Origin of the sequence: Amycolatopsis anabasis (assembly GCF_009765355.1) — a bacterium.
In the GTDB taxonomy this organism is placed as follows: Bacteria; Actinomycetota; Actinomycetes; order Mycobacteriales; family Pseudonocardiaceae; genus Amycolatopsis; species Amycolatopsis anabasis.
Genome location: NZ_VTHK01000015.1, coordinates 167,041 through 208,797, shown reverse-complemented (window position 1 = coordinate 208,797; position 41,757 = coordinate 167,041). Strand labels below are relative to the sequence as shown.

Genomic DNA, 41,757 nt, shown 5'->3' with positions numbered 1-41,757 from the left:
GCGCCGCGGTGATCGGCGGCGAGTTCGGTGAGCATCGCGGCATATCGCTCGGCGTGCAAGATCCCTTCGATGATCACGTGATAACCGTGATCGAGGGCGCAGCGGGCCACGGTGGAAATCAGGCCGATGTTGACGCCGTCGGGAACGTCGCGCTCTTTGAGCACGGTAAGCCGCATCACGTCCTGCTGCACAAGCGCGCAAGTACGGCCCAACCGTGAGCGCACCGCGAGCGCAGTGGAGCTCTTCCCGCAACCCGATTTACCGCGCAGAAGAGTCAACTGGCACCGACATCCTGCGGTCTTTCAAACAGATCGACAAGTTGGTCCCATGTGGACTGACTGTTTACCTGGTTCTGGACAACCTTTCCGCCCATTCCACCCCCGCGATCGTGAAGTGGCTGGGCCACCGCCGCCTGCGCCGAGGCCTCTTCATCAGCGTCTCTAACGTGACCACTGCGATCGCGACCCGGGCCGAACGCTGAAACGATGATCCACAGCCCTTTATCCGGAAGGCCACCGCCGAAGTGATCATCGCCAAGATTCAACGCGGGCGGGCCGCCCTCCACCAGATCAAAACACAGACAGGCCCCTAGCCAGCACAGGTACTCTGTATGAGCGGACGACACGACGGATCGGGAAGTACTTGGTGACGGTATGGAACTCGCGAGCGGGCTTGCAACGACGATGAGACCGATGTCCAGCGGGCTCGGCTTTTACGTCACCAAAGAGATCGCAAGCGTCTTGTTGCCCGGCGTGGTTGTTTTGACGGAGTTGACTGTCCTAGCAGCCAAGGTCGCTCAGGTCGACATTGGTTCCCTGTGGAAAAGCCTCGGCAGCATCACGGGCGCTGGCCTGGTCTTACTCGTCATTCTGGGGGTGTCCGGTGCCTACGTGATTGGCTACCTTACTCGCGAACTTGGCTTCATGACCCTATTGATGACTGACAAGCTTCTTGATCGCTTTCCAACGCGGAGGCGCACGGTGTCACCGTCTGACTGGGTCCTTGTTCGCAGGTTTTTCGGCGACCGGTTTACCGACGACCTCGTGACTTTGCACCCGGTCCTACGCCATTTGGATCGCGAGCTGAACGAGAGAGAAAGCCAGCCGGATGTCGCAGTTCCGCCAGTCCAGGGAAGTGGAGTGAGGAAAGGCGACGTTACGCATTCGACGACCGTGTTCACGTACAACAAAAATTGGCTTCGGCAGTACGCACCACTGCTCGGTATCGAACACATGGAAATCGAGGTCAATATCCTTCTGTCAACGCTGAGCCCCGTGGGGCTGCTTGCTGGCAACATCCTGGTGGCCTCCAACGTACCACTATGGCTCAAGATCGCGTTCGTACCGATTACTGGTCTGATTTGCTATGCGATCTTGAAGTCTGCGATTCGCGTGAAGCGCGCAGAGCCGTGGGCTGCTCTGCTGCACCTCGGATTCGACATGGCAATGCGCACGGCCCAGTCCATGTATCCTACGGCGATCACAACTGGCGGCGCCAACAGCTAGGGGCCTGTCTGTGTTTTGATCTGGTGGAGGGCGGCCCGCCCGCGTTGAATCTTGGCGATGATCTCTTCGGTGGTGGCCTCCCGGATAAAGGGCTGTGGATCATCGTTTCAGCGTTCGGCCCGGGTCGCGATCGCAGTGGTCAGGTCAGAGACGATTCCCATAGCTCCACCTACCCGCTAATTCACCGACGGACCACTAGCTCGAATGCCAACCGAGTCCACCATTCATCGGACACTCCTGCCCGCGAGCACGGCGCCCGGCGCCTGCTGTGTCAGTGAATGGCGCGTCGATGCCGCTCCGCGTGGGTGTCGCTCGCGGACCCGAACACGCGTAGCGTGAGGCCGACACGGGGCCTGGACCTTGCCTTCGCACACGGATGGCTGCGGGTCCTGGCTGATCACGCGAACGCGGCGCACACTGCCGGGGCCGGAAGCGGCCGGGAGCAGGAGCGATCATGAGTACTCAAGCCCAGGCCCGGCTCGAGGATTATCACGTGGAAGCGCACCGATTCGCTGTGACGGTGACCCGCAACGGTGCTGGCTGCACGCAGGTAACGGTCGTCGGGGAAATCGATGCGAACTCGCTCGATCTGCTCGATCGCGCGTTTGTTGTATACGCCTGGCGAGCGCGTAAACCCGACCGGAAGGACATCCCGGCGCGGGCCACGCTCGCAAAGCCGCCTGTCGAGGATGACGATCGATTCTCGACAGGCGGCCCACGACGTACGCGGTGGCTCTGTGCTTTCCGGTGACTGGCTGGAAAGCGCGCGGCTACCGGTCAGCAGGTGCAAACCCCGGTGTTGGTGGTGCCGTTGATGCCATTGGCGCCGCCCAGGCCGATGGCACCGTCGGTGAGGACGAGGGTGTCTGTGCCGTCACCGCCGTCGACGGTCCCGGAGTTGCCGACGCCACCGGCGCCGAGGGTGCCGCCGGAGCCGCCGGAACCGCCCGCGCCGGGGGAGCAACCGGTGCCGCCGTTCCCGCCGGTGCCGCCGGTACCGCCCTGGCCGCCGGTCACGGTGAGGTTGTCGTCTCCGAGGCCGCCGCCGACTGTTCCGGAGTTACCGACACCGCCAGCGCCACCGGCGCCGCCGCCACCGCCGGCACCTCCGACTTCGCCGGTGGTGGAGCCGTTGCCGCCCTTGCCTGCAGCCCCGGCGTTTCCGCCGAGCCCGCCGGTGACCTTGAGCGTGTCGTTGCTTCCACCACCGTTGAGGTTCCCGGAGCTACCGACGCCCCCGGCTCCGCCGACGCCGCCGAAGCCGCCGGCGCCGCCGCCGTGACCGCAGCCACCGGCGCCGCCCAGACCACCGATCCCGCCGGCGCCACCGGCGACGGTGAGGGTGTCGAGGCCGTCGTCGCCGGTGATGGTTCCGGAGCTACCGACCCCGATACCGCCGACACCTCCCGCGCCGCCGACGCCACCGACACCACCGGTTCCGGCGCTGGGGCCGCTCACCCCGCCGGCCGCGCCGAGGCCGCTGAGGCCCCCGGCACCACCGGTGACGGTGATGCTGTCGTTCCCGAGCCCGCCGCGCAGAGCACCGAAGCTGCCGATGCCCCCGGCTCCACCAGCACCGCCGACACCACCAGCGCCACCGGCACCCCCGAGGACCCCGGCGCCACCGGCGCCACCGGCACCTCCGACGCCGCCGAGCCCGCCGGTGACGGTGATGGTGTCCGTGCCGTCACCGCCGTCGAGGATCCCGGCACTACCGACCCCGATACCACCCACACCACCGGCCGCACCGGCGCCGCCGGCGAACCCGGCCGGATGGGTGCTGGTGCCGGGGTCACCGGCACCGCCTGCGATGCCCATGGTGCCCGCGGTGCCGGTGACGGTGATCGTGTCGATTCCGGCGAGGGCAAGGACGCTGCCGTTCACCGGGCCACCGGTGATGGTGATGTTGTCGTTACCGGCGGTGCCGGTCAGGGTGAGACCGCCGGGGATACCGGCGGTGCACACAATGTCGTCGCCGGATCCGTTGGGAGTGCGGGTGCACCCGGCCGGATCAGCGTGGGCCACCGCGGGGGCCGCCACCGCGAACCCGGCCACGGTAGCCACACCGATCAGACCCCGATGGATACGACCGGCCGTACTGACACGTGCTGTCGATCTCATGATCAACCCCTATGGTTGGGTCGCTGCCGCGACACGAATGCGCGGCAGCGGAAACGATCGGACTATGCGGATTCTTTTGCAGGACAATTCGGTGCGACGACATGAACAGCAGTTCCGCCGCACCTGATAGACCGTTGAAGGAAAAAAGGGTCTCCTGTGTGGCTCAGGACTTGCCCACGACGCGACTTCCGCGAAGCGCGGGCCATCTGCGCGGCGACACCTGAAGAGGAACCCCCTCGGTGACGTCCGTGTCGCTACTCCGGGCAGGCGTAGTCAGGGATCCCGCCTGTGGATGTCAGAGAGCGCCTCCGGTCAGCGAGGCCAGAACGGCCTTGACGGCATCGCCGATGCCGTAGGCGGTGCCGGTGACAATCCCGACAACCGAGTCGACGAGGCCACCGAGAATGGGGATGCCGGTGCCGGGGCTGGCGGCATTGCCCGCCATGGCGGGCGAGGATGCGGCTTCTGGCAGAATCGCCGCGCCGGCCAGTGACTGACCGGCCAGGATCATGACACCGGCAACCGCGGTCACCAGCAAGAAACGTTGCGCGAGTTTCACCATCACAGATACTCCTTCATCTGAAGACGCACCCAAGGTGAGAAAATGACCTTCCTGGCGCATCTTCGCGAAAAATACGTGTGCGGCCGAGGTCTTGAGCTGCGGAGCCCACCGTAGACCTGAACCAGCGAAACGCACCCGCCATGGCCTCGAAAGCCCCGATCGTGTGATTCCGCAAAATTTACCACTCGGCCGCATGAGTGACAACACTTCCCGAATCGGCCTATAACAGGATCTTTCAAGCGCCCCCGCGGAGCAAGAATTTCCGGTCGCCCACGGGCTCACGGCGACCGGAAACCCTGGACACCGGCTTCGTCTCGACCGCGCCTCCTCATCGACCACGTCAACTCCGTGCGTGGCGACGCTGAGCGGACTGGTGAGCGCTCACGTGCTCTGCGCCAACGTGACGACGACGGCGTTCCCCGCCACCTCCGCGGCCACCGCCTCGGTCGCCGACACGACGGTGAACTGCGCTGCCATCCCGACGATCACGATGCGCGTCGCCCACTCCTCGTCGACCACGACCTGCGCGGGACCACCGGCAGCACCACCGTCGACGTCCTGCAGGTCGGCAACACCGTGGTGATCGGCCACACCACCCAACCCGCCCCGAACGCCACGGTCAACCTCGGCGCGGTCTCACTGATCCTCAACGAACAAATTCCGTTCACCAGCCCCGACAACGGCCCCTCGGCCTGGCCACGGTGAACGTCATCGTGGCCTCGTCCGAAAGCGACATCCACAATTGCCCATAACGAATCCGGCCAAGGCGGCGGCCCGTGATCACGAAAACCTGCGGTCGGTTGATCCAGTCACACATTCCGCATTTGTGCGGAATGTGTGCTATTATCGCGAGAACAAAATCCAGATTGGACTATCTATTTTCAGTTGACCGGTGTAGCGTCCAGGGTGGTTGTACATTGACCGCCGGTGACCGCTCCTGCGGAACGTTTGAGCTTCTTGCTCCTCCACCATCGGTCTCAGTTCCAGGAAAGTCCTCATGCGACACAATCGCACCATGCTCACCCTTGCCGGCGCGACCATCCTGGCCGCCGGCACCGGCGTCCTCCTCCCCATGGCCGCGCAGGCGCAGGCCACAGCCGTTGCCTGCAGCGAAACGGCGCTGGTCACCGCGATCACCGCGGCCAACGCCACCGGCGGCGGGACAGTGACCCTGACCCCGGGCTGCACCTACACCCTCACCGCCAGCCATGGCGACGACGGCGTGCACGGCCCGGCCGGCCTGCCGATCATCACCACACCCATCACCCTCGAGGGCAACGCCAACACCATCACCCGCGCCCCGACGGCGTCCGCGTTCCGCATCGCCCAGGTCGACCCCACCGGCGGCATCACGCTCAAAGCGGTCACCTTCAGCGGTGGACACGCGGCCACCACCGGCCACAACAACGGCGGCGGCATCCTCAACTACGGCGCGGTAACCCTCACCGGCAGCGAACTGTCCGGCAACACCGCCGACGGCCTCGGCGGCGGCATCTACAGCACCGGAACGCCGGCCGCGACCACCTTCACCAGCAGCACGGTCAAGGCCAACACCGCCAACCAGGCCGCCGGTATCGCCAGCGTCAACGGGACACTCACCCTCACCAGCAGTGTGGTCAACACCAACACGGCAACCGTGAATCCCGGCGGGATCTACTACGTCGCGGGCTCGGCCACACTCAACACCTCCACCGTCACCGCCAACATCGCGACCAACTGCACCGGCAGCCCTTCCCCCGTTCCCGGATGCATCGGATAGACACCTCGCTCCACCCCACCATCGCTCATCAGGCTGGGCCGCCCGCATCCGCGGACGGCCCAGTGCCAATTTTTGTGGCTTTCCGGGATGACAACCGGCAACGATGCGCCGGCGAGACCCGGAACACGGCCAGGAACCACCGCTCCTGGCTTGGTGTTCCGGGTGCTGGAGAAACTACGCCTTGGCGCAGGCGACGAGGACGCCGATGGTCGCGGCGGCGGCAGTGGCGTGGGCGGCCGCGCTCGCCGCCGCGGCGGTGGCGGCAGCGGTGGTGAAAGCACCCAAGTTGGCGGCGGCGTCATTGATCGCGGCGGGCGTCCCGGTGAGGACACCCTCGGCGAACGCCTTGGCCGCGGCAGCGGCGGCAGCGGCGTCGGCGACGTTGGCCGCGGCGACGGTGGCCGCGTTCGCGGTGTCCACGGCAGCGGCGATAGCGGTCGCGCAGCTCGCGGGAGGGGCGTTCGCTGCGAAGCTCGTGGTGGACGCGGCGGCGCTGATCGGCGCCATGGTCAACACCGCGAGGGCGCTGACGGCGAGAGATGAGGCCGCGATACGGCGAATGTTCATGAGGGAACTCCTGTCACTATAAAGGCGAGCTCCCGGCAGGCCCGGCGAAACTGCTGAACCACGGGAACAAAGTCGGTGAAAACCGAACCGGCTCATACCATGAAGTGGAGCACCAAACGAATATCAAATACGAAAAGGCACCCGTACGTGTCTACCTTTCGGACCCCACCAGCCCTGGCGAGTTGCCGAACAACCCGGAAACGGGGACACCGTGAAGAGTAGAAGACGATCAATTTCGGGCCCTGTTGCAGTTCTGGGGCCGCGAACAATTCGTTGAGCACCTGGCTCGCACTCCCCTCGACCATGACGCGATGAGTCCGGTTCACCAGCCGCTGGTCACCGTGCTCCGGGAGATCAGCACCGGTCACCTAGCCCTGCTGTGGGCGGTTCCGCCGGGCTCGCGGACATCGCACGGTCCAGATCGCCCTGGAATGCACGTCATCGACGACGCGATCACCGTCGCCCGCGCCGCCGCCACAGCCGACTTCATCGAGTTCGGCGACCTACTGGTCAAAGAAATCGGCAAATCAAACCGCGGTACCCGACGCGACCGTCGTCGCCGAGATGATGTCCGCAAACTGGGGCCGTGACCAAGTGGTACTCGCTGCCCAGGCCGGAGCCGACCGCCTGATCTAACCAACTCGCCTGCGGATCGGCGTCGGTGGCATTGTGCGCCGAGCACGCACGGTGACCAAGCGCGCGCATTGTGGTTTGGCATTGTTTGAGTCGAGGATCCGCCGTTGTGCGCCGGAAGGCGTAAGATCGATGGTGTCGAGAGCATTTCGTATGCGGGTAGTCAAGTCCGCGTCGTCCTCGACGGCAGTCCGGCTGGCGGGTTCAGGCCGGAGGTGGGAGTACCGACATGAGGTCGGTCCCGAGTACATTGATCGCTACCGGTTCCGCGATGGCCGTTGGGCCGTCCCGAGCGCGGGTGCAGTTGAAGCCACAGGTCTCGTCGAATACACGGTTTGTCGATGGCGCCTGGTGGCCTCGATCGCGGAATCTGTCCGCCGAGTTGCCTGCGTTGCTGGCCGCGTTGCGGCCCCGGCTCGGCCGGATCGAGCGGATTACCTACAACCTGAGTATCTGGGATCTGGCCGTGCGCAAGGCCGCGATTGGCGACCACGTGGTGCGGCTGGATGGGTTCTTCTCGCAGGCTCCTGATCTCGTGACCGTGGTCGGGTCGAGTGGCCGGACGCGCCTGACCTTGCTGGTTGTGCCGCCGGAGACGGCGGACGTGGCCGCGCATCGAGTGCTGATGACGGCGTCAAGACCGGACAACGTCGACGGTACCGATGTGCTGCTCACCGCCCATCCCGTCACGGTCGCTGCCGTGGTCGGCGGCGAGTTTGTCGGTGAACCGGATCGGGCCGCCGAGCGCTGGGAGGGTGACGGCGGCCGCGTGTACGAACACGCTTGACCCGTCCCGGCCCCGCGCGTGTGGCCGGTGTGCCTCGCACGCGTCGAGCCTTACCTCTGCGATCTGAAATGGCGATTGCCATGACCACAACCACTGTGACCACCCCAGCACCCCGCTCCTCCGCGGGCCCGAAAGCGTTGCTGTCGGGGCAACATTCCCGGGGCGAACTGGCGACGATCCGGCTGTTCCTTGTCTTCCCGTTCCTCGCGCTGATCACACTCGTGGTCCTGGTGTGGGGATGGGGGCTGAGCTGGCTGGACGTCGGGCTGGCGGCCGGGTTCTACGTGCTGACCACGCTCGGGGTGACCGTCGGCTACCACCGGTATTTCACCCACGGCGCGTTCAAGGCGGCCCGGCCGCTGCGGGTCGCGCTGGCCATCGCCGGCGGACTCGCCGCCCAAGGCCCGGTCATCGGGTGGGTAGCGGATCACCGCCGCCACCACGCCTTCTCCGACCGGGGAGGCGACCCGCACTCGCCGTGGCTGTATGGAACCTCCCCGATCGCGTTGGCCCGCGGGTTCTGGCATGCACACCTGGGGTGGCTGTTCGGCCGGGACAAAACCAACTACGCCCGGTTCGCCCCCGATCTGATCGCCGACCGCGACATCCGGATGGTGGACCGGCTGTTCCCGGTATGGGTCGCGTGCAGCGTGCTGATCCCCGCCGGGATCGGCGGACTGGTCACCCAGTCCTGGTGGGGCGCGATCACCGCGTTCTGCTGGGCCGGGCTGGCCCGGATCTCCCTGCAACACCACGTGACCTGGTCGGTGAACTCAATCTGCCACATGATCGGCACCCGCCCGTTCGCCAGCCGCGACAAATCCGCCAACTTCTGGCCGCTGGCCATCCTGTCGATGGGCGAATCCTGGCACAACTCCCACCACGCCGACCCCACCTGCGCCCGCCACGGCATGCTGCCCGGCCAGATCGACATCTCCGCACGCACCATCTGGATCTTCGAAAAACTCGGCTGGGCCCACGACGTCCGCTGGGTACGCCCGCAACACCTCGCCCGCACGAAGACCTCTCCAACACCAACGATGAACGAAAGCCGCTGATCATGCCCCTACTACACCGAACTCATCCCGCACCCGATCCCGAAACCATCCCCGCACCACCCGACGGCGATCACGCCGCGACCACACCCGAAACGACACCGCCCGCCGAGGCACTGCCGCAGCGGGCGGTCCGAGGCGTGCCCCGGACTCGCGCCGGAGCAGCCTGGGTAGCCCTCGCCGCCGCGGGGCTGCTCACCGTCGCGCTGATCATCTTCCTCGCCCAGAACACCCGCAGCACCGAGATCTCATTCCTGTGGATGACCGCGAGCACACCACTGGCGCTGGCACTGCTGATCGCCGCGGTCGGCGCGACCCTGCTCACCCTGGTCCTCGGCACCACGCGGATCACCCAACTCCGCCGCCTGATCCGGAAACGCCGCCACTGAGCCGCCGTGAAGCGGCCGCAACACCGGTCGCCCCGGCGATCGCCAGCACCATGCCCGCGGTCGCGGCGGCGGCGAAACCGGGACGGACACGGTCGCCGAGATACACCAACCCGACCAGCGAAGACAACGCCGTGTTCGTGGTGAACATGACAGCGGTCGCGGCCGTCGCGGCGCCCTGCTGCAACGCCATCGCGAACACCACCGCCGCGGCAAGTCCATTGAGGACGATTGCCCATGCCGACGGTTCCAGAGCGATCCGCCAGAGCGGGCCGGCAAGATCCAGCGTTCGCGCCGAAACACCAACAACGCTGAATCCGAGCCCGGCGCCGAACGCCATCACCGGAGCCGTCCACGGACGGTTCCGGTGCTTGGCATAGAACGCGAGTGCCGCGACCACCACCGCCATGCCCAGCAAGACCAGCCGCCACCCTATCGCGACGGAGTGTGCCGGACTCGGGTCAGCGGACAGCCCCAGCAGAACCAAACCCGCCGCGCCGACGCCCAACGCGACCCATCCCGCCGCGCCCAGCCGCGTGCCCAGGAAGGCGGAGATCGTGGCCGTCACCCCGACGCTGAACGCGAGCACCGACTGAACCAGAAACAGGGGCAGGCGGTGCAACGCCGCCGCGGCGAACACGAACCCCAGCACATCCACACCGAGACCGAGAAAGTAGATCCACTGCCGCCGCAACCTCACCAGATCGAGCGACGTGCCACCGTAGGCACCAGCCCGCCGGACCCCGGTAGCTTCCAGGATCGACCCACTACCCGACGACAACGCCGCCAGAACAGCGAAAACATACCCGAGGACCACCCCACCAGTGTGGACGGCAGACACCCGCCCCGCATCAGCCCATGCCTGCTTCCGTGGCGACATTGGTGTAGGTCAGCTCGCCGTCGCTGCGTGTCGGCTCACCGTCGACGAGGCGCTCCAGCGCCCTCTGATCTTGTTGTTTGTGGCGGCGCTGACGCAGCAACGCCTCGCGTTGGACATTGCCGAGACCGATCGCTAACGGTAGTACCGCTGCCGCCGTGACGTCGTGGGCCGGATCCTCGAGCTGAGCATCCTCGCCCGCGACCACCAGGTCGTGCTGCTGCTCCCCTCCCGGAGAGTCCGCCGTCCTCTCCGCCGCCGACGCGACCCGCGTCCGCGCCGACCTCCGCCACGCCCTGCTCACCGCCGCCACGTCTCGCGCACTGGACCCCTGACAGATCGTCCACACAGCCGGAAGTGGTGTGAACGCGGCGGATGGTTGGGCGATTTCATGCTGGGTGGCACCAGCCGCGCGCCCAACACAGCAGCTGCCCCACCGACCGATCAGGAGCCGGTGCGCAGCGCGGCGAAGTCGGCGTGAGCCTGCGCGAGGGCGTCGGGGTACGCCCGGACTTTCTCGTGCTCGGCGAGCACGCGGTAAACCTCCGGACAGGCTCGGGGTTTTCCCCTTTGCGTGTGCCGGAGCACGATGCGCGGCACGACGGCTGGGGGCAGTGGCACCGTCGCCGGTATTACCCGGTGATGGTGCCGCTGCCCGTGGATACCGCTGTATCTCTGTGGGTTAGCAGGTGCAGATGCCGCCGTTGTTGATGCCGGCGACGCCGTTGCCGCCGGCGAGGCCGCTGACGCCGTTGGGGGTGGCGATGGTGTCGGCAGCGTCGGTGATGGTTCCGGAGTTCCCGAGCCCACCAGCACCCGCGGCGCCTCCGAGGCCACCAGGACCACCGGGGCCGCTGCAGCCGGTGCCGCCGTTACCGCCACCGGCGCCGTTACCGCCGTTGCCACCCGTGGCGGTGATGCTGTCAATGCCGGTCCCGCCGTTGAGGTTGCCGGAGTTCCCGACGCCACCGGCACCACCAGCACCACCGACGCCACCAGCACCACCGGGCTGCACGGCACTGGAACCGTTGCCGCCCTTGCCACCGACGCCACCATTGCCGCCGAGCCCACCGTTGGCCTTGAGGATGTCGACACCGGCACCGCCGCCGACCGTCCCAGAGTTCCCGATCCCCCCGGCACCACCAGCACCGCCGACGCCACCAGCGCCGCCGCCGTGACCGCAACCACCAACGCCACCCGCCGCACCGGTACCGCCGGCACCGCCGTTGGCGGTGACATTGTCGAGACCGGGATCGCTGAGATCGCCGTTGAAGGCCCCGGAGTTCCCGACACCGCCCGCCGCACCGGCTCCACCGATACCCCCAGCGCCCGCGCCACCGGCGACGGCACCACTGTTGCCGCCCTGGCCGCCGAGCCCGCCGTTGCCGCCCTTGCCGCCGGTGAGGGTGGCGGTGTCGTTGCCGGCGGCCCCGGTGATGGTCCCGGCGTTCGCGGCACCACCGATCCCGCCCACGCCGCCGTTGCCTCCGGCGCCACCGGCGCCGGAGGCCAGTCCGAGCCCGCCTGCCCCGCCGTTGCCGCCGTTACCACCGGCCCCGCCGGTGACGGTGATGGTGTCCGTGCCCGGACCGCCGTCGATGATCCCGGTGCTCCCCACACCGGCCCCGCCGACACTGCCAGCTCCGCCATTGCCACCGGCACTCCCCGCTGGGGTGCCCACGGTGCCGTTGGCGCCCGGTGGCCCGTTGGTGCCCGAGACCCCGGCGGTGCCGGTGACTCGGATCGTGTCATTACCGGCGAGGCCATTCACAGTGCCGTTCACGGCACCGCCGGTGATGGTGATGACGTTGTCCGCGCTGGTGCCGTCGAGGACTTGACCGGCGGGGATCCCGGCGGTGCAGGTGAAATTGTTGCCGCTTTGCGTGCAGCCCGGCGGCAACGCCCACGCCTGGGCGGGAGCCAGGAGAACAAACCCGGCCGCGGTGCCCAAGCCGATCAAGGCCCGACCCGCCCGGCCTGCCGTGCTGATTCGTGCTGTCGATCTCATGACCAACCTTCCACCCGTGAAAAGGAGTCCGGGACTGATGCCACGGACCTGCGGGGGTGGTGTGATGACCGGGTTCTGGGGTCACTGCCCGGTGCCGCCTGCATGAGGGCACCGGATCCAACCAACACCCTCAACGCCACAGCGTTCGCGCCCTCCACCGGGATAACAAGACACACGACCACAAGTCACCCACGCGCGACCAAATTCCCACCGATAGCCGCCACCGCACCGAGAACGTCAGCGGGTCGACCGGGATACCGCGCCGGCGGCAACCGGTGCGGTCCAAAGGGCACGTGACCCGGATGGCGGCATCAGCCGCCCGGCTGACCGCGAACGGATCTGTGGAATTCGCGCGGGCACGCACCGGGCACTGATACCACCTTCTTGTCTCACGCTCCTGTAACTCGCTCACCAGGGCATTCCGGGTGAGCGTGCAAGGGTGTCGGGTCTAGGCCGTAGCGGCGGCCTCGCCGCGTTCGTCGAGCATGCCCGCCACGCTGGAGCCTCCTCGGACAGGCCGGTCAGCGGGGTCGCCGTCGGCCAGGCCCCGGACATGCTCATCGCGTTGCGGATCAAACTCGACGAGTTGGGCCACCGGCCTGCCGAGGTCCACATCAGCCGGGCCGACATTCTCGAACTGCTGGATGTGTTCGCCGAGATCGGCGAGAACGACGGCGACAGCCGGGCTCGTCTGGCCGCTCACAGCGCGGTTACCGCGATTGGCCGTCGACCGGCCGGAATGTTGGTCGGGGAGGGGGAGTTGATCGCGGGCCGCGTACAGTCGGCGGTATCCCGCAATCTGTGTGGGAGAGAGCGAGAATCTCGATGTTCACCATGACCGAGTCCGCCACTGAGGCCATCAACCAGCTCACCGCCGCCCAGGATGTCCAGCGGGAGGGTGGCCTGCGGATGACGCTGGACGGTCTTCCCGAGGACGGTGCCGCGCTCTGCGTTGAGATCGCCGCACACCCGGCACCCGGCGACGACATCATCGATGCCGCGGGCACCCAGGTGTTCCTCGCCCGCGAAACCCGTGTCCGCCTCGCCGACAAGGTCCTCGACGCCCGCAAGGACATCGACGGCCACTTCACGTTCCTGGTGGCCTCCCCGCACTGACACCGTATCCACACCAGGCCGACCCGGGCCCCGGCACGGACGAGGCGCCCGCAAATCGACCGGGGGTACCGGTCTGGCATCGGCTCTGTTCGCCGGCCGGGAAGAGGTCTACCCTGGGAAGGGCATCACCCGATCGTGGTTTCCTTCCCGTCGGGCCCCGTCGTCGTTCAGCGCGGCGGATCATGGTGCAACGGACACTGCTCCGGACCTTGGCGGCGGACGCGCTGAGTCGCAGTCGCGCCAAGAGAGGTTGTGCAGACATTCACGCGGGCTGTGCCACCGATTATGAGTGGCGATCCTGACAGTCAAACCGCTACTGGAGAATCGCCCATCCTCCAGGTTCCGTTCACCACCGCCAGGAAAGTCCGCAATGGACTATCCACATGAGACTGTGTCTTGATCGCCGGAACATTCGCGATCTAGCGGACTGAGGAGTTTCTGTGAGTATGGGAATTATCGCCTGGACCGTGCTCGGCCTGGTCGCCGGAGTCATCACCCAGAAACTGCTGGGCCGCAGGACGAAACACGGCATCATCGTCACAATCCTGATCGGCATCACCGGAGCGTTACTCGGCGGCTGGGCCGCGACGGCGTTCTTCGACGTCGACACCACCGGACGTTTCTTCGACCTCCCCACCTGGATCATCGCCATCATCGGATCCGCCCTCCTGCTCCTGGGCTACCACGCGATCACCGGTAGCAGCCGCAGGCACTGGCCGTTGACCCGCGCCCGCCGATGACAGGCACACCCACCGGGCGACGGCACCGGACTCCGCGCCCCGGATCACCCACAGCAAGGGACACCACCATCATGACGCAGCCAGAACCTTATCCGAACGCAGACCCCGGCCGTCTTGTGCCGACGCCCGCCAGTCGCCCGTCGCTACTCGCCGAGGACCAGGGCCTCGACGACCGGCGATGGAACCGGATCCGCATGATCCAGGTGTCATGCACGGTCATCACCGTGCTGTGCGGACTATTCGCCGCGGTGCTCATCGCGCAGATCATCATGGTCGCGGGCGACGCGAATCCCACCAACGGGGTCGCGGCGTTCGTGCACAACTGGTCAGCAGGGGTATCCCTGGGCTTCGACAACCTATTCACCCCGGCCAGCGCGACGACCCGGGTACTGCTCAACAACGGCCTCGCCGCCCTCGTGTGGCTGGGCATCGGCGCGGTGGCCACCACCCTGATCCGCCGCGTCACGCTCCCTGGCCCACGCCGAACCCGGCACCCCACCAGGTCCAACCTGCATTGACTCCATCATGACCACACCCGACCAGACCACCCCTGCACCACGCTGTCCAGCCGGCGCCAAGCCTCTGGTGTCGGGGCAGCATTCCCGGGCCTCCCGGGCCGAGCTGATGACGATCCGGCGGGCTGTTCCTGATCGCCCCGTTCCTCGCGCTGGTCACCCTGGTGGTGCTGGTGTGGGGGTGGGGGCTGAGCTGGCTCGACCTCGGGCTCCCGAGCGGCTTCTACGTGGTGTCCACCCTCGGGTATCACCGGTACTTCACCCACGGCGCGTTCACCGCGGCCCGGCCGCTGCGCATCGCACTGGCGATCACCGGCGGCCTGGCCTCACAGAGCCCGGTCATCGGGTGGTGACCGACCACCGCCAGCACCACGCCTTCTCCGACCCGACGGCGACCCGCACTCGCCGTGGCTCTACCGCACCACACCGATCGCGCTGGCCCAGGGTTTCTGGCACGCGCACCTGGGCTGGCTGTTCGGCCGGAACAACACCACCATCGCGCGCTTCGTCCCGGACCTGGCCACCGATCCCGACATCCGCACGGTGGACCGGCCACACCGCAACGGTTGGCCCGCATCGCTGTACGGGGTTCGAGCACGTGACGGTGTGCGGGTTCAGCGGCGGAGGGTTTTACGGCGGACGAAACCGATCACGGCGGTGCCGACGAACAACACGATTCCGATGATGGCCAGCCACATCAAGCCCTTGAACGCGAAACCGATGACGGCGGTGATCAGCCACAGAATCAGCAGAACGATGATCAGGATCAGCATTGTGCACCTCCGGCGATCACGGGGATGAAATCCCGCATCTGCGGCGATCGTCGCAGGGACACCGAGCACGCACAACTCGTGCGCCGACGCGTTGGTCCGTGCGGGTTCCCGGAGGTGAGAGCCACGTCTGCGGTGCGGGGAGTTGCCTGCCGTACCCAATGCGGTTGCGGGCACGCTCCGGTCCTGCCCGAGACCGGCCGGGCCGGTTGCTGATCAGGCCACCTCGTGCGACGCTGGTAGTAGTTCGCGGGTTCACCCCGTGACGCGGTGCCGCCCCAGCCCCCGGTGCGCTGTCCGACGCGACCGGAAGCGGTGGTCCTTTCGTGACTTCGTTCGATATTTCGCCCCCCGAATCTGCTGCACAGAACCGTGACTACGCGGACTTGTCCCAGATCATCAGGCGCTCCGGCTTGCTGCGCCGGCGCTACGGGTACTACGCGGGGAAGATCGCGCTCAATGTCCTCGCGTTCGCCGGGGGCTGGGTGGGGTTCGCCTACCTCGGTGACTCGTGGTGGCAACTGTTCCTGGCCGCGTTCTTCGCCGTGATGTTCGCCCAGCTGTCCTTCGTCGGGCACGACGCGGGCCACCGGCAGATCTTCCGTACCCGCCGCGCGAACGACGTGGTGGGGTTCTGCCACGGCGGGATGGTCGGCCTCAGCTACGGCTGGTGGATCGATCAGCACACCCGTCATCACGCCAATCCGAACCACGAGCAGGACGATCCCGACCTCGACATCTCAGTGCTGGCGTTCACCGGCGCCCAGGGCCACGCCAAGCGCGGCTTCCTGCGGTGGATGGCCAAGTACCAGGCGTTCCTGTTCTTCCCGCTGCTCCTGTTGGAAGGATTCAGCCTGCACGTCTCCAGCGTGCGAACCTTGCGGCGTAAAGGAACAAGAGCACGCAACGTGGAGATCTTCTTACTGGCCGGGCATTTCGCCATCTACCTGGCCGCGGTGTTCCTGGTGCTCTCACCACTGACCGCTGTGGTGTTCATCCTGGTACACCAATGCCTCTGGGGCCTCTACATGGGATGCTCCTTCGCCCCCGGCCACAAGGGCATGCCGACCATGACCGGAGGCCGTTCGCCGGACTTCCTGCGCAAGCAAGTCCTCACCTCCCGCAACGTCCGCGGCGGCGTCTGGGTGGACTTCGTCCTCGGTGGACTGAACTACCAGATCGAGCACCACCTGTTCCCCTCCATGCCCCGGCCCCACCTGCGCCGAGCCCAGCCGCTCGTGCACCAGTTCTGCGCCCAGCGGGGCATCGAGTACGCCCAGTGCGGCTGGCTGCGTACCTACGGGTATGTGCTGCAACACCTGCACGCGATCGGCGCACCACTGCGCGCGGGCTCCCACTGAGAGCAGGCCGGGAGCAAAGAACCACAGAACTCCGATCAAGGCGCTGGCCAGCCCGACGCATCGTGAACGGGTCATGAACGCCGTGGGTGGGGGTGTTGCCGCCAAACCTCCCGAGCGTAGCGTCAGGTCCCTACGGGCCTGGACCACGCCTTCGAGACGTATGACCGCTGATCTCAGCAGCCGCTCGACCACCAGGCACTGCCGGGGCCACAGTGGCCGGAAGCAGGAGAGACCATGACCCGTCCGTGTACTCGAACCCAGCCCCCTTTTACCCGCGACAGCCATCCGACGGCAGCACCGCCCTTCGCGGTAACCGTCATCCACGCCAGCGCCGGATACACCCATGTCGTGATCGAGGGCGACATCGACGCCATCTCACTGCCCGCACTCGACTATGAACTCGCTGCTCACCCCAGCGGGGACACACACGCCATGGTCGTGGACCTATCCCGGGTGCCGTTCTGTTCAGCCGGCGGTCTCCTCACCCTCACTGAGCTGCTCGACCGCACCACCGAAGCCGCGGTCGCCCTAGAGCTGGTCGTGGACACCCGCGCCGTCCGCCGAGCCCTGGAATGCCTGCCCGTAGTCGGCCTGTTCCCCATCCAGCACGACCGCGCTTCGGCACTGACCGCCACCAACACCAAAGTCAGGACGCATGCCCGCTGGCCACGGCGACAACTCCGCCCGACATCCAGCCGGTAGGGGCGCCTCAGGCCCGGCCCGGCCTGTCGGCTGGACCCCGCGACCTCGCATGATGCGCCCTCCGTAATCGGACGAGACGACTCCATGACGCCACGGTCGAAGCCCCTGACCCGGGACAGCCGCGGGCAGGCAGGTACGCCGGTTGTCGAAGGATTCTCCACTCGCCAGCGAGTGTTTACCATTTCTTCAGGGGCGGGTGTGTGCTCCCCATCGAGGGCGGGTTCACCGCTGTGGCCAGGAGGAGAGGCGCATGGCCGGCGGTCGGCGCGAACGGCTGCTCGGGCTGCTTGACGCCAGGGGCGGCGATTCGATCTCCCTGCTGCGCCGAGTGTGCGCGCTGTGCCTGGCCGAGGTGTCGGTCTCCGGCGCCGCGGTGAGCGTGCGGGGCGGCACCAGAGCGAACGGCAACCAGGCCTTGGTATGCGGCACCGACCCGCTCAGCGCGCTGCTCGACGACCTGCGCATGACCGTCGGAGAGGGCCCGAGCGTGGAGGCGTTCGACTCGGGCGGCCCGGTGCTGGTGCCCGATCTGGCGGCCGATGGAGCCCGCTGGCCGGGGTTCACTTCCGGCGCGCTGGCTGCCGGGATAGCGGCGGTGTTCTCCTTTCCGTTGCAGGTCGGCGTCGTGCGGGTCGGCGTGCTGGACCTCTACCGCACCACCGCCGGTCCGTTGAGCCGACGCGAGCTGACCGACGCGCTGCTGCTGGCCGAGATCGCCACCCAGGCGCTGCTGGACGATCTGCGTGGTGCGGACCCGATGGACGTCGGGTGGCTATCCGACATCCACGCCGTGGTCCACCAAGCGTCCGGGATCGTCGCCGTGCAACTAAGGCTGAGCATGCAGGAGGCGCTGCTGCGCATCCGTGGCCACGCCTTCGCCCACCACATACCTCTGAATGAGGTGGCCCGCCAGATCGTGGCCCGCGAGCTTCGACTCGAAACCGGGAGGATAGAAACATGACCGCATCATCAGAGGACCCGGCCCGGTCGAGTGCGCTCGAAGACGGTCGAGCTCAGCGGCTGTTCCGGACGTTTGTCGCGTTGGCCGACACCCTGGTCGACGACTTCGACATCCTGGACTTCCTGAGCATGCTCGCCGAACGCTGCGTCGACCTGCTCGAGATCTCCGCTGCCGGAGTCATCCTCATCGACCAAAAAGGCGGGCTGCGCGTCGCGTCCGCCTCCTCCGAGCGAGCAGAACTACTGGAACTGTTCGCCGTGCAGACCCAGGACGGCCCCTGCATCGACTGCGTCCGCGACGGGCAACCGGTCGCCAGCTCGGACCTGACCGCCGAGCACGAACGGTGGCCCGGTTTCACCGCCGCGGCACACGAATGCGGATTCCGAGCGGCACAAGCACTGCCCATGCGACTACGCCGCCAAGTCGTCGGGGTACTCACCCTGCTCAACACCCAACCAGACGGAGTCGACGAGGAAAGCACCCAGCTGGGACAGGCCCTCGCCGACGTCGCGACCGTCGGAATCCTGCAACAACGCGCGATCGAACGCAACGAACTACTCTCCGAACAACTACAGACCGCGCTCAACAGCCGAGTCGTCATCGAACAAGCCAAAGGAGTGCTCTCCGAACACGGCGGAAACCTCGACATGGACGACGCGTTCACCAGACTGCGCGGATACGCCCGCGCCCACAACCAACGCCTGTCCGAACTCGCCCACGCCGTAGCCGAGGGCACCGCCGACCTCGACGCCATCCTCACCCCCACCCCCAGACACGATCATGACACCCACTCGACCGCACCACCTACTCCCACTCCCCCGAGATAGCTCCGCACGTGGAGGCGGCGAGCACCTTACGTTTGACGCGCCGGCGACAGCCGCAAGCTAGAGAAGCTACGCTCACAACTACTCGGAGTAACAGGCGCGTCGAGCTCCTATGCGCCACGCGCTCCACACGCCGAACGCGAAGTCCGGCGGCAAGCCCTACGATGACCCCATGACGCACGAGGACCGGCCCACGCTCCGGGGTACCCCAGACGGGTGGCGACACGCCCGGGTCCGATCACGGATTCTCGTGGAACGGTTCGTGGAACGAAACGGTGTTAACTCGCGGGGATTCCGTTGCCAGAGTGACCCGTCCTGTTGCTATAGTTGCTGGTAGAGGCCCTAGTAGGCGTCGAAACCGCCCCTCCGGAGGCAGGTGTCGCAGGTTCGAATCCTGCCGAGGGCACCCGATTGACCCGGTCATGTCTGCAGACAGCGCAGACCATGATCGGGTCGATGTGTTTTGTGGGGGCCAAGCCCCACACCCCAGCCGGGGGCGAGCCCCGGACCCCGTAGGTAACCCGGGCCCCGTCAGCCGCCTGCCCTGCGGCCAACTACGCGTACGGATACAGCCCAGTACAAACGACCTGCGGCGGCGGCTCGACGACCGCCCCCGATCCACGAACGCCGCCAACCCGCGTCGACGACACCCTCACTGAACCACTGGCACGCCAGCCGGCCCTGCCGCACGCCACCCGCCACTCCTACCTATGCACGATCACCAAACTCATCCAGTCACAGCTGGGACACCCGCGGATCCCCGCGACCACCGGAGCTGCTGGACCACTACTACGCCGAATTCCTCCGCTGCCGCGACCACTGCCAACACCCGCAGCCGACCCACGAATGCCGACCACTGGCCCACGCCACGGTCCGCAAGATCCACTACCTGATCAGCGGCGCCTACCACCGCGCCGTCCGCTGGAACTGGATCGACCGCAGCCCCACCCCAGACGCCGACCCGCCACCCAAACCACACCCGGAATCTCAACCACCCACCCCGGCTGAAGCCGCCCAGACCATGAACGCGGCCTGGACGCACCCCGACCTCGGTCCACTGGTCTGGCTGGCCATGATCACCGGCGCCCGCCGAGGCGAACTCTGCGCCCTGCGCTGGCGCCACTTCGACGCGACCCGCCGAGTCCTGGTGCTCAGAGCCAGCATCGCCCAGACCGGCCCCGAGACCTGGGAGGGAGAAAGACACCAAACTCCACCAACGCCGCCACATCACCCTCGATCCCCACACCATCACCATGCTCACCGCCTACCACCAAGGCCCGGCAACACCGAGCCGTCACGGTCGGCACCACCCTCACCCCGGACAGCTTCGTGTTCTCCCCCCGCGCCGACGGCGCCACCTGGCGCCTCCCCGGATCCCTCACCCAGCAGTACCGCCGCCTAGTCACCCGCCTGGGCCACTCCGAAGGCGGCACCACCCTTGCCTACTACGCCGCCTGGGTCCGCGAAGCCGACCAACACGCCAGCCGCATCCTCATGCGCCGCCTCCCCACACCCCGCTCGCCACCAAACCCGCCACCCGCACCACCCAAACGACCACCCAGCCCCTACCAAACAATCGCCACCGAACTACGCACCGCCATCACCAACGGCACCCTCCCACCCGGCACCGTCCTGCCCACCGTCCAACAACTCGCCACCACTCACCACGTCGCCCCCAGCACCGCCCACCGAGCCATCACCCAACTCGTCCACGAACACCTCATCACCGTCACCCGCGGCCACCGCGCCCACGTCAACGACAACCCCCAGCAGCAGACTAAGGAGGTGTAACTGGCCTCGAGGTCTATCCGGGACAGTTCCAAGATCTATAGTCCTGGCCCCGCAGTGCGGCGCTGGACAACACTCGGAGACGTGCTACCCCATTCGTCGAAGTTCTGGAATACTTTGCACTGCAACGGAATCGTAGGCACCTTCGCGACCATCGACCCAGTTCTCGCACGGACACACGTGGTCGAGGTACGGGTAGGAGATCAACGAGCCTTGCCGCCCGCCGCGCGCAGCTTGTTCGGAGCTCAGCGTACAGCGTGGACGAACACACGTCGTTCAGATAATACGATTGCCGCGTTCTTTCGATCAGAAAGGCGTTCCGCGACCGTTTCGATTGCGAGCACTTCCGGAAGTGCTGTGGAAAACTTGAGTCCGTTCACCGCCGATTTGCTCACGTTGGGACAGCTAAGCGGGGCCGAGCCGGACAATTCGCTAAGAAATTCAATATTCGAAATATTTGGCAGCAGACGTAGAGAATGATCGGTTATACGTTGCCGTGGATCCACAAAGCGAGGGAAGTTGGCCTGCAAGGTGCGGTTGGCGGCGGCGCCTGCCCAGGTCCACCACCTAAACTCACCCGCTGACCGTCGGAACACGGTCGCGTCCTCCGACACATCTTCGGCGTGCTTCTCACGGAGGTCGGCGAGCACGGACGCGGCTCGCCGGGTGAACCGGACCCCTGCAGGCTCGGCACCCAACAGGACCGACCGCTGGCCACGGGTGAGGGCAAAGGACATTCCACTTTCAACGCTACCCCATTTGGCGCGGCCGGGGAGGTCGCTCGGCTCGACGAAACACCGCCTTCGCTTCCAGTCGACGTGTCCGACCTTCCACGCGCGTCCGGCGAGCAGCAGGACGCTCGGCCCGTCGTAGTCATCAGCGAGGAGGACGTCATCCCCAACTCGGCCGATCTCCTCGCGTCCGGCGAGGACCGTGAATTCCGGTGGCGCGGTGAACACGGCGAGCAGGTCGGAGAAGTACCGCCGGCCAAACTTCTTCTCCGCCTCCGGCCCGATAAACGCCATCGCGCCATCCCGCTCGAGGTACCCCTTGGCGAGCAGGTGGTCGAAGATCTCGGCCAGATGTTCGTCGAACAGCGGCAGGTCGCCCCACCACTCCGGCCAGGTGTGCATCCCGATCTTGTTCTCTTGCAGGGCAAGAGCGAGAATCTGTTGTGCGGCGATATGCCGGGGACGCACCGGAGCCACGATCGGCTCCACCCAACCTGCGGCCCACCGCTCGAGCAGACCTGCGGTGCTGAGCACGGCTGCGTCTTCAAGGCAGAGGAAAAGGCAGTTCCGGGTGCTTTCGGGACGACGCCCCGTCCGGCCGAGGCGCTGAAGAAACGACGCCACCGTCCGTGGAGTGTTGATCTGGATCACCCGGTCGAGATCGCCAACGTCAATGCCCAGTTCCAAAGTGGAAGTTGCGACGATCACACAATCGCGGGCTTCCGCGAAAGCCTGCTCCGACCTGTGGCGTTCGTCCGCGGAGAGCGAGGAGTGCGAAAGGAACGTGGTGACCTCGCGGGCACGTAACGCAGCCCCGAGCTCTTCGGCACGGCGTCGGCTGTCGACGAAGACCAGCCGTTTTTCCCCTCGATGCAATGACGCGATGACCGTGGCCGCGTTCTCGATCGAGCCCACGTGGTCCACAGTGAGATCCGGAATCGTCGTTGCACCGACAACGGGCGCCACCACGGATCGTGGCCTAGACCGTTGCGAGCCCTGCAGCCACTCCAACAGCTCAGCCGGGTTGCCTACGGTGGCCGACAACCCGACGCGCTGGAGCGGGCGTCCCGCGATCCGGGAAAGCCGCTCGAGGACCGCTAGCAGGTGCCATCCGCGGTCGTCGCCGGCGAACGCGTGGACCTCGTCGACCACAACCGCTCGAAGGCCGGAGAACATTCGCCGGGAGTCCACCTTGCTCGACACCAGCATCGCCTCGAGGGACTCCGGCGTAGTCAGCAGGATGTCCGGCGGTTCCCGGCGCATGCGCTCCCGTGCTCCCGGGCCGACGTCACCGTGCCACACCTCGGCGGACCGGCCGAGCCATCCCGCATAACTCGCCAACCTGGGCTGGAGGTTGTTCAGCAGGGCTCGCAGGGGACAAACGTACAGCACCGATATGCCCAGCCACGACTGCTCCTCCATTGCGCTGAGCAGTGGAAACACAGCAGCTTCGGTTTTGCCCCCGGCCGTCGGCGCCAGCAGGATCGCGTCGGAGCCCCTCAGCAGCGGATCGATTGCCTCGGCCTGCAGTGGACGCAACTCCGGCCAGCCGAGCGTGTTGACAATGTGGTGCACCAGCGCGGGTAACAGCCGGTCGGCCGCGGAACTCATGGGAGGTCCAGGTCGATGTCGTCCACGTCGGCGATGGCGTTGCGTTCCTCCTCCGAGAGCTCGGAGCTCTTCACGGTCACCGGGTAGTGCACCCTAGGGTCGAATTCTTCGTGTTCGTCGACCCGGTCGAGCACGTCCTGAACGAGCTTCCTGAGGAAGACGCGCGGAGCGACACCGACCCGGCCGCCCATTCCACCGGTCACGGCCCTCGCCAGTTCGTCGATGTAGTCATCGTCCACACGCGCGATGATCCGTTCGCGCTCTTTGGCCTCGCCAGCGTAGAGGTCACGGACGTTCCGACCCAGTTCCCCCAGCCGATCCAAGTCGAACCCGGGCAGCCGGAGCTGGACTGCGCGCGGATTGTCGAACCGGGCGTCTGTGGTGAAGTCGGTCGCGAGCCGCTGGGCCAGCGGCGGGAGACGCTGCACGCCCTGCTGCCCGTCGAAGAATGCCGGAGTGCCAGTGATCACCAGGAACAGCCCGGGGAAGCGACCGGTGTCGATCTCGTCCAGCAACTGCCGGAGAGCGTTGAGGCCTTTCTCCCGCACGTCACCGCGAACGCGCTGCAAGGTTTCGATCTCGTCGAGCACGACCAGCAGGCCGGGGTGGCCGCAATCCTTCAGCACGGTCAGCAGGCCCTGAAGAAAGCCGAGCGCGCCGAAGTGGTCGAGATCACCGCGCACCCCGGCAGCCCGCTTCGCGGACGCCGCTACCGACTTCTGCCCGCCCAGCCAGGCAATCACCGCTTCCGCGGTCGCGGCGTCATCGGCACGCCTCGCGCGGCGGTATCCGCGGAGCGCGGAGGCGAACGCGGGGGTCGTTCTGGCTACGTCACCCAGGCGGCGCTCCATCAGTGTGTCCACCGCTTCGACAACGGCGTCCTCGTCGTCCTCGTCGACTTCGCCAGCGTCGAGGACTTCATCTTCGAGTGTGTAGAACCACGAGTCGATCACCGGTCGCAACGCGCTCGGTTGGTGAGTTGAAGTCGCCAGCCGCTCTGACAGCCGCCGGTACACGGTTTCGAGGCGGTGCAACGGGGTTTCGGTCTCCGAGATCTGAATCTCGCTGGTAGCCAGCCCGGCTCGCTTCGCTCGTTCGGCGAGCCAGCGCGCGAAGAACGTCTTACCCGAGCCGTATTCACCGCGGATCGCGTGGAAAGCCGCGCCACCGCGCTTGATCGCGTCAAGGTCATCGTCGAGCGCCCCGGCGAACCGGCCGAGCCCGACCGCGAACAAGTCGAGCCCGGACTGGGGGACCGTGCCGCGGCGCAGCGCGTCGACGACCTCACGACGGCGTACCGCGCTGGCCTGAGTCACGGCTTCCCCAGCTGGAACTGCGTGCGCAGCAACTCGATGTTGAGTTCCACGGTCCGGCCGCCGTCGATGAGTTCGAACACCGGGTAACTCTCGACGTTGAGCAGACGCTGGACGGTAGCGAGGAACCCGTCGATGTTCCGGGCCGCCTTGCCCGCCGTCGCGGCGATCGCGGCAAGTGACAGTTTGCCGCCTGCTTCGACGAGGCTGTCGATCACCGCGGCGATCACCTCGACGTCGGGAGCCCTGCGGACAAAAGCCTTCTGCGAACCGAAAATCTTCGACTTGACCACTTCCTGGCCGATGCTCCGCGGCGGTGCCGGAGCAGGCTCGGGGGTGTCGGTAAGGAGGTGGTCGAACAGGCCGGGGCCGTCGGGAACCGACTTCGGCTTCTTGCGTGACGGTTTGGGAACCGAGGTGGTCGTCTCGGTCACCGGCTCCGGAGTATCCCGCCACCACGAGGGCGTCGTCTGTTCGGACGCGAGTCCAGCCCAGCCGTCCGGGAGCGCGTCGACCGAGGGCAACAGGACCAGGACGGGGATGCTGACCTCGGCCAGAGCCGCGCCACCGTGATAGCCCGCACGCTTCTGCGTGTATCGGAGATCTTCGCGCCACGGCAGGACGACCTTGCCGTCCCCTTCGAGGACCCGTGGACCACGTAATTCGACTTCGCCATCGGCGGCCGTTCCGGTCCGCCACCGCGCGCCGTAATCACCGGTCGCTAAGGAAGGGCCGGCCGCGCGGCCACGCTCGAGTACATGCCCGTGGTCGGAGGTCAGCACGACCGGACGGCCGTAGCTGCGTGCCTGAGTGAGCAGGGTGTTCAGATATCGGATGTCCTGGAGGCGCCAGGTCGTCCCGTCGCCCTCACGACCGGGGCCGAGTGTATCGTCGATGGTGTTGAGTACGACACCGACGACCTCGTCCCCAGCCAGAGCCGCGACCAGATCGGGGTTGAGGCTCTGGCCTGCGCCACCACCGACCTCGTTCTCGTGGAACAACCGGGCCAGCTTGTGATGCCTCTTCCAGAAGGCGGCGAAGCCTTCCTTTTCCGTCGTCTGGCCACCCGCGACCGGTTTACCGCACAGTAGGGAGGGTCTGCTCACCCTCGTAATCGAAGGAAAAGCCGACACCGCGGACAGCCGGGTGCCTCCCACTGGGGTGGCCTCCAACCAGTTCGGCCGGCGACCCAGCTCGTCGCCTAGTTGTACCGCGGCCGAGGCGCTCATGCCGTCGAGCACGATGACGACGGGGACCGCGTCGCCGGTCAGCGGGGCTGCGACCGTCGCCAGTACGTCTTCGATCAGCAACGCGCCTTCCGAGAGCTGCGCGCGGGCATGCGGTACCCACGAAGCCAATCGGCGCGAGAACTCTTCGTCGGAAGCGGCACGACGGGCGACCGCCTGCTCACAAAGGTCGTGATAGGCCTTTGCGCTCACCGGATCGGTTGCCGCGTCACCGGCCCACAGCACGGCGACGGCGTAGTCGACCCAGCCCCATTCGGTGACCTGCCGCCGGACGCCCGCGGCCACGGACGGGACACCTGGGTCCGGCGCGGCTAGCCATCGTGCCAACCGGACGGCCATGGTCGCGGTGGCCTTCTGGTCGGTCAACAAGTCGGCCAGCCGATGTCTGCGGAGTTCGCCGAGTGCGAGGCTCGCAGCCTTCGGGTCGGGAAGTGCCGTGGCCAACGTACGAAGGCGTGCCCGCCAGGCTGAGGGGAGCAGCGTGCTGCCGGAAAGCGCCTCGCCGAGGCCGGCTTGATGCGCCAGTTCGTCGGCACGTTCGAGGACTGCGAGCACATCGTGGCGTGTCTGAGACTCCTCAGGTCCCGCCGCGGTGATCCACCGGCTCAACGTGCCGTCGACCGCCGACGAGAAGGCTTCGACAGCGTCCGAGCGGATGCCGGGGAACAGCCCCCCGACCGACACTAGCGCCTCGCGTGGCAGGGAGGGATCGGCGAGTGCCGTGCCGACGACGCCCAATGCCAGCGCGTCGCGCCCGCGCCCAGCCGAGACCAAGGTGAGCACGGTCTCCGCGGCGGGGCCGAGGCGCTCGACCAGCCATTCGCTGATGCCGTCACGTTCGACGTTATCCAGCTCGCCCCAACGGACCGGTCCGGTGCCCCGTGACCAGTCGAGCAGCCGGTCGAGGTCAAGTGCCGTGGCGTCGACACCGAGTCGCTGCCCGATTAGCGCGAGCAGGGCGTCGTCGTAGGTCAGCACACCACCCCGGCGCGGCCAGCCGCCCGTGGGCTCGGCGTCGAGCAGCGCCTGGACCAGCCAGCCGGATTGCCACACTCGAGGATCCAGCCGGTTGGCACCGAACCGGAACCTTAGGATCTCGACCGGGTCCACTCGCAACAGGCCGGTGTCGAGCGCGTGTCCCCGCAGATCCCAGTCGAGCTCGGCGGGATCGACCCCGGTGGTCACCACCAGCACGCCGGAGTCGGCTCCAGTGTCCTGGTAATCCAGCCATTCGGCCGCGATGCCCAGCACCGAGGGCTGATCGGTGACTCGCACGGCCCGCTCGCCCTGCTTGCCCTCGACGGGCTTCAGCCGGAACTCGGTGCGTTCCCCCGGCTCGTATCGGCCGTGGACGAGCACCAGGCATTGGCCCGGCTGCTTGTCCAGCGCGGCCCTGTGTTGCGTGAGCAGAGACTCGATTCCTGCCCGCGTGACAAGAGGGACCGGGGCCATCAGGCCTTCCCGTTGACGACACGCCAGGAGATCTCGATCTCCTGGCCCGGGTGTTTCTTAGCGAACTCGCTGACCGACCGTCGCACGTCCTCCATGGTCTCAGCCAGCTTCGCCGGAGGTGCGTCGGCTGTCACCCGGCGTGTCTGCTGGTCTTGCGGCACGGGAGACGGCGGGGGTGCAGGCGGTGTCGGACCGGGAGCGGGCGTGGTGGCATCCTGGATGATCTTCATCGCGATCCGCCGGGATTCCCGCAGCATGGGACCGAGTTGCCGCGTTCTCTCGTCGGCCCGTGCTGTCTCCGCGATATCGGTCATCAGGCGTTCGGTGCGATCCCGGATGCCGTCCGAGCGGTCGAGGTACGGCCGGATCGTTCGCAGCAGCTCGAAATCGGCGCCTTCGAGTGCGCTCAGGACCTCTTGGGCCGAAGAGATCGTCCTGGCCAGCAGTTCGTCGTCGTCCGGGTTTGGCAGGTGCGCCAACGTCCTGACCAGCTTTGTCGAGTCCGTGATGCCGATCAGCTTGGCGAGCAGATCCGCGCCTGCACGAACCGTCACCAACCGTGGTGACGACGGTTCGACCCCGAGCTCAGAAGCGTGCTTGTTCAGGGCTTCGTATAGGCGATGCACCACTTGCTCGTATTCGCCGACCTGCTCGATCACACCGTTGGTCAGCTTGGTGATGTTGCGGGTGAACCGGGCCGCGGGCGCGGACACGCCAAGGATCGCGCCCGCCCGGGCGCGGGCCGCCGCGTACTCCTCTTCGCTGGGCAACTCCTGAGCGCGCAGTGCCCAGCCAGGGCCGATGTTGCCGATGTCCGGGGCCTCCTGCGGGATGGTGTCACGGACCCAAGCGCGGTCGGCGAGCAACGCGTACGCGGCAATGATCAAGTTCGCGACCGGTTTGTCGAGGCCGCTGTACTCGAGTTCGTCGAGCCAGCGACGGATGTCGTCTACCGAATAGTCACCCGCGACCTGCTTCCTCGCCGCGTGCTGCTCGATACGGGTGCGCCATTCGTAGCTCAGCGTCAACGGCCCGTCGTGGACTTCGCCCAGCCCGAGCGGGTGGACGATCTTCCGCATGAGCCCGAGCTGGTTCTTCTCCAGCTCGACCCGGCCGCCCTGTTCGGCCGCCCTGGTGATCCAGTTCAGCGCGGTGCGGAGTTCACCGATGGTGACGGCCTTGCGTTCCTTCTTGGGGTCGAAGTCGGGATGGTTCCGGTATTTCGCGCCGAGGACGCCGTCCGCGAGTTCGAGCACGTTGTACTCGAACGGGGCGCCAACGTGCAGTCGTGGAGTGTGCTGCGGGAACAGGCTGAGCACCCGGCCCGGCTCGCCCTCGGGGTCACGCAGGTTCGAATCGTCACCGCGGGAGAGCCCGTAGAGCTGGGTGAGCACACCGCGCAAGCTCGACGTGAGATTCTCCTTGTGCACTTCGAGCTGGGTGCGCAGCCGGATCCGGTCCTCGGCCGATCGGTTCGCCGCGACCGCTTCGAGCCGGCCCCGTTCCAGCAGGTGGTTGATTTTCAGCAGCCGGCCGAGCTGGTTTTGACGCTGCTCGGACCAGAAGGCCGGCAACCACACCAACGTCAGGTGTTCGTGGCCGTGCTGCTTGAGCTCGGCGACCCGCTCCGCGTCCTGCCGTGGTGAACGATCGGGCTCGTCGAAAGGGTAATCGATCACGAACCGGAGCACGCCGTCGAGACTGGGCCGGAACTGGAAATCCGGCATCGCCTGCGGGTCGCGGACGTTCTCGAACACGAACTCGGCGGTCCGCTTGGTGCCGCGCCAGACGATCTCGCGCTCGCACACGAAGCCGCCGGTGTCCTTGACACCCATCGCGTCCCAGAGTTGGCGGCGCAGCCACTTGCGGCGGTTGGCGGTGTTGTCCTCCTCGTTCGCGTTGTCCAGCAGCGGCTCGATGTCGAGATCGGACAGGTGCAGGCTGAACACCGGGTTCTCGTCGCCTTCGCTGCGCAACTCGCCGAACTCGGTCTTGAGGTCACCCAGCCGGGTGGTCGCCAGGTCTCCCGGCTGGGCGGTCCGCGAGGTGATCGACCCGTAGTTCAGCGCGGCCAGCCGCTGGCCGGTGAGCCTGGTCAGCGCGGACACGTCGGGGGCGAGAGAGGCCAGCAGCAGGGTCTTGATCAGCCGCTCATCGGCGACGAAACGGGGGTCGGTGGTCGAGCCGTACTTGTTCTCCAGGTAGCGGCGGACCCTACTGTGGAAGCGCTGTCCGGCTGCCGCGTCGGCGCGAAGTTTGTCGGTGAAGGCCGCGGTCGTGTCCTCGGCCAGGACGTCCCAGAGATCGCCGAGCGGAATGAGGTCACCCACCTTCATATCCGCCCGCCGCCGGTGCAACATGTCCTGCAGCAGTTTGAGCCCGGTGCGCTCGCGTTGGAGCGCGCCGGACAACGCCACCAGCACGTTCAGCAGCGCAGGCGAGATCGGATAGACGTCGCGGAAATCCGACCAGTCCGAGTGCGTCGCGCCGTTCGCGTCGAGCAGCGCGTCCTTGACGCTGGACTTGGTCGACTCGATGCTCTTGAAGGCCTCGTCGAGCAGGTGGGCTTTCTCCGGGCGCGGCTTGAGCACGCGATCCTTGACGATCGCGGGGAGGTTGCGGTCCTCGAGGTTGATCGTGTCGAACCGCTCGGCGAGGTACTGGACCTGCTGCTCGAGGTTGCTGACCTCGGAGCCCATGATGTCGGAGCCGATGAGGGTGCCGAGGTCGCGCTGCCGGGAGATGAAGGAGATGATCGGCACCGGCCGATCGCTGTCGCCGGACTCGATCAGTTTGACCAGCTTGTTCACCTGGACGTTGACGAAATCACGGCGGGACAGGTACCCCTGCAGCCACAGGATCAGCTCGTCGAGGAACAGCACGATGCCGTCGTAGCCGAGTTGCTGCGCGTGCCTGCTGATGACGGAGAGACCATTCTCCAGCGGAAGGTAGGCGTCCCTGTCGCCCAGTGCCCCGCGGGAGTAGGACGCCATCGGCCCGGACAGCAGCGCGGACACCAGTGCGTCCCGCCGCGGATCTCCGGGCTGCGCGTTGAACGCGTTGTCGAGTTCGAGGGTGCTCCAGGTGCCCGGCGGCCCTTCGAGGGGTTCGAGGTCGGTGGGATCAGAGAGGTCGGCGTCCTCGCCGCCGAGCATCTCCGCGAACTTGGCGTCGCCCACCGCGGCGCGCATATTCCTGGCGTCAGTGAGCATCGCGTCGGCCCGGAACACCGCGGGGACCGACTTACCGGGCAGGGTGTCCTGCACATGCTTGACGTAGCCGCCGAGAATCGCAGCATCCAGGTCGACGGCCCCGATCAGGTGAAACGGCACCATGAGGAACTGGCGGCCCGCCAGCCACTTGTCGTGCTCGGCGATGACTTCCCGCAACTCGGGTTTCTTCCGTGCCTTTTCGTTGCCGTTCAGGACCGCGTGCAGCACGGTCATGAAGTGGCTCTTACCGGAACCGTACGAGCCGTGCAGGTAGGCGGCGTGCGAGTTGCCGTCGCGCACCGCCGTGCGCAGCAGGGCGAGCGCCTGGGTGAAGGCGCCGCGGAGCTGGTCGGTGACGACATAGTTGTCGACCAACTCGTCGGTGGCGGTGAACCCCTTGGTGAGGTCGATCTTGTAGTCGCCCCGGTTGACCTCTTCCGGCATGTGAAGCACATCCCGGAGGTAGACCTCCTCAGCCATCCTCGTCCCCTCCCTCAGTTCGTCTTGTGTCCCCGCCGCGCCGGTTCCGGCCGCCAGTTACGCAACGCCTCGTCGGTCAGCCCGTGCTTGGCCTGCTGCTGTTCGAGAACGGTCCGGAACTCTTCGGCCGGGTTCCCGCCCCACTCGGCGTCGTAGCCAGCGTGCCACTGCTCGACCCACGGCAGCAGCTCGGCCAGCCCGGCGAGCAGCGGCGCGATCTTGTCCGTCTCCCATCCCTCCTGTTCGAGCCGGTCGTTGACCACGTTGACCAGCGCGAGCGCCTGGTCCCTGTGGTCCCAGCCCGCCCAGCCGAGCAGCAGGGTCGGGTCGGCCTCCGGCCCGGCGTCCGGGTACGAGATGAACCGCTCTTTGGGCACGTCGAGCTTGCCGCGGTGGGACCAGTAAGAGGTCCTGCGGAAGTCGGCGGAGGTGTACTTCGGCGGCACCTTGATGTCGAGCCGCTCACCGGTGCGGTCCTCCTCGCGCTGCTGCTCCCAGACGGATTCCCACTGCGCGCGCTTGCGCATACCGGTTTCTTTGTAGCGCATCGCGGCGAGGTAGGGGACGTGCTCGGTGGCGATGACCTGCTCCAGCACGTCGGCCAAGGGCAGGTCCCGCTTGCCAAGATGGTCGGCGGCGTACAGCGCGGCGACGGAGTTGACATCCTCGTCACCACGCAGCAGGTCGGCGAGTTGGCTGACGGTCAATGTGCGCGGGCTGGTCAGGCCATCACGGAGGGCGAACCAGAGGTCTTTGTCCTCGCACCGATCAAGCAGCCAGGTCTCAAGTGCCTTGCGTTCCTTCTTCTCCCATGGCTCTGTGGCCCACCTGCGCTTGCACTCGGGACGCTCGATGAGAGCAATGTCCTTACGATTGGTGATCGTCTCGATCCGCTTCTCGACAACCCGCTTGTAAGCCTCGGGCCAGTGCTGGGGAAGCTCGGTGATGGGCGTCGATCCATGCCGCTCGAACCAGGCGGTTTCAAGTTCTCCGGCCCGCATTTTGCGGGCCATCACGATTTCAAAGGCCCGCTCGCCGCGCTTGAGCTCCGGCACGTCTTGCTCATTTGCCCGCAGTTCTTGCGCCTCGATATCGGTGAGCAACCCGTAGAGCTGGTAAACTTCCCAATCCAGCTCTTCCTGAAGCGAGATCATTTTGCCTCGGAGACGATCATGCTCAGCACGTGCCGTGTCCAGCCGTTCGCGAGTCGGAGTGACCTCTTTGTTGACTGCCGCCGGCTCGGACCATGCCAACTCTCGCGCCAGCGAATCTAATTTGCGTCCAGAATTTAGCGGCAAATTGGGCGGCAGCGGAAACTCCTGGAGCTTCTTTCCAGTGAATTCATACCGGTCAGACCACGCTTCCGCGCTAACTCGCGCCCCATCGCTACCGATTGGATCTCCCCCTTTCGGATAACTAACCTGCTTCAGCCAAAAGCAAGCCGTGGATGAATTGAGCACTCCAAGCAAAGCCAGGTGATCGTCCTCACTTGCACCTGCTGGCAGCTTGATCACCGGCGCCGACCTATTGAACACCTTCCCGCCACGATCCAATACAAAATGATTGTGCGTGGCCACAAACGCAAAAACAATCGATAAAGGTGTGGAGTACGCAGACGCGGTATGCTGCATATAGTCCCACCATTCGAGACCTGCATCCTCCATATCACCCTGGAAGGTCCGGCGCTCAGCAAGAGGTGTCCGCAATGGCCATAGTTCCACTTGAAGCTTGGCTGTGGTAAGTTTGGCATCGTACGGATACCAGATTCGTTCGTCCGGGTTGGCATGCCAGTCCCGGACGATATCGCCAACCATAAGCGGTCGCAGTGCTGACTTTTCGGCTGTCGTCTGTAGCGTGCGCCGAATGGGTCGCATGTAAGCCTCATCGGCCCCAGCGCGAATGGCTCGACCGATCGGTTTCTTAATTTTCTTTTCCAGAGGATTCGAATTTCGCTCGATCACCTCGATGAGGTCACCTACTCCGCCACCGCCCAGTGACCATGGGTGCAAGGCCACGGTCGATCGTTCGAAATCTGAGACAGAGATCCAATCAGTCTCACTGCCCGGCTTGTTTATGTGTTCGGTGATGGCTAGCCAGACGAGACCCTGCGACGGGTCGGTTGGCGCACTGGGCTCGCCGCTGATGCCAAGAACGGCGCGAATGGATTTGGTCGGGGGCGGCAATTGCTTGCGGCCGATCAGGATAACCGTCGGGGTGCCGTGGCCGGGGATATAGGCACCCGAGGTATCGATGATGTGGGTCAGGTCGACCGTCGGGAAAAACTTCTCGATTAGCCTCTTGCCGAACTCGCGTTTCATGAACGAGTTCGCGGTGATCTGGCCGACGTACCCGCCACCCGAGGCGCGCGTCGCGAGGTGGAACAAACGCTCGGCGAACGGGACCGCTAGGGCGTAGGTACCAGAGCACGCCTTCCACCGTTCGCGGTACTTCTTGTTCTCATTGCTGTCCTTCACCGTGATATACGGCGGGTTTCCCACGACGACGTGGTAGGAGGCCGGGGTGAGCAGGTCGCAGGAGTCGATGTAGTCATCCACGTCTTCGGTGCGATACGTGAACTCCTTGTCCGCCTCCGCGCCGAGCATGTCCATCTGCTCGCCTTTGACATCAAGCCCGTGTAGCAGGGAGTCGCCGACGGCGACATTGATCGGGAATTCGCCTGCCGCTTCCAGGGTGGACATTCCGGCTTCCTTGAGGGCGGCCACCAACAAGCGGAAGCGGGCGATCGAGGCGGCGAAGGGGTTCTTGTCGCAGCCGTGGACCGACTCCAGCGCGCGCCGGATCAAAGTCCAGTCGTCGACACCCTGCGAAGTACGGCGCCATTCGGCCAGCAGGCGGTGAAAGAGGCCCAGCAGGAAGTGGCCGGAGCCGCAGGCGGGGTCGATCGTGCGCAGGCCCTCGCGAGTGCGCTCGACGCCGCCGCCGTGGCGGTGGATCTCCACGATGGGGTCGAGGCCGAACGTCTCCAGCGCGGGCTTCAGGGTCAGGTCGAGAATGAACTCCTCGACGAACTCCGGGGTCTGCAGCAGCGCGTACGTCTTCTTAGCGTGGTCCGAGAGGTCCTGGTAGAGGTCACCGAGGAAACGGGTGTTCCACGACTCGTCGGTGAAGTCGTGGACGACCTCGCCGTCCGGGCCGCGGCGGCGCCAGAACGCGAGTAGGGTGCTGGCCGCCTCGAACGACGGGGTCAGTTCCCACAGCGGGTTGTAACGGTGGTCGAACAAGCCCGCGGCCGTCGGGTGTGCGTCCGCCAGGTGGTTGAACGCCGCTTCGAGCCAGTCGCGGTCGTTGAGGTGGGGGTTGGCGCGGAAGAACGCCTCGTGCCGTTCCTGGGCGGTGGCCAGCGCATCACCAGGTCCCGATAGGAACGGCTCGGGAATCAGACCGTTGTCCTCACAGAACCGCACGTAAACACAGCCGAGTAGCCATGCCACCGCAGCCTGGGTGACCCGATCGTCGCGCCAGGTCTCGAAGGTCGCCGAAGTCCGATCCGCGTCGAGAGCCTCCTGGTACTCCTTGCGGAGCCGGTCGTCGAACTCCGGTTCGGCGCTGCGCTCCCGCAGATCGTCTTCCAGTGTTTTCAACTGCTGCCGCAGATCTGCCAGCAGAGCGTCCTTATCGATCCCGTCCGCCACGCGCGTGTGCTCCCTGTACCTCGTGCTTACCGTGGCCTCATCGCCGCGTGGCCACCAAGCGCTACTCAACGTACCAATCCGTTACACAATCAGGAGGGCGGATTGCCGACTAACGCAGGACGTGAATCGGATGCTCAGGCGACCTCACCCTTGTGCAGAAGATCGAGATACTCGCCGCGCAGGATGAGCACCTCGTGGTCGCCTTCCGTCCCGACGATGTGCCCGGCCAGGCTGGGCGTCTCGCTCGCGCTCTCCGCTGGGCACAGCAGCCACAGGCCGTGCGGCACACCCTGCGGGTCGCGTGCGGCGTGTTGCAGTTCGGTCAGGAAGATGCGGCCGCCCGCTTCGAAGTACCGGCCGATCAGTCCGGCGTCGTGCAGGAACAGCACGCTTCGTGGATCCGCCGCAGCCAGCGTAGCCAGTAGCCGGTCCCGCACCCGCTGCCAGCTCACCGACACGTAGGACGCGAGGCCCGGCGGCACGGTGCCGTTGGGCGCGATGCGCGTATCGGCGGCGAGGACACGGTCCCAGCCCTGGTTGCGCTCCTGGGCCAGCGCCCGGAACTCGGTGAGGAACAGCCGCCCGAGGTCGACGGCCACCACGTCGTGCTCCGATGCGACGAGTTCGGCCGCTCCGGGCAGCTTCTTCGCCTTGATCTTGAGTGCGAGAAACCCGCCAAGCCTCCGGCTCTCGTCAAGTCGTGCTGCGATCAGCTCGGCGGAGGTGCGGCCAGTGCTGATGGCGGCACGGTCGATCGAGGTCAGGATGCTCGAAGACGACTGGGCTTGCCGCTGGCTCTTGACATGCCTGGGCGGGCAGAAGCGCATCTTGACCGAATCGAAGGTCAGGCTGCTGCCCGCTTTACGCAGGGCTTCCCCGACATCGATCCGCGAGGGATCTCCAAGCGAGATCTCCGGAAAACGGGCTCTGACCTTGGCAAGGAGAGCATCCAAGGTGATTCCGTCCTCGCCGACCCCAGCCGCAGCCTGGGAGATGCGTAGGCCGCGCTCGAGCGGGAGGTTGCGAGGGTAAAGCTCCAGACGGCGGGAAGCGGCCGAACGTTCGGACATCGACGCGGCGAGGGAAAGCAGCCGGGTGTCGGCCAGCGGTCGCATCCCTTCGGGCTGGGAGACCGCCTGGAGGTCACGGAGGGCTGTCGCCGAACTCGGCAGCGGGTCGCGGGCGGAAATCACGTCGGCCGCCTGCCCCAGCGCGATCGCGTAGTCGCCCAGTTCGTTGGGCGTCGGGTCGTCGGAGCCATTGAGCGACTCGGAGGCGATGAGCACCCGTTCGTTACGGCGCAGAACGGCCAGCGCAGGCTCTGGGGCCTCCGGCTCGTCCTTGCCCGGTGGCATCAGTTCGGTGTCCACCGCGGCCCGGACGACCGCCAAGGCATTGCGTACCGCGACAATCCGGTCACTTTCCGTTGAACCGTGCCGTGCCAGGAACTCCGCCGCGACCTCCGATGCGGTCGCGATCCGGCCGAGGTCGTCGAGGATCTCGATGACCTCACGGCGGATCGTGTCCATCCACTCGAAGGTGCGCCACCTCTTGAGTGACTTGCCATACTTCTGCGACACCGCGGGCTGTGTGAGCCCGACCACGTCGGCGACCAGGCGCTGCACGGGCCAGGAATCGAGCTCGGTGACGGTGCCATCGGACCTGGGAAGTCCCAGTGTCAGGCGTTCGACGTCGGGGCCTTTGTCCTTGCCGTGGGGTTTGGTGAGCAGCCGCTCCAGCAGCAACTCGACCGACTGGTGCCCGACCTCGACCGGGACGGCCAGCTTTTCCGAGGACAACCTGGTCGCGGCGTTGGTGCGGAGTTTCGCGGTCCATTGCCGGTGCCGCCTGGTCAGTTCACGGCGGGTCAGGGCACCCGCCCCGCGGGCACGGGTGATCGTCGAAGCCGGAATGTCCAGGAGCTCGCCGACCGTCGTCGCGCCAAGACCGTCGGCGACCGAAACAGCGCGGGAAGAAAGACCCGCCGCCGCAAGCGGCGTCGTCAAATCGGCGGCTTCTGCGACGCGGTCGAGCACCTCGTTGTCCGAGCGTTCGGCAGCAGACACTGCTACCGTGGCCTGCGTCGTCACCGGCCGCGCCTGGTCGGCCTCGGCGAACACCGAACTCCACAGCTTTTCCATCTCGCGCAACGACGAGAACCGCTGCCCGGTGTCCCGGTGCAAGGCCCGCTTGAAGAATGCGGTGAGCCCGTCCCGCAGCCGGTCGTCGAACAGGTGCCCTTCGATCCGGGGCGTCTCGTCCTGGGTCACGGTCGGCGCGGTGACGCCGTCGCCCCACTGTGGACGTTCGCCGGTGGCCATCTCGTACAGGGTCACCGCCGCGGCATACCGTTCCGCGTGGTCGTCGTAGAGCTGCCGCCGCGTGGTGTGCACGAACGGATCGAGATAACCCCGAGTGCCCACCTGATCTTTCGGAGAGGCTTTGGCCAGGGAGAAGTCGAACAGCTTGAGCTGTCGCGACCGGTTTGCCCGATGATGGATGCCCAGGTTGTCCGGTTTGATGTCGCGGTGGTGGATCTCGGCCGCTTCGAGCTGATACATCGCCTGGAAAAGCTGGTGACCGAAGGTGTCCAGGTCATGGTATGTGAGCCTGCCCTGTTCTCGCAGGTACCGGGCCAGCGAGACCTCACCCGCCAGCTCCAGCTCCAGCGCGGTGTGGCCGCCGATCGTCCGCGGCCCATCGAACAGCCGGACGATCGTGCCACCGGTGAGCTGGTTCAGGGCCTCCGCCTCGTCGTGCAGTTTCGCCGCACGGCTGTCCTCGTCGAGGGCCACCTTGAACACGCGCTCGTCAACGACGGTGCCATCGTCGGTTTCCCTGAGCCGCTCGACCAGCAGAGCGCGCGCGGTCGCGCCGGTGCCGAGGACACGGCGCACGAACCACTCTTCGTCCACCTCCTGACCGGCGATCGCCTCGAGCGGATCCACGAATGAACGCCCGGTGGGCACCGGCTTGGCGTCCGCCTCCGCGTCGTCGAGCCGGTCGAGGAAGGCCGCCGCCGAGTCCAGCCTGAGGACGACGTCCGAGCGGGTCGCGTCGTAGATCAAGTCACCGAGTTCGGAGGGTAAGGTGTCGTCCACTGCAGAGACTTGGAGGCCGCCGTCGGTACCCAGCCGCTCGACGAGCTCGGACCTGCTGGAGGCGGGAGGGCGTCCCGTCAGCACCAGGTAGGACACCGACCCGAGACCGAAGATGTCGAGCTCCACCGGGTCCGGATACTGCTGCTCCGACTCCGGGGCCAGGTAGCGCAGGGCCGTGTCCTCGATGAACGCCCCATCCAGCGATGAGTCCCCGATGGACCGCAGCGAAGTAGTCTCGAAGTCCCTCGCCGCCGTCTGCCAGTCAGTCAACCGGAGCACTGGCCGGGAACCGTCCGGCCTGCAGGAGACGTAGATCGACCGCGGGGACAGCGCACGGTGGTAGAGCAGTCGGTCGTGGGCGTATTTGAGGGCCTCAGCGAGCTGTCGGACCAGACCGAGGCGGGTTTCCGAAGTCAGTGAGTCACTGAACGTCGCAAGGTAGGCATCCAGCCTGAGGTCCGACTCGTGGTGCCGGAACAAGATCGCGGGTCGGCCCTGATGGTCTCCGAACTGCCGGGCCTGGGCAATGCCTCGATGGTCGATGCCTTGCAGTACTTGGTATTCACGCCTGGCGGCCCGGTTGGCCTTTTCGGCGTCGGCCTTGCTGGTACCCTTGCTGATCAAGTAGATCCGGAGTCGGCCCTGCTCCTCGAGTACGCCATCGTCACGCCTGGCCAGCCTGTCTTCCCAGAATGGCCCAGCATCGAGTGCCCGCTGATCGAGCTTCCAGAAGTCCCCGAAGCGCAGATGGGCCGTGGCGGCCTGGATGCCGATAGCCTTCATCAGCTGCGGCAACGTACGGGACGCGAAGTCCGGCCGGATGCGGTCCGCCTCGCGATGCGGCGGACGTGCCAGCAGATCTTCCCAAACGGCGGGCAGGCCGTTATTCGCGTGCCGGGCATAGACGTTCGGGCGTTGGAACTCATCCAACTCGCTGCGGAGGCCGGCGTCGGTGAGGAAGATGATCGGCTGGATCCAGGGGACCCGACCAGCGTGGCCGGCCTTCTGCGCCGCACGCATCAGCTGGCCCCGCAGCTCCTTGGCCTTGAGGTTGGTCAGTTCGAGCGGATTCTGCAAGGTCCGGACTCGACCACTGTGCCGGTCGGTGACGCGCCAGGTCGAACCATGGTTGGTCACCCGACCGGGATGCGCCTTGAGCTCGAGCAAATACAAGCCGGAGGGCACGGCTATGAGTAGGTCGCACTCGTTGATCCGGCCGGACATCGCGGTGAACGAAAACGTGGCCCAAGCGCGATAGGGCTCGGCATCTGGCATCTGCCGCTTGATGAAGTCGAGACCTTCCTGTTCCCACACGAAATCCGACTGCTTGCGCTGGTGCCACCGAGCCGACGAGGAGCCAGGCTTGACGCGCGTTGCCACAGTCCCTCCTCCGGTCATACCTGTCGATTCAAACGGAGTGTAGTCGGACCGTCCGACAACCCGTTGCCGCGACAGACGCAAGCTGCGCAGCCCGGATACGAGTGTTCGGCGACTGCCCTTGACGGACTGTCCCAGCCGCGGGATCGAGGTGTTCCTCCCACCTGCTGCGCCGCAACGACCCGGCATGGAAGCTGCTGCGTGCTGACAACGCGCCGGGGGTTCCTTTGGCAAGGGTCTTCGTCGGCGACAATGTCCGTTCGATCTCCGCCATCGAGCTGGTCAGCAGTCCAGACGACGAGTTGTACGCGCTCAACGAGAGGCTCGGCGACGGCACGTTTCCGAGCAGGCCAAGGCATATCTCGACGACTGGGCTGCACCGGAGAACGGCTGGCTGCGCAAGTACTGCTCGGCCAGCTCGGACGAGGTTTACCTCGATGCGACGCCGGCTACGGGGCAGGCGTTACCTGGGTCGATTCGCTGCGTGAACGCTTCTTCGTCGGCAACCGAGTCGCGGCTGAACACCATCTTCGACCTGCTGCGCCAGATGGCCTACGGAGCAGCGACAGATCCGGACATCCGGCTCGCCGAACTGCACCGGCGCCGCGATCGACGCGGAGATCAACCGGGTCGAGAGCGGTGACTTGGCCGTATTGGATACCTCCGCCCAGCGGGACTGCTACCAGCACTTCACCATAACGGCACGGGAACTGCTCGCCAACTTCCGCGAGGTCGAGGCCAACTTCCGACCATTGGTATGTGCGCACGGTCCCAGTGATCACCGCAGGCAAGTGGGCGCTGCAAGCCGCCCCTCAACGAGTCACCGGATAAGCCCAGCCAGCTTCGTCTCCCGTCAGCGTACCAATGCGACAACTACCCAGAGTAACAAGTGCGTCGAGCTCCTATGTGCCACGCGCTCCACACGCTGAACGCGAAGTCCGCTGGCAAGCTCTACGATGGTGCCCATGACGCACGCGGCACCGGCCCCTCCCGGGGTTACCCCACAACGGTGCCGACACGCCCAGGTGCGATGGCAGATTTTGTGGAACGGTTCGCGGAACGAAACGGTGTTAACTCGCGGGGATTCCGTTGCCAGAGTGATCCGTCCTGTTGCTATAGTTGCCGGTAGAGGTCCTAGTAGGCCTGTAGGGCAGCTGCTATGGTCGATCGGAAAGAGCTGGGCGCGATCACGACCTGCGAAGTGCTGATACCGGGGAGCCCGGAAGCAAGGTACAAGAACGCTCAGGTGTTGCGGGACCGCGCCGTGATCCCCGATGGCGAGGCACTGAAACGCATCGACACCGGGGCCTGACGGGGACCGGCGCACGACGTGTACGCCGAAGAGAACGAGACCGACGTCCGAAAGTGGCTCAAGACCGGTGACGCCCTGGCCTACGGAGCGCAGGCGGTCGAGTCCTACGCCAGCTGCCTGGGCTGGCGCAGATGCAGGCGGCCCAAGCGCTGGAGCTGTACAACCGCGGCCAGACTCGGACCAAGCACGCCCACCAGCAGGCCGAAGCGCAGGCGCAAGCCAATGCGGGTCGCGGCCTGATCACCCGACGATGCGTGCTTGGCATTCAATCGCGTATCGTATCGAGTTCGGGTGCCTCCACAGTGCCGCTGACATAGCTACGTGAAGTCGAGGGTCGCCAGGCGGCCACCGACATCCGGGGCCGGGGTTGCAACCCCACGGTCTCAGGGCGTGTCTTCACCGGACCGGTTCCCAGCGGAGTTTGCCGCCAAGTGGCGTGGTCGAGAGCCGGAACGGATCTTTGTGCCAGTACCAGCCGTTGCGCAGGGCGAGCGTCGCGATGTCGGTGTAGCGGATGCCGTGCTCACGCACCAGCGGATACAGCCGTTTCCAGTCGGTCGGCCCGGCACAGAGGTGGTCTCGAAGCGCCTGCTCGATGCGAGGGTCGATCTGCCGGTTGATCAAGTCGGTGGGATTTTGGATACGCGTGGTGGTGGCGACAACCCCCCACCCGAGGGTGCGGCAGAACTGTCGGGCGGCCTGGAACTTCGCCACGTTCTCGGCGAGGGCGAAGTCGTCCAGCCGAGCTTTGACCTCGATCAGCAGTCGGCGGCCGTCGCGGAGATCCGCGAGCAAGTCCGGGTAGTAGTCATGGCGCTGCCCATAGAGGGTGTAGGAGAGGGTGATGGGCTGCTCCGAGTACGACGCGACCAGATCCTCGGTCGCATCGAGCATTTGGAGGATGTGTAGCTCTGCTTCGGAGTCATAGCCGACTTCGCGCCCCAGTCGGGGAGCCAGCCAATGACCCGGCTTGCTGCGCCCATTCTGGTCACGCGGCGCACGGACCGGAGTGGCCTCTCCTCCCGCGGGACTTAGAGGCCCTAACAGATTGAGTTGTTCTTGAGTCGGGGCCAGCAGATGATGCTGCATCCGATGCTGAGGAAGGCTTCGTGGATGTCATCGCGGCGTTCCCAGCGGATGCGCAGGCGGCGGAACCAGTGCAGGAGTGCGAAGGCTTGCTCGACGACCCATCGGTAGACGCCGAGTCCGGAGCCGTGCTCTGTGCCCCGGC

The 41,757-nt window shown here is 66.3% G+C and carries 35 protein-coding genes, 1 tRNA gene and 3 pseudogenes; 19 read left to right on the top strand and 20 right to left on the bottom strand.

Going from position 1 to position 41,757, the window contains the following annotated elements:
• A partial coding sequence (locus FXO23_RS21410) for a P-loop NTPase family protein (RefSeq protein ID WP_484476993.1) occupies positions 1–191 on the bottom strand: 191 nt, incomplete at its 3' end.
• 462 nt (positions 192–653) lie between these two features.
• On the opposite strand from FXO23_RS21410, the gene FXO23_RS21405 reads away from it, so the two are divergent.
• Positions 654–1,505, top strand: coding sequence for a hypothetical protein (locus FXO23_RS21405; protein ID WP_158887152.1), 852 nt, complete (start codon positions 654–656; stop codon positions 1,503–1,505).
• A gap of 454 nt (positions 1,506–1,959) precedes the next feature.
• Positions 1,960–2,256 carry a hypothetical protein gene (locus tag FXO23_RS21400; protein ID WP_158887151.1) on the top strand — a complete coding sequence of 99 codons (297 nt, stop codon included), beginning with the start codon at positions 1,960–1,962 and terminating at the stop codon, positions 2,254–2,256.
• Between the two features lie 26 nt (positions 2,257–2,282).
• On the opposite strand, the gene FXO23_RS52285 is transcribed toward FXO23_RS21400, so the two are convergent.
• From FXO23_RS52285 to FXO23_RS21385, 3 genes are all read right to left on the bottom strand, one after another.
• Positions 2,283–3,569 (bottom strand): hypothetical protein, encoded by a 1,287-nt coding sequence (locus tag FXO23_RS52285; RefSeq protein ID WP_158887150.1) that lies wholly within the window; start codon positions 3,567–3,569, stop codon positions 2,283–2,285.
• Positions 3,570–3,921: 352 nt separating this feature from the next.
• Complete coding sequence (locus tag FXO23_RS21390) at positions 3,922–4,188, bottom strand: hypothetical protein (RefSeq protein ID WP_158887149.1); 267 nt, start codon at positions 4,186–4,188, stop codon at positions 3,922–3,924.
• A gap of 381 nt (positions 4,189–4,569) precedes the next feature.
• Positions 4,570–4,779, bottom strand: a complete 210-nt coding sequence (locus FXO23_RS21385) for a hypothetical protein (protein WP_158887148.1) — start codon at positions 4,777–4,779, stop codon at positions 4,570–4,572.
• A gap of 424 nt (positions 4,780–5,203) precedes the next feature.
• Between FXO23_RS21385 and FXO23_RS21380 the strand changes: the two genes are divergently transcribed.
• Positions 5,204–5,947 (top strand): hypothetical protein, encoded by a 744-nt coding sequence (locus tag FXO23_RS21380; RefSeq protein WP_179956829.1) that lies wholly within the window; start codon positions 5,204–5,206, stop codon positions 5,945–5,947.
• 174 nt (positions 5,948–6,121) lie between these two features.
• Here the strand turns inward: FXO23_RS21380 and FXO23_RS21375 are convergent, their stop codons facing one another.
• Complete coding sequence (locus tag FXO23_RS21375) at positions 6,122–6,514, bottom strand: hypothetical protein (RefSeq protein ID WP_158887147.1); 393 nt, start codon at positions 6,512–6,514, stop codon at positions 6,122–6,124.
• 245 nt (positions 6,515–6,759) lie between these two features.
• Between FXO23_RS21375 and FXO23_RS21370 the strand changes: the two genes are divergently transcribed.
• The 4 genes from FXO23_RS21370 (at position 6,760) to FXO23_RS21355 (ending at position 9,378) form a co-directional block, all read left to right on the top strand.
• On the top strand, positions 6,760–7,104 hold the full coding sequence (locus FXO23_RS21370; protein WP_158887146.1) for a hypothetical protein: 345 nt from the start codon (positions 6,760–6,762) through the stop codon (positions 7,102–7,104).
• Positions 7,105–7,376: 272 nt separating this feature from the next.
• Positions 7,377–7,934 carry a DUF5994 family protein gene (locus FXO23_RS21365; RefSeq protein ID WP_343034500.1) on the top strand — a complete coding sequence of 186 codons (558 nt, stop codon included), beginning with the start codon at positions 7,377–7,379 and terminating at the stop codon, positions 7,932–7,934.
• 80 nt (positions 7,935–8,014) lie between these two features.
• Positions 8,015–8,992 carry an acyl-CoA desaturase gene (locus FXO23_RS21360; RefSeq protein ID WP_158887144.1) on the top strand — a complete coding sequence of 326 codons (978 nt, stop codon included), beginning with the start codon at positions 8,015–8,017 and terminating at the stop codon, positions 8,990–8,992.
• Between the two features lie 2 nt (positions 8,993–8,994).
• Positions 8,995–9,378, top strand: coding sequence for a lipopolysaccharide assembly protein LapA domain-containing protein (locus tag FXO23_RS21355; RefSeq protein ID WP_158887143.1), 384 nt, complete (start codon positions 8,995–8,997; stop codon positions 9,376–9,378).
• Here the strand turns inward: FXO23_RS21355 and FXO23_RS21350 are convergent.
• The 5 genes from FXO23_RS21350 to FXO23_RS21330 form a co-directional block, all read right to left on the bottom strand.
• Positions 9,338–10,192 carry a hypothetical protein gene (locus tag FXO23_RS21350; RefSeq protein ID WP_158887142.1) on the bottom strand — a complete coding sequence of 285 codons (855 nt, stop codon included), beginning with the start codon at positions 10,190–10,192 and terminating at the stop codon, positions 9,338–9,340. The two genes, FXO23_RS21355 and FXO23_RS21350, sit on opposite strands and share 41 nt — an antisense overlap.
• Before the next feature lie 34 nt (positions 10,193–10,226).
• Entirely contained in the window at positions 10,227–10,460 is a 234-nt protein-coding gene (locus FXO23_RS21345) for a hypothetical protein (protein WP_158887141.1), read from the bottom strand.
• Between the two features lie 236 nt (positions 10,461–10,696).
• On the bottom strand, positions 10,697–10,873 hold the full coding sequence (locus FXO23_RS21340) for a hypothetical protein (protein ID WP_158887140.1): 177 nt from the start codon (positions 10,871–10,873) through the stop codon (positions 10,697–10,699).
• Between the two features lie 61 nt (positions 10,874–10,934).
• On the bottom strand, positions 10,935–12,212 hold the full coding sequence (locus FXO23_RS52280; protein WP_158887139.1) for a hypothetical protein: 1,278 nt from the start codon (positions 12,210–12,212) through the stop codon (positions 10,935–10,937).
• A 496-nt stretch (positions 12,213–12,708) separates the two neighbouring features.
• Positions 12,709–12,963 carry a hypothetical protein gene (locus tag FXO23_RS21330; RefSeq protein WP_158887138.1) on the bottom strand — a complete coding sequence of 85 codons (255 nt, stop codon included), beginning with the start codon at positions 12,961–12,963 and terminating at the stop codon, positions 12,709–12,711.
• Positions 12,964–13,094: 131 nt separating this feature from the next.
• Here FXO23_RS21330 and FXO23_RS21325 point away from each other — a divergent pair, with 131 nt between their 5' ends.
• The 4 genes and pseudogenes from FXO23_RS21325 to FXO23_RS21310 form a co-directional block, all read left to right on the top strand.
• Positions 13,095–13,376: an iron-sulfur cluster biosynthesis protein gene (locus FXO23_RS21325; RefSeq protein ID WP_158887137.1), complete on the top strand. Its 282-nt coding sequence runs from the start codon at positions 13,095–13,097 to the stop codon at positions 13,374–13,376.
• Positions 13,377–13,822: 446 nt separating this feature from the next.
• Positions 13,823–14,116 (top strand): GlsB/YeaQ/YmgE family stress response membrane protein, encoded by a 294-nt coding sequence (locus tag FXO23_RS21320; RefSeq protein ID WP_158887167.1) that lies wholly within the window; start codon positions 13,823–13,825, stop codon positions 14,114–14,116.
• A gap of 71 nt (positions 14,117–14,187) precedes the next feature.
• Positions 14,188–14,634, top strand: coding sequence for a hypothetical protein (locus FXO23_RS21315; protein ID WP_158887136.1), 447 nt, complete (start codon positions 14,188–14,190; stop codon positions 14,632–14,634).
• A 122-nt stretch (positions 14,635–14,756) separates the two neighbouring features.
• A pseudogene (locus FXO23_RS21310) lies at positions 14,757–15,183 on the top strand (fatty acid desaturase); the annotation flags it as partial.
• A 62-nt stretch (positions 15,184–15,245) separates the two neighbouring features.
• On the opposite strand, the gene FXO23_RS50775 reads toward FXO23_RS21310, so the two are convergent.
• The gene (locus tag FXO23_RS50775) at positions 15,246–15,404 is read right to left on the bottom strand and encodes a hypothetical protein (RefSeq protein ID WP_179956828.1); all 159 of its coding nucleotides are present in this window, start codon (positions 15,402–15,404) and stop codon (positions 15,246–15,248) included.
• A gap of 383 nt (positions 15,405–15,787) precedes the next feature.
• On the opposite strand from FXO23_RS50775, the gene FXO23_RS21305 reads away from it, so the two are divergent.
• The 6 genes from FXO23_RS21305 to FXO23_RS21280 all read left to right on the top strand — a co-directional run bounded on the left by FXO23_RS21305 (position 15,788) and on the right by FXO23_RS21280 (position 21,040).
• Positions 15,788–16,762 carry a fatty acid desaturase family protein gene (locus FXO23_RS21305; protein WP_425484884.1) on the top strand — a complete coding sequence of 325 codons (975 nt, stop codon included), beginning with the start codon at positions 15,788–15,790 and terminating at the stop codon, positions 16,760–16,762.
• Positions 16,763–16,996: 234 nt separating this feature from the next.
• Positions 16,997–17,464: an STAS domain-containing protein gene (locus FXO23_RS21300; protein WP_158887134.1), complete on the top strand. Its 468-nt coding sequence runs from the start codon at positions 16,997–16,999 to the stop codon at positions 17,462–17,464.
• 250 nt (positions 17,465–17,714) lie between these two features.
• Positions 17,715–18,425, top strand: a complete 711-nt coding sequence (locus FXO23_RS21295; protein ID WP_158887133.1) for a GAF and ANTAR domain-containing protein — start codon at positions 17,715–17,717, stop codon at positions 18,423–18,425.
• Complete coding sequence (locus FXO23_RS21290) at positions 18,422–19,252, top strand: GAF and ANTAR domain-containing protein (protein WP_158887132.1); 831 nt, start codon at positions 18,422–18,424, stop codon at positions 19,250–19,252. The genes FXO23_RS21295 and FXO23_RS21290 overlap by 4 nt, the downstream gene beginning before the upstream one ends.
• A gap of 336 nt (positions 19,253–19,588) precedes the next feature.
• A tRNA-Arg gene (locus FXO23_RS21285) sits at positions 19,589–19,655 on the top strand.
• A 923-nt stretch (positions 19,656–20,578) separates the two neighbouring features.
• Positions 20,579–21,040, top strand: coding sequence for a GntR family transcriptional regulator (locus FXO23_RS21280; RefSeq protein WP_158887131.1), 462 nt, complete (start codon positions 20,579–20,581; stop codon positions 21,038–21,040).
• Between the two features lie 242 nt (positions 21,041–21,282).
• Here the strand turns inward: FXO23_RS21280 and FXO23_RS21275 are convergent, their stop codons facing one another.
• The 6 genes from FXO23_RS21275 to pglW form a co-directional block, all read right to left on the bottom strand.
• A complete protein-coding gene (locus FXO23_RS21275) occupies positions 21,283–23,379 on the bottom strand; it encodes a DEAD/DEAH box helicase (RefSeq protein ID WP_158887130.1) in 2,097 nt (698 codons plus the stop codon).
• Positions 23,376–24,695: a BREX system ATP-binding protein BrxD gene (gene brxD, locus FXO23_RS21270; RefSeq protein WP_158887129.1), complete on the bottom strand. Its 1,320-nt coding sequence runs from the start codon at positions 24,693–24,695 to the stop codon at positions 23,376–23,378. Before brxD ends, FXO23_RS21275 begins: the two co-directional genes overlap by 4 nt.
• Positions 24,692–27,391 carry a BREX-2 system phosphatase PglZ gene (gene pglZ, locus FXO23_RS21265; RefSeq protein WP_158887128.1) on the bottom strand — a complete coding sequence of 900 codons (2,700 nt, stop codon included), beginning with the start codon at positions 27,389–27,391 and terminating at the stop codon, positions 24,692–24,694. Before pglZ ends, brxD begins: the two co-directional genes overlap by 4 nt.
• A complete protein-coding gene (locus tag FXO23_RS21260) occupies positions 27,391–31,083 on the bottom strand; it encodes a DUF6079 family protein (RefSeq protein ID WP_158887127.1) in 3,693 nt (1,230 codons plus the stop codon). Before FXO23_RS21260 ends, pglZ begins: the two co-directional genes overlap by 1 nt.
• 14 nt (positions 31,084–31,097) lie before the next feature.
• Positions 31,098–34,736, bottom strand: a complete 3,639-nt coding sequence (gene pglX, locus FXO23_RS21255) for a BREX-2 system adenine-specific DNA-methyltransferase PglX (protein WP_158887126.1) — start codon at positions 34,734–34,736, stop codon at positions 31,098–31,100.
• A 134-nt stretch (positions 34,737–34,870) separates the two neighbouring features.
• Positions 34,871–39,217 (bottom strand): BREX system serine/threonine kinase PglW, encoded by a 4,347-nt coding sequence (gene pglW / locus FXO23_RS21250; protein ID WP_158887125.1) that lies wholly within the window; start codon positions 39,215–39,217, stop codon positions 34,871–34,873.
• Between the two features lie 161 nt (positions 39,218–39,378).
• Here pglW and FXO23_RS52695 point away from each other — a divergent pair.
• Positions 39,379–40,143, top strand: a pseudogene (locus FXO23_RS52695) (DUF3375 family protein).
• A 230-nt stretch (positions 40,144–40,373) separates the two neighbouring features.
• Positions 40,374–40,526: a hypothetical protein gene (locus tag FXO23_RS21240; RefSeq protein ID WP_158887124.1), complete on the top strand. Its 153-nt coding sequence runs from the start codon at positions 40,374–40,376 to the stop codon at positions 40,524–40,526.
• A gap of 104 nt (positions 40,527–40,630) precedes the next feature.
• Here FXO23_RS21240 and FXO23_RS21235 read toward each other — a convergent pair whose 3' ends face one another.
• From FXO23_RS21235 to FXO23_RS51645, 3 genes and pseudogenes are all read right to left on the bottom strand, one after another.
• Complete coding sequence (locus FXO23_RS21235; protein WP_158887123.1) at positions 40,631–40,795, bottom strand: hypothetical protein; 165 nt, start codon at positions 40,793–40,795, stop codon at positions 40,631–40,633.
• 127 nt (positions 40,796–40,922) lie between these two features.
• Positions 40,923–41,420, bottom strand: coding sequence for a TnsA endonuclease N-terminal domain-containing protein (locus FXO23_RS21230; protein ID WP_158887122.1), 498 nt, complete (start codon positions 41,418–41,420; stop codon positions 40,923–40,925).
• Positions 41,421–41,566: 146 nt separating this feature from the next.
• Positions 41,567–41,757: pseudogene (locus tag FXO23_RS51645) on the bottom strand (IS5/IS1182 family transposase); the annotation flags it as partial.

Excerpts from the sequence above, each read along its gene's own strand:
- FXO23_RS21405 (WP_158887152.1), top strand. The coding sequence starts at position 654 with ATGGAACTCGCGAGCGGGCTTGCAACGACGATGAGACCGATGTCCAGC.
- FXO23_RS21400 (WP_158887151.1), top strand. The coding sequence starts at position 1,960 with ATGAGTACTCAAGCCCAGGCCCGGCTCGAGGATTATCACGTGGAAGCG.
- FXO23_RS21390 (WP_158887149.1), bottom strand. The coding sequence starts at position 4,188 with ATGGTGAAACTCGCGCAACGTTTCTTGCTGGTGACCGCGGTTGCCGGT.
- FXO23_RS21380 (WP_179956829.1), top strand. The coding sequence starts at position 5,204 with ATGCTCACCCTTGCCGGCGCGACCATCCTGGCCGCCGGCACCGGCGTC.
- FXO23_RS21375 (WP_158887147.1), bottom strand. The coding sequence starts at position 6,514 with ATGAACATTCGCCGTATCGCGGCCTCATCTCTCGCCGTCAGCGCCCTC.
- FXO23_RS21365 (WP_343034500.1), top strand. The coding sequence starts at position 7,377 with ATGAGGTCGGTCCCGAGTACATTGATCGCTACCGGTTCCGCGATGGCC.
- FXO23_RS21360 (WP_158887144.1), top strand. The coding sequence starts at position 8,015 with ATGACCACAACCACTGTGACCACCCCAGCACCCCGCTCCTCCGCGGGC.
- FXO23_RS21355 (WP_158887143.1), top strand. The coding sequence starts at position 8,995 with ATGCCCCTACTACACCGAACTCATCCCGCACCCGATCCCGAAACCATC.
- FXO23_RS21325 (WP_158887137.1), top strand. The coding sequence starts at position 13,095 with ATGACCGAGTCCGCCACTGAGGCCATCAACCAGCTCACCGCCGCCCAG.
- FXO23_RS21320 (WP_158887167.1), top strand. The coding sequence starts at position 13,823 with ATGGGAATTATCGCCTGGACCGTGCTCGGCCTGGTCGCCGGAGTCATC.
- FXO23_RS21315 (WP_158887136.1), top strand. The coding sequence starts at position 14,188 with ATGACGCAGCCAGAACCTTATCCGAACGCAGACCCCGGCCGTCTTGTG.
- FXO23_RS50775 (WP_179956828.1), bottom strand. The coding sequence starts at position 15,404 with ATGCTGATCCTGATCATCGTTCTGCTGATTCTGTGGCTGATCACCGCC.
- FXO23_RS21300 (WP_158887134.1), top strand. The coding sequence starts at position 16,997 with ATGACCCGTCCGTGTACTCGAACCCAGCCCCCTTTTACCCGCGACAGC.
- FXO23_RS21295 (WP_158887133.1), top strand. The coding sequence starts at position 17,715 with ATGGCCGGCGGTCGGCGCGAACGGCTGCTCGGGCTGCTTGACGCCAGG.
- FXO23_RS21290 (WP_158887132.1), top strand. The coding sequence starts at position 18,422 with ATGACCGCATCATCAGAGGACCCGGCCCGGTCGAGTGCGCTCGAAGAC.
- FXO23_RS21275 (WP_158887130.1), bottom strand. The coding sequence starts at position 23,379 with ATGAGTTCCGCGGCCGACCGGCTGTTACCCGCGCTGGTGCACCACATT.
- pglZ (WP_158887128.1), bottom strand. The coding sequence starts at position 27,391 with ATGGCCCCGGTCCCTCTTGTCACGCGGGCAGGAATCGAGTCTCTGCTC.
- FXO23_RS21260 (WP_158887127.1), bottom strand. The coding sequence starts at position 31,083 with ATGGCTGAGGAGGTCTACCTCCGGGATGTGCTTCACATGCCGGAAGAG.
- FXO23_RS21240 (WP_158887124.1), top strand. The coding sequence starts at position 40,374 with ATGGTCGATCGGAAAGAGCTGGGCGCGATCACGACCTGCGAAGTGCTG.
- FXO23_RS21230 (WP_158887122.1), bottom strand. The coding sequence starts at position 41,420 with ATGCTCGATGCGACCGAGGATCTGGTCGCGTCGTACTCGGAGCAGCCC.